We start from the raw sequence: 55,572 nt of genomic DNA, 5'->3' as shown, positions 1-55,572 counted from the left end.
GTCTATACGGATGAAGGCACGGAGAGCGAGACCGGCAGAGCCGGGGGGCGCTTCCGCTCACGAGGAGCGGAGCCGGTCGTCTTCACCCAACACACCGTCAGTCACATGACCCTGGGGAGTCACGTCATGCGCACGTCCGTTATCAACCGTTTTGCGAAGAACGACCGCGCCTTCTCCGGCCGCCGCATCGCCGTCCTGGCCGCCACCACCGTGCTCGCCGGCGGCCTCCAGCTCCTCGCCACCGACACCGCCTGGGCCTGCGGCGACGAGACCGGCGGCACCACCGCCGTCACCGCCCCGGCCGCCGACCCGGCCAAGCACGACGGCACCTACCAGTCCGGCTTCCAGATGACCCCGGACGGCCAGACCATCACCGCGGGCGGGCCCAAGGTCGAGATCGGCGTCGGCGTCACCAACTTCACCGGTGCCCCGTACCAGAACGTCTCCGCGATGCTGGCGCTGTACAACCCGAAGGGCAGCACCAACATCCAGGACTTCACGGTCGAGGTCATGAGCGGAGGCGTCTGGAAGCCCGTCGCCCTCCGCCACGGCTGCGACCCGACCCTCTTCACCGTCGTCTCCCCCGCCACCACCACCGCGCGCCTGGAGAACGGCCGGGCCGCCAACTTCGCGTTCCGCGTGGGCCTCTCCGCGAAGGCGCCGAAGGACGTGACCGAGATCCAGGTCGGTACGCTCGCCCAGGCCCCCGGCTTCCCGACCGAGGCCGGCCAGAGCCACACCTACCACGTGGCCCGAACCGCCGCCCCCGCGAAGCCCTCCGCCCCGGCCAAGCCCGCGCCCACCAAGCCCGCCGCGCCGGCCAAGGAGACCAAGAAGGCCGAGCCCGCCGCCGACAAGACCCCCGTCAAGGCCGCCGAGCCCACCACGGCGCCCGCCGCCACCCCGTCCGCCGCTCCCACCGCCGCACCGGCCACCACCGCGCCCGCGGGCACCCCGGAGCTCGCGCAGACCGGCGCCTCCTCCACCAACACCTTCCTCGCCGTCTCCTCCGCCGTGCTCCTCGCCCTCGGCGCCGGCGTCCTGATCGCCGTCCGGCGACTCCGTCCCCAGCGCTAGTCGCCGGCCGGAACCACAGAAGGGGGGCGGGCCCCCCCCGGGGGGGGGGGGGGGGGGGCGGGGGGGGGGGGGGGGGGGGGGGGGGGGGGGGGGGGGGGGGGGGGGGGGGGGGGGCGGGGGGGGGGGGGGGGGGGGGGGGGGGGGGGGGGGGGCGCGGGGGGGGGGGGGGGGGGGGCCGGGGGGGGGGGGGGGGGCCCCGGGGGGCCCCCCCCCCCCCCGGAGCCCTCGTCAGCGCCCACCCAGGCCCTCGTCAAGGCCCACCCGAGCGGTGGGCCCGTACATAAGCGGTGTTAGCGTGCCTGGTCGTGGGCGCGCCGATGGCGCGCGCCCGCCGACCCAGCTGCCCACCGGATCCCAAGGGTGCCCCGCCATGGCCAAGTTCCTGCTGAGCCTGCACGTCCTCGTCTCGGTCCTGTTCATAGGCCCGGTCGCGGTGGCCGTCAGCATGTTCCCTCGCCGGGCGAAGGCCGCGCTGGCCGCCGGGCCGGACCAGGCCGCCGACGCGGGCGTGCTGCGGGTCCTGCACCGGATCACCCAGGTCTACGCACTGCTGGGGGTCGCCGTGCCGGCGCTGGGCATCGGCCTGGCCCAGGTGATGGACGTGCTCGGGCAGTCCTGGCTGATCGTCTCGATGGTGCTCACCGCGCTCGCCGCGCTCTCCCTGCTGCTGTTCGTGCTCCCCGGCCAGCAGGCCGCCGTGGACGCGCTCGACCTCGACCCGGCGGACGAGCAGCGCGCCAAGGCCGTCAACGGCCTGCGCCTGCTGCCGATGACGGCCGGGGTGTTCAACCTGCTGTGGGCCGTGGTCGTGGTGCTGATGGTCATCCGGCCGGGTTCCAGCACCGGCGTCTGATCGGCGTCCGGTCCGCCGCGTCCCTGCGCCGCCCCTGCTCCTGGACGCCCTCCGGCCCCGACGCCCCCTGACCCCCGAGGCTCCTGACCCGAGGCGGCCCTCTGCCCCCCCCGAGGCCCCCTCCCGCGGACCGGGCTCGTTCGAGTACCGTCCTGGGCCATGACGATCATGGCGGGCATGGGCAGCCCCACCGGAACCGGCGTCGGCCCGCTGCTGCGCGGCTGGCGGGAACGACGACAGCTCAGCCAGCTGCAACTGGCGCTGCGGGCGGACTCCTCGGCCCGCCACCTCAGCTTCGTCGAGAACGGCCGCTCCCGCCCCAGCCGGGAGCTGGTGCTGCGGCTGGCCGAGCACCTGGACGTCCCGGTGCGCGAGCGCAACACCCTGCTGCTCGCGGCCGGCTACGCCCCGCAGTACCCCGAGACCCCGCTGGACGACCCCTCGATGGACGCGCTGCGCGGCGGCATGGAGCGGCTGCTCGCGGCCCACGACCCGTACCCGGCGGTCGTCGTCGACGGGAGCTTCCGGGTGCTGGCGGCCAACCGCTCGATCGGCCTGCTCCTGGACGGGGTCGCCCCGCACCTGCTGGAGGCGCCGCTCAACGCGATCCGGGTCACCCTCCACCCGGGCGGGCTGGCGCCGCGCATCGTCAACCTGCGGCAGTGGCGGCGCCACCTGCTGGAGCGGATGGAGCACCAGCTGGAGCTGGTCCGCGCCGAACCGCTGCGCCGGCTGTACGAGGAGGTCCGCGGCTACCCCGAGCCGGCCGGGGAAGCGGCGGACGGCCCGGCCGAGGACGCCTTCCCGTTCGCGCTGCCGATGCGGATCCGCCACGAGGGGCGGGTGCTCTCCTTCCTCTCCACCATCGCGACCTTCAACACGCCGCTGGACGTGACCGTGTCCGAGCTGGCCATGGAGACCTTCCTCCCGGCCGACGCGGAGACGGTCCGGTACCTGCAGTCCGCGGTCGGACCGGAGCGTCAGGAGCGTCAGGTCTGAGACCGGCGGCTCCTCGGGTCCGACCATGTCCCAGGGCCGACAGCTCGTCGGGCCGACAGCTCGACAGGCCGACAGCTCGTCAGGCCGGCCGCCGCCGGGAGCGGCCGCTCCGGCGCAGGGCGGAGAACTGCAGGACGGCGAACAGGCCCACCGCCGCGGCCTGCAGCGGGATCCAGACGAACCCGGCGGTGGTCGGCTCCAGCCACACCCCCATCGCCACCAGGCTGACCACCACCCAGGCGAGGTTGACGTCGATCACCGCCCGCACGCCGAGCGACGGCGGCTGCCGGCGGGTCGCCAGCACGCCGACCACGACCGCGTAGCCGGTGAGCAGCAGCCCGAGGTCGAGCACGGTGGCACGGCCGGCGCCGAGCAGGTCGCCGAGCGGGCCGGGGAAGGCCAGGTAGGCCAGGCCGTTGCCGGCGGTGACCAGGGCGTCCAGGGTGAGTGCGCCGCGCACCGTCCGGGGCGAGAAGGCGGAGCCGGGCCGGGCGGGGGTCAGGCCGTTCGCGTGGGCGGACATGGCGGATCGCCTCCTGTCGGGGGTGGGATCCCGGGGCCGTGGCGGCCTCACCGGGTGCCTCCACCCTGCCCGGCCCGGCGGCGGGCGTCGATTACCCCGCAGGTAACGAGCCCGCTCCCGGTCAGGGTCCTCCCACTCCGGATCCTCCCGGCCAGGGGCCGCTCGGTCGGGAGCCGCTCCCGGGCAGGAGCCGCTCCCCGTGAGGGCCGCCGGGCCGGCTGACGAGCGCTCCCCGGTCAGGGCCGACGGGGTGGCTGCCGGAGCAGGACGCCCGCCCGCTTCACGGCGCGGGCGGTGATCGTGGTCTCGACCCGGGCGGCCCCCAGCGGGCCGAGGGTGTCGGTGAGGAAGCGGTACAGCTCGCCGTGGTCCGCGCAGAACAGCGTGGCCAGCAGGTTGGTCGGGCCGCTGGTGGCGAACACCCCGTGCACCTTCGGGTGCCGGGCCAGCGCCGCACCGACCTCGGCGAGCCGGCCGGGCGGCACGTCCAGCCAGAGGTTGGCGTCCACCGCCATGCCGAGCAGCCGCGGGTCGACGGTGGCGTGGGTGCGCAGCAGTCCCAGCTCGTCCAGCCGGTGCAGCCGACGACGCACGGTCGACTCGGGAGCGCCCACGGCCGCGGCCAGAACGGCGTGGGACTGCCGGGCGTCCTCGCCCAGCCGCTCCAGCAGCGCGCGGTCGAGGGCGTCCAGCGGCGGGGGCGCGGCGGGGCGGGGGACGGCGGGCCGGGCGAGCGCGGCGGCCTCCTCCTCGGTGAGCTGGCCGGCCCGCCACTGCCCGGCGTCGGCGAAGGCGTGCAGCACGGCGTGGGTGGTGGTCTCGGTGACGGCACTGGTCGCGGGCAGCTGACCGTACAACAGCCGGTCGCGGGCCCCGGCATCGGTCAGCATGACGGCGCCGACCTCGTGGCCGCCGAGCATCACGTCGACGAACGGCACGTCGGACCGGTCGGCCAGGGCCTGCGCGATGGCGTCCACCCGACCGCTGAGCACCCGGACCCGCAGCAGCAGCGCGCCGACCGCGGCGTCCTCGACGTCGGGCATCCGGACCACCCGCAGCACACCGGCCTGCCGCAGCCGGGCCAGCCGTCGGGTGACGGTGCGGGCGGAGACGCCCAGCACCTCGGCGATCCGGCCGGGTTCGGCCCGACCGTCCACCTGGAGGGCGCAGACCAGGCGGCGGTCGAGGAGGTCCAGCACGGTGTCCGGATCGGCTGCGGAGAGGTCCATGGTGTCCGATTCCCGTCATCATCGGCAGCTGGAGCGTCTTGTTCAGCAACAAAGACGGTACTCCTTGTCCTGCGCGGCCGGAACGACCGGCCCGGGAGCAGGGATGGAGTCACCGTGACGAACGAGCTGTGGACGCTGGCGCGGGGTGTGGAGGCCGCGGTGCGCGAGGTCGGCGCGAAGCTGGCGGCCCGCCGGTCCACCGAACCCCTCACCGCACGGACCCTCGAGGAGGCCGGGGCCCGGTTCGCCGAGCTGGACGGGCCGGCCGCCGCCGAGCTGCGGCAGCGGCTGACGGCGCTGCACCCGCGGGCCGGCTGGGTGCCGGAGGAGCTGGACGGTTCGGTGCCCGCCGAGGGCGAGTGGTGGCTCTGCGACGCGACCGACGGCGCGGTGCAGTACCTGCTCGGCCACCCGCACTGGGCGGTCACCGCCGTCCTGGTCCGGGACGGCGCCGCGGTGCTGGCCGTGGTGCACGCCCCGGAGCTGGACGGCGGCCGGACCTACCGGGCGGTGCTGGGCGGCGGGGCCGAGCTGGACGGGCGCCCGATCGCCCCGCTGGAGCGGGAGTTGGCGATCACCGTCGCCGCCACCAGCCAGCCGCCGCGGGTCGCCGGGGACCCGGTGGCGCTGCGCCGGGCGGGCGATTCGCTGTCCGCGATGGCGGGCGCCGTCCTGGCGGTGCGCAACCTCGGCCCGACCGCGCTGCAGGTGGCGCAGGTGGCCTCCGGGCACCTGGCCCTGTTCTGGGAGTACGGGCGGGACGCGGGCAACCTGCTGCCCGGCGCACTGATCGCGAGCGAGGCGGGCGCGGCGGTGACCGACGCCGCCGGAGCGGCCTGGACGGCCGGCGCCGACAGCTTCCTCGCCGCCGCGCCCGGCCTGCACGCACGGGCGCTGGAGGTCCTGCGGACGGTCGGTTGAGCTCGCGCGGACGGTCCGCAGCTCGGACGGACGGTCCGCAGGGTTCGCACGGACGGTCCGCAAGGTTCGCGCGGACGGTCCGCAGGGTTCGCGCGGACGGTCCGCAGGGTTCGCGCGGACGGTCCGCAGGGTTCGCGCGGACGGTCAGCCGAGCTTGAACAGGGCGGCCGCGTTGTCGTGGCAGACCGCCCGCAGCCAGTCCTCCCCCAGCCCCAGCCCGGCCAGCGCCTCCAGCTGGTGGACGTACCGGTACGGGATGTTGGGGAAGTCGCTGCCCAGCAGGATCCGGTCCCGCAGCCCGCGCAGGCGCGGCAGGTGCTCGCGCGGGAACGGGACGTCGGCCTCGGCGAAGTCGGTGAACGCGATGGTGGTGTCCAGGCGGACGGCCGGGTACCGCTCGGCCAGGTCCAGGAAGTCGGCGTACTCGGGCATGCCGAGGTGGGCGACCACCAGGACCAGTCCGGGGTGCCGCTCCAGCACCGCACCGATCGGCCCCGGTCCGGTGAAGCGGCCGGGCACCGGACCGGAACCGCAGTGGGTGACCACCGGGGTGCCGGTCTCGGCGAGCAGCCCCCAGACCGCGTCCAGCCGCCGGTCCGTCGGGTCGTAGCCGCCGACCTGCAGGTGCGCCTTGAACACCCGGGCGCCGTTCTCGATCGCGCGGGCCGCGTACGCGGGCGCCTCGGGCTCGGGGAAGAAGGTGGCGGTGTGCAGGCAGTCCGGGGTGCGGGCGGCGAAGTCGGCGGCCCAGCCGTTCAGCCAGGCGGCCATGCCCGGCTTGTGCGGATAGAGCATGGACGTGAACGCCCGCACCCCGAACTCCCGCAGCCGCCGGACCCGCCGGTCCTCGGCCTCCCGGTAGGTGATCGGCCACGGCCGGTTCACCAGCGGACCGGCCGCGTCGAAGTACGCCCACACCTTGTCGAGCACGCTCTTCGGCATGAAGTGGGTGTGCACGTCGATCAGCCCCGGCAGGTCCAGGGACCTCCAGAACTCCCTGATCTCCTCGGCCTCTTGACGGTCGGCCGGCGACTGCCCGCCCTCGGGGCCGCTCACGCGGGCACCGGGCGGGCGCGGTCGATGATCGCCCCGGTGTCGACCCCGGTCGGCAGGGTGCCGAAGGCGGCACCGTGGTCGCCGCCCAGCCGGCCGGCGCAGAACGCGTCGGCCACCGCCGGATCGCCGTACCGGACCAGCAGCGACCCCTGGAAGGCCAGGGCCATCGACTCGACCAGCCTGCGGGTGCGGTACTCCAGGTCGGTCAGGTCGCCGAGTTCCTTGCGCAGCCCGGCGACGGCCGCGTCCAGTCGGCGGTCCGCACCCGCGGCGGCGTCGAGTTCACCCAGGAAGGCCTCCACGCTCTCCGGGCGCTTGGCCATGGCACGCAGCGCGTCCAGGGCGGCGACGTTGCCGGAGCCCTCCCAGATCGACACCAGCGGGGCCTCGCGGTAGAGCCGGGGCATCCCGGACTCCTCGACGTAGCCGTTGCCGCCCAGGCACTCCAGCGCCTCGGCGGAGTGCGCAGGACCGCGCTTGCACACCCAGTACTTGGCCACCGCCAGGCCCAACCGCCGTACCAGCGCCTCGTTCTCGTCCCCGGCCAGCGCCAGGTCGGTGGACTGCGCCAGCCGCATCGCGACGGTCGTGGCCGCCTCGGACTCCACCACCAGGTCGGCGAGCACGTTGCGCATCAGCGGCTGGTCGACCAGCGCCTTGCCGAACGCCCGCCGGTGCAGGGCGTGGTGGACGGCCCGGGTGGCGCCGTGGCGCATGCCGGAGGCGGCGCCGATGGTGCAGTCCAGCCGGGTCATGTTGACCATCTCGATGATGGTCGGCACCCCACGGCCCTCCTCGCCGACGAGCCAGCCGACCGCGCCGTCGTACTCCAACTCGGCGGAGGCGTTGGACTTGTTGCCGAGCTTGTCCTTGAGCCGCATCAGGTGCAGCCGGTTGCGGCCGCCGTCCGGGAGGATCCGCGGCAGGACGAAGCAGCTGAGCCCGCCCGGCGCCTGGGCGAGCGTCAGGAAGAGGTCCGACATCGGCGCCGAGGTGAACCACTTGTGGCCGCTGATCCGGTAGCTGCCGTCCGGCTGCGGGGCCGCGGAGGTGGTGTTGGCGCGGACGTCCGAGCCGCCCTGCTTCTCGGTCATCGACATGCCGGCGATCAGCCCGCGCTTGGTGCGCGGCTCGCGCAGCCCGTAGTCGTACTCCTTGGCCGCCAGCAGCGGCTCCAACTCCCCGGCCAGCGCGGGGTTCGCGCGCAGAGCCGGGACGGCGGCGTAGGTCATCGAGATCGGGCAGGTGTGGCCGGCCTCGACCTGGCCCCAGACGAAGAACTTGGCGGCGCGGGCGGCGTGGGCGGCGGGCCGCTCGTCCTGCCAGGGCGCGGCGTGCAGGCCGTGGGCGACGGCGGTGCGCATCAGCTCGTGCCAGTACGGGTGGAACTCGACCTCGTCGATCCGGTGGCCGAAGCGGTCGTGGGTGCGCAGCACCGGCGGGTTCTCGTTGGCCAGCCGGCCCCACTCGGCGGCCTGCTCGGAACCCGCCAGCCGGCCCAGCTCGCGCAGTTCGGGCTCCGCCCAGCCCGCGCCGGCCCGCTCCAGGGCGGCGAGCAGGGCGGGGTCGGCGGCGGTGTCGTGTCCGTACGGCAGGGGCACCTGGTTGGTGACCTCATGCGTCGCTGTCATCGCGTCCTCCCAGGGCACGCAGGGTGAAGGAGACCAGGGCGGGGACCACCTCGGCGGTGGCCTCCCGGGAATCGGTGGGGGCGGCGAGGCCGGCGACGCCGCCCGGCTCTGCCGGCGCGGCGGGCGCGGCAGGCTCCGCGGGCGCCGCGGGCGCCGCGGGCACGGGGGGTGCGGCGGGTGCGGGGGGTGCGGCGGACTCGCCGGCGAGCGGGCCGGCCAACGCCTCGCCGACCGCGCCGACCAGGGCCGCGGCGGTCAGCACCGGGTCCTGCTCGGGCAGTTCGCCGCTCGCCACGGCGGCGGCGATCTCGGTGGCGATCACGTCCCGGAACGCCCGCCGGAACACCAGGCGCTCACCGTCCACCACCGCGTCGGCCGGTTCGACCAGCAGCGCGTACGCCAGCCGGGGCGCGCGCAGGGCGCGGGTGGCGAAGGTCTCGACCACGGCGGCGATCCGCTCACGCGGGGTGTCCCGGCGGGCGACGGCCGCGTTGACCGCGTCGATCTCGCGGGTGACCACCCGGCGGAACAGCTGCACCGACAGCTCGGCCTTGTTGGCGAAGTGCTGGTAGAGGCTGCCGGTGGCGATCCCGGCGCGGTCCGCCACCGCGGCCATCGTGCAGCCGCCGTAGCCGCGCTCGGCGAGCAGGCCGACCGCCGACTGCAGCACGGCCTCGCGCTGGGCGTCCAGGCGGGCTTGTACGGCGGGCGTGCGTCGGTAGGCCATGGGAAGCATTGAAGCACTGATTCAGCGCTTCGGGGAGGGGCCCGGAAGGGTCGGCACAGCTCGGACGCTCCCACCCGAACGGACGGAGGCCGCCCCGGGCAGCGGGGCGGCCTCCTGTTCACGGGGCCCGGTCCGACCGGGCGGCGCTACGGACTCAGAGCGGCCGGCGCTCCTGCTCCAGCCGCTGGCCCTCCACGTCCAGCGGGCCGAAGGCGGGGGTCGCCTGCTGCGACTTGGCCAGCGAACGGGCGGCGGCCTGGTCGCCCAGACCGGCCCACTCCAGCACCTTGGCGGTGGCCTCCGCCGACTGCGCGGCGGGCAGCTTGCCGATGTTGGAGCCGTGGTTGCCGCCGGGCACGGTGTAGACGTAGCTGTCCTCACTGCCCCGGCCGAGCCGGAACGGCTTGGCGCCCCACGGGTCGTTGCCGCCGTAGACGTACATGATCCGCTCGCCCTCGCGCTTCACCCAGCGGTCGATGTCGGGCATCGCGTACGGGTTGAAGACGGTCGGGATCTCCTTCGGCACGTAGCTGCGGGCCGAGTAGAGCTCCAGGTAGTCGTAGTGCAGCAGGTCCTTCAGGTACGAGACGTCGAAGAACGGCGCGCCCAGCTCGGTGGCGGCCTGGTAGTAGTACGCGGTGTACTTCGCCAGCGACTGGTCGCTGTTGCCGGTGATGCCCGACTGCGCGTCGAACCAGGCGTAGAGCTCGTCGTCGGTCGCGGTGGCGGCCACCGGGACCTTGGCGCAGTCCGACTCCAGGCTGTACTGCCAGAAGGCCCAGACCACGTCCAGCACGCCCGCCTCGTACGCGCGGTCCGGGGTGCCGAGAGTGGTGAAGGTGGAGCCGGCCGCCTTGTTGTCGGCGACGTAGCGGGCCTCCAGCCGGTCCCGGCGCACCAGCAGCTCGCGCTGGGCGGCGTTCAGCCGGTCCCGGCACTCGGCGGTGCCGACCGTCCGGAAGAACTGGGTGTACGCCGCGTAGTCGTTGACGTCGGTGTTGTTCGGCGCGACGTACGCGATCGTGCCGGCCACGTCGTCCGGGTAGAAGCGGCGGTAGTAGGTCGAGGACATGCCGCCCTTGCTGGCGCCGGTGGACAGCCACTCCTCCTGGTAGATCCGCTTCAGCGCGGTCACCAGCTTGTGCGAGTCGGCGGCCTGCTGGCGGATGCCGGCCTTGGACCAGTCGGCCGGTTCGGGCCGCGAGGGGGTGAAGAACCGGTACTCGATGGACACCTGGTTGCCGTCCACCAGCCGGGTCGGCTCGGTGCGGGACGGGTTGGTGCCCAGGGTGTAGCCGTTGGTGTAGAAGACCGTCGGGCGGTCGTAGCCGCGGTGCAGCACGCTGAAACGCTGCTGGAAGGTGCCCAGCCAGGGGCGGGAGTGGTCGATCGGCTGGGTGTAGGTGGCGAGGAAGTAACGGTGGTCGGCGTCGGTCGGCTTCTCCTCGGTGATGGTCACCCCGGGGATCGCCGCCAGCCGGGTCTTGATGTCGGCGTTCGGGTCGTCGGCGGGGCTCCGGCCGTGGGTCGCCCCGGCCTCCCCCGCCGCCCCGACGCCCTGGCCGTCGGCGGCCAGCGCCGGGGCGGCCAGGCCGCCGAACGCGAGCAGCGGTATCAGCAGGGTGGAAACCAGCAGCCTTCTCAGCGTGGTGGTCATCAACTCTCCATCTGGTCAACGGACATGACTGCCGCATCGTGGGCACAACTCTGCGGTGCGGGTGGTGCGACGGCCGCCCGGCGGATGGCCCATCGGGGTAAAGGTGCTGGTCATCGGGGTTTGCGCGGTCCTGCTGGGGTGCGGTGGTGGCTCGGGGAGCGGTGGTGGCTCGGGTGCGGTGGTGGCTCGGGGTGCCTACGGGCGCGGCAGGACGCAGCCCGGGAGGGTGAGGTCGAACCGGTTTCCGGCGGCGAAGCAGGCCGGGATCCCGTACGTCTCCTGGGCGTAGCCGATGCCCTGGCGCACCGTCACGACGCCGCTCTGGTCGACCTCGCAGGGGTTGTCCAGGGTGCAGCGCTCGCCGTTCTCGTTGGTCGTGTTGTTGACGGCGACCACCTGGCCGGACGAGGCGTCGACCACCGGGGAGCCGGAGGTGCCGCCGATCACGTCGCAGGCCGAGGTGTAGCGGACCGAGTCCTTGAAGGTCCAGTCGGCTTCCTTCAGGCGGTAGGCGAAGCCGTCGACCGAGCAGGAGTAGATCTTCTTCCAGTACCCGGAGACCACCCGGATCGAGGTGCCCTGGACGGGGTGGGTGGCGGCCACGGTCAGCGGGGCGATCCCGTACCGGGACTGGATCGAGGAGTAGCTGGTGTTCAGCTGGTAGATCGACACGTCGGTGTCGGTCATCGCGCCGTAGACCACCTTGGTCGCGCGCAGCGTGGCGAGGCGGCCGCCGGTGGCGCTGAGCAGGGTGAACGTCCGGCTGGACGGCTGGTTCAGGACCACTTGGCCGGGGCCCGGCATGCCGCTCTCCAGGCAGTGGCCGTTGGAGAGCACCAGCGCCGGGTCGCTCGCGGCCGAACCGGGCATCCGCACCAGCGACCCGGAGCAGTTGCTGAGCGCGACCGCTCCGGCGAGGTTGACGGTGGCCTGGGCGGTGGCCTCGGTGGCGGCTTGGGTCGTGGTTTGGGTCGTGGCCCGGGTCGTGGCCGTGGGGGCGGCCTGGACCGGGGAGGCGCCGGCGAGGGTGGTGGCCCCGGCGACCAGGAGCGTGGCGAGCATTCCTATGAGCGGCTTCTTCATGAGAGACCTCTCGATGTGGGGGTCCACCAAAGCTGTCGCGGACATGACCCACTGTCAAGAGTCAAAGCAAGCCCAAGAAACCCTCTCGATCGCAATGGCCGGTTCCCACCCCCACGACGCCCCGGCGCGCGGTCAACTCCCTTGCCAGTGCCTCCGCCCCAGGCTGATCAGACGCAGCTGCAGCCGCGCGGTGGCGGCGATCCGCTGCTCCCGGGCCGGGTCGGTCTCCTGCGCCTCCAGGAAGGCGGAGGCCGTCGACACCATGTGGTCGACGTACAACTCGGCGAGCATCCGCAGGTCCCGCTCGCTCCACCCGTCCGACACCGGCTGCAGGGCGAGCGCGGCGCCCACCTCGGCGGCGAAGCGGTCGAGCTCGGCGTCGATCGCCTCGCGCACCCGCCGGACCCCGCCGTGCCGCTCGCGGGCCAGGAAGCGGACGTGCGGCCGGTGCTCGCGGACGTGCCGCTCGATCACGTCCACCGCGCGGTCGATCAGCTCCTCCGCGCCGCCGGCCTCGGTGAGCACCGAGCGGATCATCACGTGCAGGCTGGCCAGCGACTCCTCGACCAGTGCGACACCGAGGCCGGCCAGGTCCGGGAAGTGCCGGTAGAACGCGGCCGGAGAGAGCCCGGCCTCGCGGGTGACCTCGCGGACGCCCAGGCTCGCCAGGTTCTGATCGGCCAGCAGGTGCAGACCCGCGTCCAGCAACGCCCGCCGACTCTGCTGCTTCTGGGCCTGTCTGGCCCCTACGGTGTGACTCACGCCATTCAGTAAACAGTCGTTTGCCGAACTTGGCCAGCCCGGAGTAGAGTGCTGTCGAAGTCAGTGAACACTTGTCAACCGAAACCGGCGCACCCACTGCCGCAGTCGAAGGAGTCAGTCGTGATCCTGTTCTCCGCCCTCGTCGCCATGGCCGTCCTGATCGGTACCGCCGCCCACACCTCGCTCCCGGTCTTCCTCGCCGCCTCCGCCGCCATCACCGCCTGGCTGCTCGCCTTCGGCGCCCGCGAGGGCATCGCCCGCCTGCGCCACCGCTGAGCCGCGCACTCCGCCGAGCCGCACACTCCGCCGACCCTCGAACTCCGCGGACCGCACCCGCGTCCACTCACCGAGAGGACCCGTACAGCCATGAGCACCGTCACCACCCATCAGGGCACCGCCGGTCAGGGAAGCACCCGTCAGGGAAGCGCCCGCCAGGGCACTGCCCGCCGCGAGACCGCCGAGGCCGACAACCTGGCCATCGCCTCCTTCCTGCTCGGCCTGCCGGGCCTGTTGCTCTTCAACATCGTCCTGGGCCCGATCGCCATCACCCTCGCCACCCTCGCCCTGGTCCGCGGCACCAGCCGCCGCGGCCGTGCCGTCCTCGGCCTGGTGCTCGGCGTCACCTCGCTGGCGGTCCTCGTCGTCACCACCGCCACCTCGCACGGCGTGCTGATGGACTTCCGGTCCTGAGCCGCACCCGGCTCCCGACCGGACATACGGGGTCCGCCCTCGACCGCCTTCGAGCGGCTCCGGCCCCTCGAACGTCGAACGCCTGATCCCGTCAACCCGCCCCGCTCCCCCGGCCCGCCACGTAGGGTGGCCACATCGGCCGGGCGACCTCAGGGGGCAGGAGTGACTACGGAGAACCGCAGCGACGCACGGCCGGCGCGGCCCGCCCCGTCCGGCGGACGGCTGCTCGCCGTGAGCGATCTGCACATCTCCTACCAGGAGAACCGCGACCTGGTGGAGAAGATCCAGCCCACCCACCCCGACGACTGGCTGCTCGTCGCCGGTGACGTCGCCGAGCGCACCACCAGCATCGAGTGGGCCCTCGGCCTGCTCGCCGAGCGCTTCGCCCGCGTGGTGTGGGTACCCGGCAACCACGAGCTCTGGACCCACCCCGAGGACCCGGTCCAGCTGCGCGGCGTGGCCCGCTACGAGCACCTGGTCGAACGCTGCCGCGAGCTCGGAGTCCTGACGCCCGAGGACCCCTACCCGGTCTGGGAGGGCCCGGACGGCCCGGTCCGCATCGTCCCGCTCTTCCTCCTCTACGACTACTCCTTCCGTGCGCCCGGCACGACCACCAAGGAGGAGTCCCTGGCGGCCGCCTACGAGAGCGGCATCGTCTGCGCGGACGAGCGGATGCTCCACCCCGACCCGTTCCCGTCCCGCGACTCCTGGTGCCGCGAGCGCGTCCGGCTGACCGAGGAGCGGCTGGCGGCCTGCGACCCGGACGTCCCGCTGGTCTTCGTCAACCACTACCCGCTGGTCCGCCACCCCACCGAGATCCTCTGGTACCCCGAGTTCGCCCAGTGGTGCGGCACCGAGCTGACCGCCGACTGGCACCGCCGCTACAACACCGCGGCGATGATCTACGGTCACCTGCACATCCCGCGCCGCACCAGCTACGACGGCGTGCCCTTCGAGGAGGTCTCGCTGGGCTACCCGCGCGAGTGGCGCAAGCGCGGCCTGCCGGACCCACTGCTGCGCGAGGTGTTCCCGCAGGCCGCGGACTGACTCCCTCCTTCCCCGCCTGCTCGTCCTCCCTCCTTCCGCGCTGACCTGACCTGGCCTGGCCTGACTTGGACCCGCCCTGACCCGGCCTGGCCCGACCTGGACCCGACCTGGACCCGACCTGGACCCGACCTGGACCCGCCCTGACCCGGCCTGGCCCGACCTGGACCCGACCTGGACCCGCCCTGACCCGCCCTGACCCGGCCTGACCGCTACTCCGCCGCGATCGCCCGCAGCACGTCCAGCCGCGCCGCCCGTCCCGCCGGGCGGAGGCCGGCCACCGCGCCCGCCAGCAGTCCGGCCGCCAGGACCACGGCCAGCTGCACGGGCGGTATCGCGAACGATCCCGTCCCGGCGCTGTCCGAGGCCCGTACCAGGGCCCAGCCGAGAAAGGCCCCGAGCCCCAGCCCGCCGACCGTCCCGAACGCCGCCACCAGCACCGACTCCCAGCGGACCATGCCGCGCAGCTGAGCCCTGGTCTGGCCGACCGCCCGGAGCAGCCCCAGCTCCCTGGTCCGCTCGTGGACGGCCAGTGTGAGCGTATTGGCGATGCCCAGCAGTGCGATCAGCACCGCCAGTGCCAGCAGCGCGTAGACTACCGAGAGCATCATGTCGACGCCGGAGGCCGCGCTCTTCGCGTACTCGGCCCGGTCCTGGACCTGCGGGCTCCCGAACGGGACCAGCGCCTTCTCCACCGCCGCCTTGCCGGCGCCCGGTGAGACGCCGTCGCGCAGCCCGACCGCGACCATGGTGTCGGCGTCCTGCCCCCGGTGCGGGGCCCAGGCCTGCCTGGTCATCAGGTAGTCCCCGGCCAGCCCGCCGCCCTCGTAGAGCGCGCGGATGGTGAACGGACCGCTCGCACCGTCGGTGAAGCCCACGGTGACGGTCTGTCCGATCTGCCAGCCGTGCTGCTGTGCCTCGCTGCGGGAGACCGCCAGCCCGTCCGTGCCGAGCGCGTCCAGCCTCCCGTCGACCCGGCCGAGGTCGACGATCCCGGGCAGCCGGGCCGGGTCGGTGACGTCCAGCGTCCGCCCGTGTCCGTCGACCCGGGCGACGCCCCGGCCGAGCCCGACGGTCTGCCGCACCTCGGGGAGCCCGGCCAGGGCGTCCGCCACCTTGGGGCTGATCCCGCTGCCACCGGCCCCGAACGAGGCGGTGGTGACGGCGAGATCGCCCGCGAAGGATTTGCTCACGGTGTCGTCCAGGGTGGCCTTGATCGACGCGCCGAAGACGGTGAACAGGGTGACCACCGCGACCCCGATCATCAGCGCGCTCGCCGTGGCCGCCGTCCGGCGCGGGTTGCGGGCCGCGTTGCGCCGGGCCAGCACCCCGGAGACCCCGCGCAGCCTGGGCAGCGGCGCACCCAGCGTCCGCACCGCGAAGGCGGCGGCGACCGGCCCGAGCACCACGGTGCCGGCGAGCACCGCCAGCGCCCCGACCGCCGTCAGCAGGACGGACGGGCCGTCGGTCGCGCCGAGGACGGCCACCGGGACACCCCCGGCCAGCAGCAGTCCGCCGAGCGCCACCCGGACGGCGCCCGCGCGTCCCTGCGCGGCCCGGTCGACGCCGGTCTCCCGCAGGGCCGCCAGCGGCGCCGTCCGCCCGGCGCGGACGGCCGGCTGCAGCGCCGAGCCCACCGCGACCAGCGTCCCGACCAGCAGCGGCAGCAGGACGGCGGCAGCGCTGATCACCATGCCGCCGGTGGGCAGGGCGAAGCCGAGCGCCGAGAACAGCGCCTTGAGCCCGGCGGCCACCCCGATCCCGCCGAGCAGCCCGCCGAGTGAGGCGATCAGGCCCACCGCGAGCGCCTCGGCCAGCGTCGCCCCGAGCACCTGGCCGCGCACCGCGCCCAGCGCCCGCAGCAGCGCGTTCTCCCGGCTGCGCTGGGCGACCACGATGGCGAAGGTGTTGTGGATGGTGAACGTCGCCACCAGCAGCGCGATCCCGGCGAAGACCAGCAGCAGCGTGGTGAACATGGTGAGGAACCGCCCGGACAGCAGCTGGGTGGACTCCTGGGTGGCCGCCGTGCCGGTGATCGCCTGGACGCCGCCGGGCAGCTGCGGGGCGATCCGGTCGACCAGCTCCCGCTGGGAGACCCCGGCCGTCGCCCGGACCTGGATCGAACTGGCCTGCCCCTCGCCCTTGGGCGTGAGGTGGCGTTCGGCCTCCGCGAAGGTCATCGCGGTGAAGGTGCTCGGCCCCATGCCGTCCGCGCTCGCCCCGAAGGTGGCGATGCCGACGACGGTGACCGGCACCGGATCGGGGGTGCGCAGCACGGTGGCCGAGCCGAGGTGCAGCCCGCCCGCCTTCGCCGCGCCCCGGTTCACCACCACCTCGCCCGGGGCGGCCGGCGCCCGGCCCTCGGCCAGCCGGTACGGGTTGAGCCGGCCGTCGGCGAGCCAGTTGCCCGCCAGGGTGGGCGGCCCCTGACCGCCGATCGGTTTGCCGTCGCCGCCGATGAGTTGGCCCGCGCCCTGGACGGACGGTTCCGCGGCCGCCACGCCGGGGATCGCGCGCAAGCGGTCGGCGAGCGCCGCCTCCACCGGCGCCCGCACCCCGCCGGCGGTTCCCGGGGAGTCCAGCACGTCGGCGCTGCGGACCACCACGTCGGTGCCCGCGTTGGCGTCGGCGAACAGGGTGTCGAAGTTGGCCCGCAGGGTGTCGCCGAGCACCATCGTGCCGGTCAGGAAGCTCACCCCGAGCAGGATGGACAGCAAGGTCCCGGCCAGCCGGCGCTTGTGGGCGCGCAGCGAGCGCAGGCTGAGCCGGAGGGTGGCGGACGTCATGACCGCCCCCGTTCGAAGGCCTTCATCCGGTCCAGCACCAGCCCGGCGCTGGGCCGGTCCATCCGGTCGACCAGCCGGCCGTCGGCGAGGAACAGCGCCTCGTCGGCCCAGCCGGCGGCCGTCGGGTCGTGGGTGACCATGACCACCGCCTGCCCCATCTCGTCCACCGACCGGCGCAGCAGGCCCAGCACCTCGCCACCGCTGCGGGAGTCGAGGTTGCCGGTGGGCTCGTCGGCGAAGACCACCTGTGGCCGCCCGGCCAGCGCCCTGGCCACCGCGACCCGCTGCTGCTGGCCGCCGGAGAGCTCGCTCGGGCGGTGCCCCAGCCGGTCGCCGAGGCCGACGACGTCGATCAGCGCCTCCAGCCAGGCCCGGTCGGGGGCGGCCCCGGCCAGGTCGAGCGGAAGGGTGATGTTCTCCCGGACGGTGAGCGTGGGCACCAGGTTGAACGCCTGGAACACGAAGCCGACCCGCTCGCGGCGCAGCAGGGTGAGCCGCCGGTCGCTCAGCGAACCGAGCTCGGTGTCGCCGATCCAGGCACGGCCGGCGGTGAGCGTGTCCAGCCCCGCCGCGCAGTGCATCAGGGTGGACTTGCCCGAGCCGGAGGGCCCCATGATCGCGGTGAACCGCCCGGCCGGGAACTCCACCGTGACGTGGTCCAGCGCCCGGACCTCGGTGCCGCCGACGCCGTGGACCTTCACGGCGTCGGCGACCCGCGCGGCGGTGCCGCGCACGACGTCGAGGGTGGTCACTTGGCGCCACCTCCCCGGGCGTCGTCCCGGTGCGGCTCGCTGAGCACGGCCCGCTTGGCGCGGTACTCCTCGGCGTCGATGTCGCCCTCCGCGTAGCGGCGGCCCAGGACGGCCAGCGGGTGCTCCGCGGCCGATCCGGCCCCGTGGCCGTACCCGAAGCCGCAGCCGCGGCGGCGCCAGACCGTTCGGCGCAGGGCCAGGATCACCAGGAACACCACGGCGATCCAGACCAGGGGGACCAGCAGGATCCACGGCCCGGGGCCGTGCCAGTCGGCCAGCTGCGTGTACATGGTGGGTCATCTCCTCGGCGGTGGGCCTCCAGACCCCGGGTGGTTCCCGAGGTGACCAGAGCGTCCCGCCGAGGGGTCTCATCACGCGTCCTACCAGCAGCGGCAGTTGGGGTACTCCTGCGAGAGTACGGGCGGCCCGGGACACGCCGGGCCGGAAGTAGGCGCCCGCCTCCGGACCGGACACGGACGCACCACGGCCGGAAGCAGCCGCACCCGGGCCCGGCCGCACGAAGCGGGCAGGCCCGGGCCGGACGACGCGAACCGGACACCATGAACCGGGCGGCACGAGCCGGACAACGCGAACGCGACACCATGAACCGGGCAACGCGAACCGGGCGGCACGGCCCGGACCCGCCCCTCAGCCCAGCCAGCCCGGCCGCACCAGCCCCGACTCGTAGGCCAGCACCACCAGTTGCGCCCGGTCCCGCGCGCCGAGCTTCAGCATCGCCCGGCTGACGTGCGTCTTCGCCGTCAGCGGGCTGACCACCAGCCGGCGGGCGATCTCCTCGTTGGTCAGCCCCATCCCGACCAGCGCCAGCACCTCGCGCTCCCGCTCGGTCAGCATCGAGATGTCCGGGAGCCCCGCCGGCGCCGCCTCGGGCGCCTTGGAGCGGGCGGCGAACTCGCCGATCAGCCGTCTGGTCACCCCCGGCGAGAGCAGTGCGTCCCCGGCGACGGCGACCCGGATCGCCCGCAGCAGGTCGGCCGGTTCGGTGTCCTTGACCAGGAAGCCCGCCGCCCCCGAGCGCAGCGCCTCGAAGACGTACTCGTCCAGCTCGAAGGTGGTCAGCACGACCACCCGTACGGAGGACAGCGCGGGGTCCTCGGCGATCCTCCTGGTCGCCTCCAGGCCGTCCATCCGCGGCATCCGGATGTCCATCAGCACGACGTCCGGCACGAGTTCGCGGGCGAGCTGCAGCGCCGCCTCCCCGTCGTCCGCCTCGCCGACCACCGTGAGGTCGTCCTGCAGGTCCAACAGGGCCCGGAAGCCCGCCCTGACCAGCAACTGGTCATCCGCCAGCAGTACCCGGATCACTCGCTCCCCGCCTTCGCCGTCGGCAGCTCCGCCCGGACCCGGAAGCCGCCGCCGGGCACCGGCCCCGCCGTGATGGTCCCACCGAACGCGGCCGCCCGTTCCCGCATCCCGACCAGCCCGCTGCCCGAACCGCCCGCGTCCGCGAGCACGGCCGGCCCCGGGTCCTCGACCCGGACCACCAGCAGGGCCGGGTCCGTCCAGTCCAGCACCACGACCGCCTGCCGGGCCGCCGAGTGCCGGACCACGTTGGTGAGCGCCTCCTGGACGATCCGGAAGGCGGTGAGGTCGACGGTGGCGGGCAGCGCGCGCCGCTCGCCGCGCTCCTGCACCTCGGCCTCCAGCCCCACCCGGTCGGCCTGCGCGGTGAGTTCGTCCAGGCGGTCCAGCCCCGGGGCCGGCCCGCGCGGCGCCGCCCCGGGCCCGCGCAGCGTCGCCAGCACCTGCCGGACCTCGCCGAGCGCCTCCTTGCTGGTCGACTTGATGGTGACCAGCGCGGTGCGGGCCTCCTCCGGCCGCCGGTCGAGCAGCGCCAGCGCGACCCCCGCCTGGATGTTGATCAGCGACAGGCTGTGCGCCAGGATGTCGTGCAACTCCCGGGCCATCTTGAGCCGTTCCTCGTTGGCCCGGCGCTCCTCCAGCTGCTGCCGGTAGGCCCGGTGGGCGGCCATCCGCTCGCGCCGGAAGCGGACGATCTCGGCACCCGCCATCACCAGCGCCAGCCAGGCCAGCAGCCCGAGTTCCTCCTGCCAGGCGACGCCGCTCGAGGGCGCCCGCTGCCAGCTCTCCGGCAGCGCGAAGGTCACCAGCACGTGCACCAGGTACACCCCGGCCAGGCCCGCCCAGGCCGCCCGCCGGTGCCCGGCGCCGATCGCCACGCTGCAGGCGATCAGCCAGCTCAGGAAGACCGGCCCGTACGGGTACCCGGCGGCCAGGTAGGCCGCGGTGGCCAGCGAGGTGCCGGCCACCACCGCGATCGGCCGGCGCCTGCGCAGCACCAGCAGGGCCGGCCCGAGCAGCAGCAGCACGTAGCCGAAGGCGTCCAGCGGGGCCCGCCCCGGCTGGTTGTGCGCGGCGAAGGTCGAGCCGACCACCTGGACGACCGCGACGGCCGCCGCCAGCCCCACCGGCAAGCCGGCCCCCACCCACGGCGGGCGCCACGGCTCGGGCGGCTCGGGCGGTTCGGGCGGTTCGCGCCGCCCCGACGGCTCGGGGCGCGCCGAGGGTTCCGACGGCTCCGACGGCTCCGGTGACGGGGACATGGGCGGCATCATGCCCGAAACGCTAGACCCGCGTTCCGCCCCGGCGCGTCCTCCACCAGTGGCGTTCGGGCGTACTCCCACTGGAGTACGCCCGACTCCGGCCCTCCCGTCAGCTCGCCGCAGCGGCGGCCCGCGCCTTCTCCTCCGCCTCCTCGAAGGTCGCCGAGGCCTCCGGCCGCGCCAGCGTCACCACCAGCTCGCCGTCGCTGACGTCCGCGATCAGCGTGTCCCCCTCCCGCACGGACCCGTCCAGCAACAGGTTGGAGATCCGGTTGTCCAGCTCGGACTGGATCGTCCGGCGCAGCGGCCGGGCCCCGAACTCCGGCTGGTAGCCGCGGTTGACCAGGTACTCCTTGGCCGCCTCGGTGACCTCCAGCCGGACGTCCTGTGCCCGCAGCCGACGCCGGCTGCGCTCCAGCAGCAGGTCCACCACCGACAGCAGGTCCTTCCGGGTGAGCCCGTGGAAGACGATCACCTCGTCGATCCGGTTGAGGAACTCCGGCCGGAACTGCTGCCGCAGGTCGCGCATCAACTCGTCCCGCAGGGCCTGGTCGGGAACTCCGCTCCGGGCGTCCATGCTCCCCGCGCGGTCCAGGATCCGCTGCGAGCCGATGTTGCTGGTCATGATCACCACGGTGTTGCGGAAGTCGACCGTACGCCCCTGGGAGTCGGTGAGCCGCCCGTCGTCCAGCACCTGGAGCAGCAGGTTGAAGACGTCCGGGTGCGCCTTCTCCACCTCGTCGAAGAGCAGCACGCTGTACGGCTTGCGGCGCACCGCCTCGGTCAGCTGCCCGGCCTCGTCGTAGCCGACGTACCCGGGCGGGGAGCCGACCAGCCGGGAGACGGTGTGCTTCTCCTGGAACTCGCTCATGTCGAAGCGGATCATCCGGTCCGGGTCGCCGAACAGCAGCGCCGCCAGAGCCTTCGCCAGCTCGGTCTTGCCGACGCCGGTCGGCCCGAGGAAGAGGAAGGAGCCGGTCGGGCGCTCCGGATCGCCCATCCCGGCCCGGCCGCGGCGCACCGCCTGGGCCACGGCGGTGACCGCCTCGTCCTGGCCGATCACCTTCTCGTGCAGGTGGTCCTCCAGCTTGAGCAGCCGTTCCTTCTCGGTCGCGTTCAGTTCCGCGACCGGGATCCCGGTCCGGGAGGACAGCACCTGCGCGATGTCGTCGGCGGTCACCTCGACGACCTCCTCGCGGGACTCGGCGATCGCCGCCAGCTCGTCCTCGGTCCGCCGCAGCTCGGTCTTCAGGTTCGCGGCCCGGACGAACTCCTCGTCCGCGACGGCCTCCTCCAGCTCCCGCTTCAGCTTGGTGATCCGGTCCTGCACCCCGGTCGCCTCGGTGGAGCCGCTCAGGCTGCGCAGCCGCACCCGCGCACCCGCCTGGTCCAGCAGGTCGATCGCCTTGTCCGGCAGGAAGCGGTCGCTGACGTAGCGGTCGGAGAGCGCCGCCGCCGCGTCCAACGCCTCGTCGGTGAACCGCACCTGGTGGTGCGCCTCGTAGGCGTCCCGCAGCCCCTGCAGGATCTCGACGGTCTCCGCGACGCTCGGCTCGGGCACCAGCACCGGCTGGAAGCGGCGCTCCAGCGCGGCGTCCTTCTCCACGTGCCGGCGGTACTCGTCCAGCGTCGTCGCGCCCACCACGCTCAACTCCCCGCGCGCGAGCGCCGGTTTGAGGATGTTGCCGGCGTCCATCGAGCCCTCGCCGCCGCCGCCCGCGCCGACCACGGTGTGCAGCTCGTCCAGGAACAGGATCACGCTCTTCTCGGCCGCCGTGACCTCGTCGATCACGCTCTTCAGCCGCTCCTCGAACTCGCCCCGGTACTTGGAGCCGGCCACCAGTGCGGTCAGGTCGAGGGCGACCACCCGCTTGTCCTTGAGGCTCTGCGGCACGTCCCCGGAGACGATCCGCTGCGCCAGGCCCTCGACGATCGCGGTCTTGCCGACGCCCGGCTCGCCGATCAGCACCGGGTTGTTCTTGGTCCGCCGGGAGAGGATCTCGACGGTCTGCTCGATCTCCTCGGCCCGCCCGACCACCGGGTCCAGCCGCCCCGAACGCGCCTCCTCGGTGAGGTCGCGCCCGTACTCGTCCAAGGTCGGCGTCTCGCTCGGGTGCGCGCCCGTACTGCCGCGCTCGCCGCCGGTGCCGCGCCCCTCCAGCACCGACTTCAGCGCCTCCTGCGAGGGCGCCGCGTTGCGCAGCGCCACCGCCCCGCCCGAACGCTCCTGGTCCAGCAGCGCGCCGAGGAGGTGCTCCGGGCCGATGTACGAGGCGCCGGCCTCCTGCGAGCGGGCGTGCGCGGCGAGCAGGGCGCGCTTGGCCGAGGGGGTCAGCGCCGGCTGCCCGTCCACCGCGTCGGGGTCACCGGACGGCAGGACCTGCTCCAGATCGCCGGACAGCCGGTCCGGGTCGATGCCCGCCCGCTCCAGCATCCGCCGCGAGGGCTCCACCCGGGTGGCCGCCCAGGCCAGGTGGGCGGTGTCCAGGTCGCTGGAGCCGTCCTCGGACGCGCGCCGCGCCGCCAGCGCGAGCAGCTCCTGCGAGGACTCACTGAGCAGCCGCCCGATCGGCACCCGCTGAACGGCGGGCGGAGAGGCCATCGGGCTCATCCCGAAGAACCGGCTGAGCAGATCGGAGAACGGATCGCTCGATCCGAACGGGGGCATGGTCACGGCGGTTCACCTCTCCCAAGCGGTTTGCAGCCACACAAACACAGGCCGCACCACCCCGCCTGTCGAGCCCTGCCGGTTTCCACCGGCGGACCGGTCAACCCGTGAACCGGTCCAGCAGCACACCACCGCTGTAGGTCACCGCCATCGCCAGCAGCCCACCCGTGACGTTGCGCCCCACCGCTCGCGCCGGCCCCGCCCCGCCCAAGCGGGCACTCGCCCAGCCCGACAGGGTGAGCGCGGCCACCACCGACCCCACCGTCACCGCCAGCCGCCACGACTCCGGCGGCAGCAGCACCGCCAGCAGCGGCACCAGCGCGCCCAGCGTGAACGCGGCCGCACTGGCCAGCGCCGCCTCCCAGGGATTCGTCAACGCCTCCGGGTCGATGCCGAGTTCGGTCTGCGCGTGGGCCCCGAGCGCGTCCCGCTCGGTCAGCGCCACCGCCACGTCCCGAGCCAGGTCGTCCGCCAGCCCGCTGCCCCGGTAGTAGTCGGTGAGTTCGTCGAGCTCGCCCTCCGGGTCCTCCGCGAGCTCCCGCCGCTCCTTCGCCAACGCGGCCCGCTCGGTGTCCCGTTGGGTGCTGACCGACACGTACTCCCCCGCCGCCATCGACATGGCCCCGGCCAGCAGCCCGGCCACCCCCGCCGCCAGCAACGCCGTCCGCGAACCGCTCGCACCCGCCACCCCGGTCACGATGCCCGCCGTCGACACCACCCCGTCGTTGGCCCCCAGCACCGCCGCCCGCAACCAGTTCAGCCGCGCCGACAACTCCGCCCGCGACTCCCCGACCTGCTCAGCCATCCGTCCACCGCTCTCCGGCGTCCACACCCACGGGATCCCCCCGATCCTCACCCACCCCCCACGGCCCCGCCAGCCCGGCACCTCCGCAACCCGGAGTGCGGCCGCCGCCGACGGGGCTCGCCCTCCCCCTTGACGAAGCCCGACCGACGGCCGCGCCCGGGCCGTCCACCCGAGCCGGCGGACCAGGGCTGCGGCCGCCCGTCCCGACGCTCCGCTGTTCGGCGACCTCGCGGAGGACGACGACCGCACGGCGGTGCCCACGGTCAGGCACCGCGCCGCTCCCCCACCGCGGGGCCGCCCTCGGTCAGGCCGTGCTCGGCATCGACCCCGTGCCAGGTACGGCCGCTGGTCGAATCCCCACAGCGGTCGGCAGGGTCCGGCAGGACGTCCACCCGGTGTCGACCCGGTCGACGGTGGCCGGACCGGCGCGCGCATGCATCGCCATGTCCATGGCGGGCCGGGTGGACGCGGTTGTCGGTGACGGTTACCGCTGGCCCCAGCTCAGACCCCAGGCACCGACAGACCCACCGGGACGACCGGCCGCCATCGGCGACCCCCGCGGCAGCACTGCCCGGTGACGCACTCCCATCCTCGGGATACACCCGTACCCCTCGGACACCCATGCCGCCGGCGTGGCCGGTGGCCCCGCCCCTCGAAGGCGGCCGAACCGCCGCCGAAATGTGCCACGGAGGCCGCTGCCGCCGCCCCACCGCGACACGATGCGTTCCACCTATGAGTCAGGCCGCGGCACCGGCTCCTCCGAGCTGGCACCACGGCCCTCTGACCCACATCTCCGCTGTGGGCGCGGACGGTTTCGAACCGCCGACATCTGCTTTGTAAGCTCGTTCGACCACTCGAGCTGGCTCGGCAACGCCGCACGCCCCTCCCGGCAGCCGGGCGCTGACAGCCTTCGTTGCCGTTTCATGTCCGTCAGTGTTGCCGTCAGGATGTGCCGTCACCGTGGGCGCCTAGACCTACCTGTTCGACACCCCTCGTTTTCAATCAGGAGCGTGCAGGCAGCCGAGATCTACGCGCCGGGGGTGGTCTAAGGATGCTGGTGCAGTACAGCGTCAAACCTCGCTTGCAGACCGCCGCGGTCAGGGTGGGCGCCCCCGACCGTCTTCGCGATGCGCGAGTCAGTCAACGCAGGCCAAGCCATGCCGGAGAGCTACCTTTCACAGGTCGTCGGCCACGCCCTTCGGCCCGCTCCGGCAGCAGAGCTGCCCGCCGCCGGATGCCGATGGCAAACACACCTAATGTTGGCGGCAACACATCTTCACTTCCGCTCCGGCAGAGCGGATCTGATGGGGTCTTGCAGATCGGCGGCTACGAATATCGGATTGCATGGACGGGGAGCCGCCCCCTACGGTTGAGCCCGCGTCAGCCGAACGCACAAGTCGACTCAGAGGGAGGGGACCTCGCATGCCTGCAGAACTAGACACCACCCGACCGCTGCCCGCGCCGGACGATCCAGTCATCCATACGTTGTTCAGCAGCAAGGAGACCGCAGCCGCCTGCGCCTTCCTGCTATCCCGCCGGGAGGACCCGCCCACGATGGCGGAGTGGCTGGATCACGCGGAGCAGATGTTCGGGAAGTCCAACGTCCACAGCCAGCGGCGCCTACGCGAAGTCCGCGACCAGTTCGTCGTCAGCTCCAGTCGCCCGCCCGGCGGCCGAGCGCCGGTCTATCGCCTTGAGGGCTGGAGGACGGAGCCCGCCGGAGGAAAGATCGACTCCAAGCTCCAGGCAGAGGTCTTCGAGCGCATGGGCCGCTACTGCCACATGTGCGGCGCGACCCCACCGCAAGTGAAGCTGCAGATCGACCACAAGGTGCCGGCCGCCTGGGGCGGCAAGACCGTCATCGAGAACCTCGAACCGCTCTGCGAGGACCACAACCGCGGCAAGCAAGCGCTCTTCGCCTCGATGAACACCTACAGCGAGGCCCTCGCACGGGCGCTGCCTCTAGGCAACCCCTGGGAGCGAATCGGCGAACTCCTCAAGGCGTTCCACGAGAAGGGGGAAGCGGTACCAGTCAAACTCATCGAGCTCGCTGCCCGTGACACCAACAAGGGAGACCCCACCAAACGGCTCCGCGAGCTGCGGTTTGTCCTCGGTTGGGAGATCACTGCCCGCCGCGTCAAGAAGGATGGCGTCACGGCCGTCAGCTACGAACTGCTCTCCTGGAAGCCTTGGCCCGCAGAGGGCGCCCCTAAGGCCGTAAACCGCTACGAGCGCGAGCGCAAGCGCCGCAAGGCCGCTGAGGTTCACGACACCGACTGACACCGCCGCGGACTCGCGGGTCCCGTCCCGACCGTTTCGATTAGGACAGGGCCCGCGGCGGTTCTCACACCATCAGCCACCAGGACGGATTTGAAGCCACGACACCTTCGTCCCGAATGAGGTCCGGGGCGGGAGGCGACCTGCGCACGCATGAAGATGCAGGTCAGAGCTTCGGGATGGGTTGGTTCCACCCAGCTTCGAACGGCTCTGGCCTCAAGTTCTTCTCCCAGGTTTCTCCCAGAGGCGGGGTAGAGAAGGGCCCGGCTCTCCCGCCCTCTTGAGATCTCGGGCTGGGCTAGCAGCTAGTTGATGTCGTCGAATCGGTCCGACACCGCACAGTGACCCCCCATGTGTGTTGCTCGGCACCGTGACCACACCCCCATGGTGCGAGCAGGCACCGGGCTTGCCGATCGAGGTGTAGGCCCACTCGTCGGCGCAACTCGGTCCGACTGTGCTCCACTCCAAGATGAAAGGCGCTTCGTCGGCCGTGGCGGGCTGGCGGGCTTCGCCGGGTCGGGGGCACAGCCTTGGGACAGCACGCCCAGGACGGGGCGCTAGAGGGGGAGCTGCGGCTGAGAGGTCTTCTTCTGGGGGCCTGACGGAGCGCCGGATCGCAACTATCTTTGATGTTCATCGTGCCTGGTAGACACGCTGGTTCCATAGCACCAACGCTCCCAAGTCGCCTATTCGAACGGCTACTTGACTTGACGTGGTGTGGGTCTATGCGAGAAATTTTCGCCATGAATCCACAGGATCAGCTGGACGCCTATGTCCAGCGCAACGCCGCGGGCCTCTCCCGCCTGCGGGCGCTCGCCGAGGATGCTCTGGCTGATGCGATGGTGGCAGCTCGCCTGGACCGTCCTAAGCCGGGGAAGGTTGCTGGCGATGTCGTGAGCATCGGCGTGCGCGACAAGCTCTTCCTTGCCGCCTCCAGAGACAAGCTGATCGAGCAGTCTTCACTGCGTGTCCGCCAGGTGCGCGGCCGAGGGCTCCGCGTGGTGGATGCGGCCAACGTCGAGGTCTCACTGCGAAAGGTGCCCGAGCTACCTCGCATGGCCCGCGGCTTCGAGTCCGCTGCGGTGCTTCACGGGGCCGATCCGCAGGAACTATTGTTCGATATGCCGCCCATCTGGCCGTCGCTGGACGAGCTCAGCCCTGTCATCCTGTGGTCCATTGGTGCCGATGACGTCCTGGCCGAGTTCACCGTGATGATGGTGGATGACGTGAAGGAACTGGAGCGCGCGAAGGCGTACGCGATGGTTCCGATCGCTCCTGCCGTCCGGGCTGCGGATGAGGAGGAGCTGAAGGCCGATACTCGGGTCAGCGACGACTTCGAGGACTTCGTGGGCAAGAAGATGCCGGCGGAGGGAACAGGGGACAAGGGCATCGAGGCGTAAGGCTTCGGGCCAGAAGGTCGAGGTGGGACTGCTGTGGCCGACACGGTACCGATCTACGGACACCGGGTTCGTCAAGCTAGGACGATCCGCAGCAGTCCGATCAAGCCTTTGGCAGCCATGCTGGACATGACTCCATCGGCCTGGACCGCGCTAGAACGTTCGCCGAGCACCGTAATGACGGTTTCTCGGATGAAAACCCTTGCGATGAGATTGCGCTTCCCTTCCGAATTCTTCTCAACGCCCCCATCCGGTCTCCCCGTGCATCGCGGGTCTTTGCTTTTGAGGGCAAAGAAGAGCATCAAAGTTTCCGAGATTGAAGCGCTGTCAACCTTTTCGGAAATGATCCAAGAACTGTGGCAAGAACTCACCTTGCACGCCACTCATCCGCCGCTTCGGATTCCCGCGAATCTAGCTAAGGGGGTGACCCCTGAGGATGCTGCCGCGATCGCGCGGCGTGCCTTCGATCTCGACGATGATGAGCCGATTCCTCATGTGATTCACGCGGTAGAAAGAGCGGGAGTGCCCGTCATTGTTGCCAATGTGGGAATGCCGGATGCTAGGCACGATGCGTTCTCTGTCTGGGTTGGCGATTTTCATGATGAGCCGCTAATTGTGGCCCGCCCAGTGAATTCTTGGGAGCGCACGCGTTGGTCTATTGCTCACGAGTTGGGCCATTTGGTTCTGCATCATGGAGTAGCGCCTGACGAGGCAGAGGAAGAGGCCAACCGGTTCGCCAATGAATTTCTCTTCCCATCGTCGGCGTTGCATAATGAATGGCCGTCTGTGGCGACATTGAATACGCTGATGCCATTGAAAAGGCGATGGCAGATGTCGCTTTCATCTTTGATCATGCATGGCAGGCAGAACGATCTAATTGACCCTGACCGGGCATCTGGTCTATTTAAGCAACTCTCGGCCAGGAGAGACCCGGTGAGCCAAGTTACATGGCGGGTTCAGGAACCCGGGTGGGACGATCAGGAGCCTGAGCGCCCACGCCTGCTGGCAGTCATGACAGAGCGAGGCCTAGATACCTTGCCGTCAGCGCATCTGTTTTCATCGATCAGTGGCCATTGGCCTGCGGATCTAATGCAGGAAATTATCGATGGTCAGCGTTCTGCTCCTGTTAGGCCCGAAGTAAGGCGCTCGCTACGGTCCGAGCCTGTGAATAATGTCTTCGAGTTTCGTCGACGGGCGTAGCCTTCTACCTTCAGACATGTGGTGCAATGGCTAATGCGGGAGGGGTTTTGCTCGATTCCTCTAAGGAGAGGCGATTGGCTGCCCTTCGGGATGCCGCTAGAAGAAAGTCGCATGACGCGCGAATTGCTGCGGAGTGCGGACTGGCGAAAGTGGTTTCGGCGGGAGAACCTATGAGCTTTTCTGCCGTCGCCCGCGCTGCCGGCGTGTCGGCCCGATACCTGAGGACTCAAGCTGACTTGGCGGACGTAATTGCAGCTATTCGAGATCGGGAGCGGACCCAAGGGTGCGGAGGTTCACTCAGTGGCGCGAATCGCATAAGCGTCTTAACCGTTCGGGTTTCTCTGCTGGAGCGTCTTCTTGACGCTACCCTGCGTGAGCTCAAGGGCGCGGGTGGAACCCCCAAGAGGGGTTCCACCCGTAAGTCCGGATGATCGGCCCATTCGCTGAAAGGGCTGGGCTCCTGGCTGTCGCCGCGCCGACGCCCGCAAGGCGGCCAGCCCGTCCACTGCGCCATTCGTGCCCGCGGCCCGGCCTGGGTGTCTTCGGCCCGACGACGAGGGGCCAGCCGGCACGGAAGGACGTGGCAGCCTGCTGGGCTCGCAAAGCGGGTTGCCCTGGGTTCGGTTGCGTTGTCGAAGCCATGCCGCCAGTAGCGTGCCCACATCGCGGCCGGTGGTACGCGAGCTGGTCGAGGCACATAAGGTCCGAAAGCTGGCAGCTGTACACGTGTATCCGTAATTGTGAGTGCGACAGCGAGGATGTCCCTAACATCTGTGCATGACCGCAGACGACGCACCAAAACCGTGCCCGATGCCCAGTGCCCATAGGCGGCTGATGGAATGCCACGCGCAGTGGCACCTGCTCCACGAGGCGTACTTCGACCCGCACGGGTTCCGCCTCAACCTCAACGCGCTGTTGCAGAACCTGCGGAACGTGACCTGGCTGATACAGAAGCAGAAGTCCGAGCTCCCCGGCTTCGACGATTGGTACCCGCGCTTCACCGACAGCGCGGGCAAGGACCCCCTCATGCGGTGGTCCGTGCGATCGCGCAACCGCATCACCAAGGAGGCCGACCTGGAGCTCCTCAGTCACATGCGGATTGTGTGGCACCAGGACTGGCTTCAGCGCGTCATCGGTACGTCGTCCGAGTACCCGCCGCGGTTGTCAATTCGCGAGGTAGTTACCGACATCATGCGGCGGTACCGCCCGCCCTTCGGCACGATGACGGTGCAGCGGCGTTGGGTCGACAAGGAGCTCCCGGATTGGGAACTCCTCGATGCGACGGGTGCGGTGTACTCCCGCCTCGAAGCGCTGCTGGCCGAGGGGCACTCGGCGGCCGGCGTCACCCTGTGCGATCTTGAGTCGCACATTCAGGAATGTGTGACGGCATCCCTGTCGCGCTCGGGCGCCAGGGCGCTTTGCATGTTCACCGCCAAGGATGACTTGGAGGCCCACTTCGACCTGGTCAGTGGTGCCGAGATCGAACAGCTCTCCTCCGTCTTCGAGCGTGACGATGAGTTGGCGGCGGAGTCGGCCGAGCGATACGGCGGCCAGCTACAGCTGCCGCTCGGCGACGCGATCGAATCGGTGCCGGGGTACCTGAACGTTGCGCGAACGCTGATGGAGAGCGACGGTGACCACGGCACGTTCGCCTTCCTGTTCCGTGGGGCGCTGAGAGTTGGCCTGACCCATCTCGTCTTCGACAGCCAGAGCGCGAAGATGCTCGCCTTTGAGAAGCTGGCCAGTCAAGCGAAAGCACGGGACGCGGACGGAGTGCTGGTGGTTTCGGAGGCATGGTTCGCGGTGCCCACAAAGCGTGAGAAAGATCTAGGCACGTTCTTCTTCCCTGCGAGGGACCGACTGGACCGCAGAGAGTCACTCGTGGTGCAGGCCGTGACTCGCGACGGTCGCGTTGCGAGCCAAGCTTGCATCGTCACTCGCGAAGCCGATGGCCGGACCGTTTGCTCGGAGCCCTCCGATGTGGAGTGCGACATGCCCAACACGTTCATGCCGATCATCCGGATGTGGAAGGAGCTGGATTCGATGGGCAGCTGATCGACACAGGGAGCGGTCGCCCCGGACCACCATCGGTCCGGGGCCTATTTGTGTGGCGGGCCGTTGACCTGCGTAAGCAAAATCGAGGTGCTTGCAGGGTCGCGCCGGTACGCCGCTGTCCAGACGTGTTGATGTCGGAGGGCGGTGTCACTACCAGCATGGTGGCCCCAGTGGAACGCTGCCCATCTGGCCTGGGCCCGACAGCGAGCGCTGTCGGGCCCAGGCTTTTCTGCATGCTCCGCAGCACTCAGCGCTTCCTCCCCAGCGTGGGGAGCCCTGCCGAAACCTCGCGATAGCGCGAGTCCGCTGTTGACTCGCTGTACCGCTCGCCGACTACGACTGGTGGTACGTACCGCGTACGGGTCCGCCGCGGCAGCGGCTCCATTGGGACCCCCCAGGACAACATCGCGGCCCGCAACAGGGTGTGCCAGCGGATGAGGTCTTCCAACTCTGCTGGTAGAGCAAGTGAGATGGTGCGTGAGTCCTTGCGCTTAGCGAAGGTGGCCTGAGGGTTGCCCAGCTCGTCGAGCCAGACCCTCACCACGACGCACGGGCGGTTCACGTAGATCGGTTTCTTTGCCTCCTTGGATGCAACGGTCATCCCCGTGACGTGCCCGTATATCTGGCGTAGCCACTTGGCATCGCGCGGCAGTGGGACGTTCAGGAGAGTTGCTCCAGCTCGCTTGTCCCAACCTGCATGCAAGATCTCGTAGCGGCCGAGCCAGACCCAAACCTCGACGGTAGAGGGCGACTCCCCGTTCTCAAGCACGGTCACTTAAGCCCCTGTTCGATGAGAATGGTGCGCTTCCGTGATTGCTGATCCATGTACTACCCACGTCGCTGCATCCCCCACGCGGAGCGCCGCCGACGTAGTGCGTCGCGTCTCGTCTCGGTAGGGTCGCCGCCATGGGCAGGCTCGTTCTCATGGACCTCGATGACACGCTGATCAGCCGACGCGAAGCGGTGACCGCGTGGGCCGAGGACTTCAGCACCGATCGGCGCCTGTCCGCAGAAGACGCGCGAACAGTGGTCGATGCGGTTAGGGAGCGCGCTCAGCCGGAGATCTTCGAAACTCTGCGAGCAACGCTCGGCCTGGCCGAGTCCGCAGCAGAGCTGTGGGAGGCCTACCTGGTCGGGCTGGCCGCGAAGGTCACGTGCGACTCAGAGACTCTGACCCGCCTCGACCTACTCCGAGCCGCCGGGTGGTCGGTGGGCGTGCTGACGAACGGTGCGGCGGACATCCAACGGGCCAAGCTCACCGCTGCGGGGATCCTCGACCACGTGGACGCGGTGTGCATCTCCGAGGAGGCCGGGGCCCGCAAGCCGGAGCCTGAGGTCTTTCGAACGGCCGCCGCACGCTGTGGGTTCGCGCTTCCAGCCGATGCCTGGATGGTCGGGGACAACCCGATGACGGACATCGCCGGGGCCAGCGCCACCGGCCTGCGAACGGTCTGGGTCTCGGCAGGCAGCACCTGGGCCACACCCGGACTCGTCCCTGATCACATCTCGTCCACCATCGTGGAAGCGGTGGACTTCCTGCTCGGACGACCGGAGAGCACGCAATGACCATCAAGCCGATCATCGGCATCCTCCACCCCGGCAGCATGGGCGCGGCGGTCGCAGCATGCGCCCGCCCAAACGCAGCCAGGGTCCTCTGGTGCCCAGCGGGCCGAAGTGCGGCCACCGCGGCTCGGGCAGAGCAGGCTGGTCTGGAGTCCGTAGGCAGCCTGGACGCTCTGGTGGAGCAGGCTCACGTCATCATCAGCCTCTGTCCGCCGGCGGCGGCCGAGGAACTGGCCCACACGGTCGCCGAGCGCAGGTTCGCCGGGGTTTACGTGGAGGCCAACGCCATCAATCCGGACCGGATGACTCGCATCGCCGGGGTGCTGGGCAGGTCCGCCCGTCACGTGGTCGACGGCGCGGTCATCGGATCTCCGCCGATCAACGGGAAGAGGACCCGGCTGTACCTTTCCGGTTCACTCGAGGCCGTCTCGCTGGTGGAGAGGCTGTTCGCGGGCAGCATGGTGGCAACCCCCGTACTGGGGGAAGCGATTGGCCAGGCATCGGCTCTGAAGCTGGCGTACAGCTCGTATCAGAAGGCCTCTCGCGTCCTCGCGGCGGTTGCCTTCGGCGCGGCGCGCGCGCACGGCGTGGACGATGCGCTGCTCGACGTCGCCGGCAAGCGGCAGGGCAGCTACCTGGTAGAGACCGGGTACATCGCTAAGACTGCCGCGCGAGCGTGGCGATGGGCCCCCGAGATGGACGAGGCCGCAGACATGCTGTCCGCCCTCGGATTGCCCGACGAGGTGCTGCGGGCCGTTTCGCAAACCCTCGCTCGGTGGGAGAACAGCAAAGACCTCGCCGAGCTGACGCCCGACGAGGCCCTTGACCGTCTGTCCCGGCCGCAGTGAGCGCCGGCCGCTACCAGCTTCCACCGGCACGGTCGCTCGACAGGAGGTCGTTGATCAGCCGCGCCGCCTCGGCAGGTTCGACGTTGCCCGTGTCCACCGTGAGGTCCCACGCCTGCCCAGGGTGGGCGTCGACATCGGCCTGCGTGGCGTCCCATGCTGAGAGCCGATCCGCGGTGTCGGCGTCGCCACGTCCGGCTGACCGGGACGCCGTCGCCTCACGCGAGCACCAGAGCAACACGACGGCCCAGTCAGCCCGGTAGCCCTTGATGAGCGCGTTGATGCCCTCGACCTGGCCCAGGTGCACAACCGGGAGGCCGGTCATGAACGCCTCGTCCATCCCCGGACGGTCGATCACGTACGTGTTGCCGTACCGGCGGTTCAGGTAGATGACATCCCCGGCGGCCTCCAGGTCGGCCAGTTGCTCAGCCGTGCCCATCCGGTAGCCAGCGGACTTCCCGGAGCCGACCTTGAGTCGGGAGAAGAGCCGGTAGTCCGGATTGATGGCCTGGAGGGCTCGGGTGACGGTGTCCTTGCCAGCGGCCGGCGGCCCGTACAGGACGAGGCCGTGCGCCGTCACAGCCCGCCTCCGCTCAGTACGTCGCGGGCCTGGTCGGCAGCGGCGATCGCCGCACCGAGGCGGTTGTCCACCACGAAGTGCGGGCCCTCGGGCCGGAGCTTGAGGTCAATCGTGGCCAGGTACTCCTCCCACGACTCCATCTTCCAGATGTCCCGGGCCGCGCCTCGGAACTCGATGTACTCCCTCATCGAGTCAGGGTCGCACTCGACCCAGATGGCGGCCACGGTGGCTCGCTTCGCCTTGCAGCGGTTATAGAAGCGCTGCATCCAGTCGGCCTGCGAGAACTCCGCCAGGAACGGCGCATCGAGGATCACGGACGTGCCGCAGTCGACGTTGTCCCACGCGGCCTCCATGAGGCAGCGGTATTCGAGCGGCCGGACCTTCTCCCGGTAGAGCGCAGAACTCCGGTCATTCACCTCTCCGCCGAGCGCCATCAAGAGCTGATCGACCAACGGGCGCGTCAAGGAATCCTTGTCGAGCACCGGCCACCCGGTGAGGCGACCGATGAACTTTGCGAACTCACTTTTCCCGGAACCGGCATATCCGCCGACAAGGAGGACCATAGGGCCGGAATTATCGCCGCCGTTCCGACGCTTCCACTCGTCAATGACCCGACTGCGGAACGCTTCGGCGTCGACATTGCCCGCACCCTCGCGGATGCTGCCGAGAGCCTCGCGGATCGCCTGGTCCAGGTTGGGGACGTTATCTGCTGCTGGACGCTGGTTGGGCACCGTGGTGACCTCTCCGGGGAGCGGTCGGCGAAAGCCCAGTTCCGCCTCGTTCATGCGGTAGAGAAGGCAGTAAGCCCGGCGGTAGTCGGGGCGCGGGTACGCGGAACCCGCCTCGTGTGCCCAGACCGTCTGAAAGTTGGCGGCAAGGTTGAACTTGTGCCGATCGCCGATTTCCCGAAGCTTCTCACCGACTTCCTCAAGAGTCAGGTTGTGGGATTCCCTGACCTGCTTGAGAATTGTCGGATTCCATCCTGGGCGTTGCCGAGCCATATTCCCCTCCTAGGAAACTGCTCGTGCCGCGAGTGTAGCGGCTCGTTGAGTCACCCGAAAATCGCGATAGAAGTCGTGATAGTAGTCGTGTAAGGATCTGCCGCCGAATACCGGTAAGGCTCCGTGATACAGATGCCGCCCCGACGGGTGTGAACTGATTCCTGTCCACCCCAGGAGGCATCAGTGAAGCGTCACCCTCCCCGATATGCAGTCAGGGGACCACGGCACGGCCGCGATCCCCTGTTCCCCCCATCCGCCCGTCACCGGGCCTCAAGCTCCGCGACCCGGGCTTGCAGGTCGCGGAGTTCCCCGCGGACCTCGGCAAGCTCACGCCGGAGCTGTCCGGCCTCGCTGCCGGCGGCGGCAGCCTTCGACTCCGCACCCTCGGTCAGGAAAGCCGCCTTGCCCTGATGGCTCACCACGAGCCCGGTCTCCCGCAGGTGGCCGACGGCGGCGCGCGCAACGGTTGGGCTCACGTCGTAGTGGGCCTGAAGCTTCGCCAGTGACGGGATCTTCCCGTCGGCAGCGAACTCGCCCTTCGCGATCCGCGCGCAAAGGTCATCGGCCACCTGCCGATAGGCGGACTTCTCGCCGGTCCACTCGACCATCACCACTCCACATCCCTCTGCGTCTCTGCCTCATAGTGCCGCACCCTCCGGCCGGAACCAATGCTTCCGCATGTCGCCCAGCCGATGGGCTTGCCAACTCTGCTTCTCTGCCTCACAGTGTTCTGTGTGGCAGAGAGAACAAAGCTCTCTCGGGCCTAGCTATTCCTGCACGTCAACGGCCGCTATGGGGCCGGACGCTGCCGCTGCACTCCGGTGCTGCGGTAAGTCCAGCCGCTGCGGAACCGGTGCTCTGTCCACACAGAGCACAGCTCCTTGAGAACTGAACAGTGATCGTGCGGGACCGACGCGAGGGCGGCGGTCGCGGTAGGCACCTAGGTTGAGGAACCGGGGGTGAACCGCCGCGATGAACGAAGCCCTCCCCTACGCAGTGGCATGCCATCCCTCCGGGGATGTGGGGCCGAACGGGACGCTGACCATGCCGATTCGTACGGCTGGGTGGCGAAACCGGGAGTACAGCGGAGTCCCAACGCACGTGGCGGGATGAGACAGACCGCCCCCGTGGTGACCGGGTGATGTCGCCGGCGGCAGCGAGCCACGCAGCACCCCGTTCCGGGTGCGCCGCCCTGCTGGTGCTGAGCAGAGACGAAGCACCGGACCAGGCCCGAGAGACCTGACGCCCGTAGGACGGGCACCCCCAACCACCAGCCCCGGCAGGGGCTTCGATCTGAGGAGGGCGCGCCCATGGGCATGCCCCAGATCTGTAGCCGGCCCCGCCGCTGACAGCGGGCGGGGCTTACCGCTTCCGGTCGCGTTACCAGCGATCACGGTCCCCGGCGCGCGCCGGCCGCCCACACGGCGGCGGGCCCGCGTCGGGTTCCGCGGCTGCTCGTGAACGACGAGAAGCCCAGCCCGCATGAGTCGGGCCGCCGCGCTCCCGGCCAAGGTAGGCGCGGCGGCCCTGCGGGCTCACCCCCCGATTGGACGAGGTGAACCCATGAAACTGATTGTTGCAGGCCAGCAGGCCGCGACCCCCGAGGAGTTCGCGGAACTGGCCTTCGGGACCGGCGCCGACTTCGGCTTCGGCGTCGACACCGAGCTGTTCGACGGCACCACGGACAGCTCCGACGAGGACCGGCTGATCCGGCTCGACGTCGCCCGCGCGGCCCTGCGGGACCTCCCCGCCCCGGCCGCCCGGTTCGCGTCGGCCTTGATGCGCACCGCCGAGCGCCGCCGGGTGCTGACCTGGAAGGCGGCAGCGTGATGGCCCAGCTGCACTCCCTCCTTGCCGGCGCGACGCGCACCCCGCACCTGTCCGCGCGTCCGGCGGCCACCGTGCTGGCCGAGTACCGCCCGAGCCCGGACAGCGACCTGCGCGGCGCCGCCTGCGCGGGCAGCGACACCGAGCTGTTCTACCCGGACCCCGAGGAGATGGGGGCGGAGACCGCCGAGTGGGCCGAGCGCCGCGCCAAGATGATCTGCGCCGGCTGCCCGGTGGCGGCCATGTGCCTGGCCGATGCGCTGGAGCGGCGCGAGCCGCATGGCGTCTTCGGTGGCCTGAACGGGCGCGAGCGCGCCGCCGTGCTGCGGCGGGCGGCGCGCTCCCGGGCCCGGGTGAACGCCGGGGGTGCCGGGTGAACGTTCACCGCACCGGCGGGGGTGTTCACCCGGTGCTCACCGAGGTGCCCACCGAAGCCCAGATCCGCCGCACGTCCCGGGTGATCAGCGGCGGCACGTGGGTGCTGACGGGGGCGGTGGTCGCGGTGAGCATGTCCACCGCCGCACCGTTCATCGACGCCCATTCGACCGTCGGCACCGGCCCCGTGATGGCGGTCGCCGCCGACGGCTGCTTCATCCTGAGCCTCCAGGCGGACAGCACCCTCTCCCGCTTCGGGGTGAAGCCCGGGCGGTGGCCGGCCCTCTTCCGGTGGGTCACCGGGCTGGCCACGGTCTGGCTCAACATCGGGGCCGCCGCGCTGGCGAAAGACCTGGTCGGCGTGGTGATCCACCTGATCCCGCCCCTGTTGCTGCTGCTCGTCGCGGAGGCTGGACCGGCCTACCGCCGGGCCCTGGCCCGCCTCGCGCGCCGGTCCCAGCCGCCACTCCAAACCCGCCCGGCGACCATCCCGCGCGCCGCCCGGCAGGTGGTGAACGTGCCGCTGTTCACCCTCCCGACCGCGCCGTTCACCGCCACCCCGCAGGCCGCCCCAGCCCTGCCGCCCAGTCCTCTTCCGGAAGGCCGGGAGGCGCTCCCGGGGGCCGGGGTGAACGCGGTGAACACCGAGCCCGTTCACCCGGCGCTCACCCCCGTTCACCCCACCCCGACCGACCCCACCGAACCGACCGTCGCCCCGGCCGCGGACACCGTCGACGACGTGATCGACGGCCCGGTCTACCCGGACGGACCGAACCCGGTGAACACCCCGACGCCCGAGCCGTTCACCGCCGAGGACGAGGTGAACGCCCCGGCCGACGAGGTGAACACCGACCCGCGGGAACCGGCCCGGCTGGACGGCGCAGACGCCGCCCGCGTGATCAAAGAGTGCTGGCGCGACGGCATCTCGCAGCGCGAAGCCGCCCGCCGCTCCACCCGCTCCCCGGCCTACGTCAGCGTCGTCTACAAGCGGCTCAGCGAGCAGCAGGACGGCGGCACCGAGGCGGTGGCCGCATGAGCCGCCCCCGCCACTGGGACCCCGACGGCACCCGCCACGGCGGCACGCCCACCTACCCGTGGCGCATGGCGCCGCGTGGCCTCTTCACCCGCCGCCAGCTCCGCGCCAAGGGCCTACGCCCCGGCGGCCAGGACGTCGCCGCGCAGGTCATGTGGCGCTCCCGCTACGGCGGCACCCGCCCCGCCTACCTTTACCGCCTCGCGCTGGCCAAGCCCGTCCGGCCCATGACCCCCGCGAAGGCCGCCGCCCTCGCCAAGGCCAACCGGGCGCGCCGCATCTGCCCCGCCTGCGGGCAGGACGTCGGCTACGTGCTCCCCACGCACCTCGACACCTGCCTGAACTGCGCCGACACCACCGCCCTCGTTGCCTGAGACTCCGGAGGAATCCCCATGAGCTGGACCCGAACCGACGCCGAGAACCTCGCCGCCAGCCTCGACCGGGGCGCCGTCGACAAGCTGGCCGCCGCCCGCTCCGGCGACACCTTCGCCGGTGACGCGCGCAACGGCGAACTGCCCCGCCAGCAGGCCGCCGCTGCCGCCCTCATCCTGCGCGTCCAGGCCCGCGCGATGCTCGCCGACGCCGCCGCCATCCTCGACGGCGCCGACCCCGCCGAACTCGGCTACTGACCATCCGGGAGGTCTCGTCATGGCCCGCATCCGCACCACCAAGGTTCAGATACCGGCCCAGCGCGGCCGTGGGCGCCGTCGAGGGCCCGCCGCGCACGTGGTCGACCTCGGCCGGGGCACCGCCCCGGTCGTGCTCGTCGTCCCCCACCAGCCGTCGCTGAGCGGCCGGTTGGCCCTCGCGACCGGCCGCGCGCTGTGGCGCGGCCGGGTCGCGTGGGCCCCGGTCTGGGCCGGGATCGGCGTCTTCGGGGCAGCCGGTGTGCTGTCCGCCGTCCCGGCCGCCGCCCTCGCCCTCGCCGTCCCGGCGGTGCTGCTGCCCGCCGGGTGGCAGCTGGCCGTGCGCCGCCACCCGCGCTCGGCCGTGCGCCGCAAGGCCCGTGCCCGCACCCGCTCCGTCGCCGCCTGGTCAACCGGGCTGGCCTGGTCGGCGCTGGCCGTCTGGTTCGGCCCCGCGAACGGCCTGCTCGCCCTTGCGTGGCTGGCCGGTACCGCCACCGCCCAGACGCTGTGGTGGCAGTACCGCCGCACCCGCGCCACCACCCCGCTGACCGCCGAGACCGACTGAACTCCCGAGGAGACAGCAGATGAGCACCCCTCCCAACAACTCCGGCAACCCGTTCCCGCCCCCGCGCCGCTCCGGCAACCCGGCCGGCGCGGGGAAGACCCCACCGCCGCCCCGGGGCGGCAACTCCCGGACCCGCGTCGGGCCGAGCTACCACTTCTCCTACACCCGCAACACCCCCAGCGGCGGTGGCATGGGCGGCGCCCGGTACGGCGGCGGCCGCGGCCCCGGCGGTCCGGGCCCGTCGTCCGGCCCGATCGGCACCCCGTCCGGCGGCGGCCAAGGCGGCGGGCGCGGCTACTCCCCGCTCGGCGACCCGGAGTTCTTCACCAACGCCGACGTGCGCGAGTTCTGCGAGCGCGGCCGCGCCACGTTCGCCCAGCTCTCCTTCGACCTCGCCATGGCCTTCGAGATCCTGCAGGCCGTGCTGAAAGAGGTCCCCGACGCCGACGGCCGGCCGTTCGGCTCCCTGACCCGCGCCCGCCGGGTGTCCAAGCACCTGAAGAAGGCCGCCGACGACGCCAAGGACTGCGCCGCCGAGATCGCCCGCACCTACGCCGCGTTCCAGCGCGAGTACGACCCGGAGATCTCCCGCGTGGCCAAGCCCCGCCAGCCCCGCCGCCGCTTCGACTTCGGCGGCTGATCCCGCTCTGATCCCCGACCCGGGGCAGGGCGCGCGCCCTCGCACCCGATCGGTCGGGTGAGCTGTGCCGCGCGCTGCCCCGGGCCGGGCCCCACCCGCCCCGCAGCCCCGGGAGGCCGCCCATGCGCCGCCAGCCTCAGCCCCAGATCGCGCAGTTCGACACCGGCCAGCACGCCGGGTACCTGCACCTCGACCCCAACCAGCACGCCGGCGGCGTCGGCGAGTACCTGCTCCACCGCGCCAAGCCCTACCTGCCGCCGTGGCTGGTCGCCGCCGGCACCGGCATCCTCTCCCTCCCGGCGAACCTGATGTGGAACGAGTCCGCGGCCGGCGCGGTCGGCCTCACCCTCGCCTCCCTCGGCCTTACCGCCGCCACCTGGTGGGCGGGCAAGCCCACCAGCCAGCAGCGCCGCCTCCACTCCGCCATCACCGTCGCGGCGGGCACGTCGTGGTTCACCGCCGCCGCCCTCGCCGGACCCGCCGCCGGTCCGCTGCCGAGCCTCTACCTGATAGGGGCACCGGCCATCGCCGCGACGTGGAACATCCGCCAGCTGCTGCGGGTCAACCCCGACGGCGCGCCGAACGACGGCGACAAGGGGCTCCTGGAGAAGGTCGGTCTCGCCAAGACCCTGGTCACCTCCGCCAAGGTCCAGCCCAACAAGGCGGAGTTCGAGCTGCAGCTTCCCGGCGGGGAGTTGACGCCGGACGACGTGTCGAAGGCGCTGCCCAAGCTGGCCGGAGCGCTGCGGGTCGCCAAGAACGCCCTGCGCACGACACCGGACCCGGACGATTCCTCCCGCACGACGCTCACCGTCGTGCCCCATGACCTGCTCAAGGCCGGCGCCTCCTACCCGGGCCCTTCGCACCCGGGAGGGTCGATCGCCGACCCGGTCCACCTGGGCATCTATGAGGACGGCGCAGACATGGCGGCCTTCTTCCCCGGCGACCCGGACGCGCACCGCAACGCGATGCACCTGCTGATCATGGGGATGACCGGCTCCGGCAAGTCCGAGGGCGGCCTGACCGCGCTGACCGAGGTCATCACCCGCCGCGACGTGATCGTGTGGGCGTCCGACCCGGCCAAGGCCGAGCAGACCCTCGGCCCGCTGCTGCCCGCCCTCGACTGGGCCGCGCTCACCATGGACGACACCAAGGCCATGATCACGGCACTCAAGGCCGTCATCCCGGCCCGTACGTCCTGGCTGGCGAAGTACGGCTACAAGCAGTGGGAGCCGGCCTGCGCCGAGATCCAGGCCGACGGCTCCCCGGGCATGCCCTACCTCATCGCCTGGTTCGAGGAGGCCGCCAAGACCCTCCGCGAGACGGACGACGACGTGTTCACCGGTCCCGCGCAGGAAGCCCGTTCCGCCGGGATGTCCCTGGTCGTCTCGATGCAGCGCGCCTCCCACACCCAGATGAGCACCGACACCCGCGCCTCGCTCGGCTCGTCGTGGGTGTTCGGCCTGCGCGACGACCGAGACGCTCAGTTCGCCCTGCCCGACGAGGCCATGGACGCCGGCGCCTCCCCGCAGGCCTGGAAGGACAAGAAGCCCGGCTACTCCTACCTGGTCGCCAACGGCATCCCGGAGACGTTCTGGGCCACCCCCGGCCGGGCCTACCTCACCCCGGTGGACGCCATGAACTGGGCCGTCGCCGGGTTCGCCCACGTCCGCGCCCAGTGCGACCCGGTCACCGCCAAGGCCGCCGCCAACGCGGTCGGCCCCGCCTTCACCCAACGCACCCACTACCCCCTGCCCGCCCTCACCGCCGACAGCGGCGACGACGGCGGGATCTACGACCAGGAGAACGCCCCGGTGCACTACGACTACGACATCGACCCCACCGACAACGCCGACGGCGACGACGACGGATGGATCGACCCGGACGCCGAACTCCCGCCCGTCGAACGGGTCGTCGAGATCGCACCGCCCGAGATCCCGCCGCGCACCCGCGTCGGCAAGGCCGAGGCCAAGAAGATCATGGCCGAGCTGCTGGCCGAGTTCGAAGCCGCGGGCCTCACCGAGGTCGGCCCGGCCGACTTCATGGAGCACTGCGACCGCTTCCACCGCTCCCGCAGCTGGGTGTCCGGACAGGTCGCCGAGATGGTCGAGACCGGCCGCCTGCGGGAGACCGACGAGGCCGGCCGCTACGCGATCGTCCCGCTCCAGCCAGCCGCCGCCTGAACCCGCTCCAGGCCCGCTTCTGACGGTCCTGACGCGTCTGACGCGCCAGACGGCCCTGACATCGAACGGGCCGTTTTCCCCAGGTAACGCGTGCGCGCGAGGGGTGTCTGACGCGTCAGACACCCCCGCCTGACGCTTCTGACACCCCCACCCTCACGCCCCTGACACCCCCTCCCTCACCGCTCGACCACGCCCCCGAAACGCCCCCGGGGCGCCCGGAAGGACCCACCCAGTGATCGTCTCCATCTCCTCCGCCCTCCTGTTCGCCGTCATCACCGTCGTCCTCGTCCGCGCCCAGCGCGTCAGCGCCAGCAGCGCCGTCCTCGTGTGGCTATCCGGCTTCACCGTCGCCGGCACCGGACTCGCCGCCCCCGTCAACAGCGCCCTCACCTCCCTCGCCCACTACGTCTCCACCATCCACTGACCCACCCCCGCCCCGCCGACAGGAGAAGCACCGTGGAACACAACGCCAACCCGCAACAGCCGTTCGCCGCCCCGGTGCTCTACACCCAGGACGGCACCCCCTACTACGCCGCACAGCCCGCCCCGGCACCCCTCACGCTCTACCAGCCGACCGCCCCGCTCCCCGCCCCGATCCACCCCGCATTGGGCTACCTGCCCGCCCAGCACACGCCCGCCCCGATGCCCGTTCCGGCCCGGGACCCGTGGCCCGCCCGCCTGCTCGCCGGCGGCATCGGCATCGGCGGCGCCGGACTCGGCGTCGGCTTCCTCCTGCAGACCCTCGCCGCCGCCACCACCGGCCTCGGCCTGCTCGTCGCAGCCCTCGGCGTCCTCTACCTCCTCAAGAACACCAGCGGAGGCGGGCGGGGCGGGCAGGGCGGCGTGAACGTGAGCGTCAACGTCACCAACCGCAACCGCTGACCTTGGAGGAACCCGCATGGCCCGTCTGCGCCCGCAGTACGTCACCTGGCCCCGCCCCGCGATCCACCTGGCCGACACCCCCAACCCCAAGTGCGCCGAGTGTGTGGGCGTTGGCCGGGTTTGGACCGAGTATCAGTCCCCCTTCGACACCAGCGAGCACGCTGGAAGCGAGATCGTCCACTGCGGCTGTTGGAGATTCGGCCGCACCCGCCGCCTGCTGACCATCCCGCGCTGGATCGCCCGCCGCTGGCTCGGCTGGACCGAACCCGGCTACTCCACCGAGCCGCCGTTCTAGCCACACCCCGGAGCCTGCCCGACCGGCCGTGCCGCCCGGACCACCGCCGCAACCAGCGGCCGGGGCCCGGACGGCGCGGGGGACCGGCAGACCCGCTGCCGCACAGCACAAAGCCCCACACCAACCGGCAATCCGCCAAGACAGACGGTTGGTGCGGGGCCGTGCATCCCCTTCACAGAGATGGGACCAGCATGCCCCAGTTCGACCGTTCCACGCTCGTCGTCGTCGACGACACCGCCGACCGCGAGGACGCCAGCGACGGCCACTCCCGCTACGGCGCCTACCTCGCCCAGCACGCCGACGACTTCCGCGACGACGGCCAGCCGCTCCGTCCGGTGGAGTTCGCCATCGCCGCGTGGCGCGTCGCCACGAGCCCGGTCATGGCCCCCGGCTACGTGACCGTACGACCCGACGTCGACCGCGTCGAGGTGTATGTGGACCACGACGGCGGCGCCCAGTTCTGCGCGAAGGTCGGCCTGCGGCACAGCCAGCTCGCCCACCGCCCGGCCGGCCGTTCCCTGGATTGGGAGCGCGCCCCGTGGTCCCGCTCGAACGAGTCGTGGCCCGTGCTGGTCAGCCCGGAGCGCACCGACCGCCCCGCCGTCCTGGTCACCGCCACCGTGCTCCTCCCGATCCCGGACCGCATCCTCATCACCCCCACCACGACCCGGCCCGGCCACACGCTCACCCACCAGGCCAAGACCGTGGTCGGCGCCCTCGCCGAGTACGCCAACCGGCACCTCGCCCCGCTCGTCGCCGACCTGCTCGGCGGTACCCGGTGAACGCCCCGGGCCTCGCCCTCGCCCTGCGCCCGGCGGCCGAGTGGCTGCCCGCGCGACCGTGGAACGGCATGACCGTGCTGGACGCCTACTGCAACATCGGCGGCGCCGGCATGGGGTTCTGGCTGGCCGGGTTCGACGTCGTCGGCGTCGACATCCTCGACCAGCCCAACTACCCCTTCCCGTTCCTGCGCGGCGACGCGGTCGAGGCCATCACCGCCTACGGCTGCGGCTTCGACCTGATCTCCGCCGGACCGCCCTGCCAGTTCGACTGCACGCTTACCGCCGGGACCAACGCCGCCCGCCGCGACCGGTACGCGGACCTGCTCGACCCCACCCGCGACGCCCTCGAAGCCACCGGCCGCCCCTACGTGATCGAGCAGCCGCCCGGCCGCGCCTCCCGCCGCATGAGGATCGACCTCACCCTGTGCGGGGAGATGTTCGGCCTGCGCGTGCTCAGGCACCGCAACTTCGACGCCGGCGGCGGCCTCGTCCTCGACCAGCCGCCACACGCCCCGCACCGGGGCCTGACCATCGGCTACCGCCACGGACGGTACGTCAGCCCCGAGCAAGGCCGGTACTTCCAGGTCTACGGAAGCGGCGGCGGCAAGGGCAGCGTGCCCGAATGGCAGGACGCCATGGGCATCCACTGGACCACCGTGCGCCGCGAGATCGCCGAGGCCATCCCCCCGGCCTACACGGAACTGATCGGCCGACAGGCCGCCGCCCAGCTGCGTACCGTACCCGCCGCACGGGCCGCGTAGGACACCGTCGTGGCGACCGTCCTGGACTGGCGCGACGCCCACCACTACGACCGCACCGGCACCCGCCCCTGCCGCTGGTGCGGCCGTCCCACCTCACTGCGCGACGAGCAGCGCAGGCCCGCACACAAGGTCTGCGCCGAACAGCACGCCGCCGAGCAGCACCCGCCGACGTCTGGAGACCGGCGTGAACCCCATCCTGCAACTCGCCCTCGAACTGGCCCGGCTCGGCCTTCCGGTGCTGCCGTTGCGGGCCGGGAAACGGCCGGTCGGCAACTGCCCGGCCTGTAAGGACAACGCCTGCGGCGGCCGGCCGAACATGAAGGACCCGGGCCCGTGCGCCTGCCCGGCGCCCTGCCACGCGTGGGCCGCCGCCACCACCGACCCCGCCGTCCTGACCAGCCCGCCGTGGCTGCGGGCGTGGCGGGAGGCCGAAGCGGTGGCCTACCACCCGGGCGGCGCCGACCTGACCGTGGTCGACCTCGACAGCACCGACGCCGTCACCTGGGCCCGCACCGCCCTGCCCCCGACGCTCACCGTGCCCAGCACCCGGGGCGAACACTGGGTCTACCGGGGCGCGATGGCCTCTGCCAACAGGGTCCGCCCCGACGTGGACGTCAAGTCCACCATGGCGTACGCCCGTTGGCTCGGCTACGGCACCGGCACCATGGCCGAGCTGCCCGACGCCATCCGCGCCCTGGTCGACAAGGAAGAGGCCACCCCGCCGCCGAGCGGGCCGCGGGTGGCCTCTTCACCCCCGCCGCCCTGGACCCGCACCGTGGCCCACGGCTGCCGCCACACCGACCGCTACATCAACACCGGGCTGCAACGAGGCCTCGCCAAAATCGCCGACTGCCCCGAGACCGGCGCCGGATCACAGGCCTTCGGCGTCGCCCGCTTCCTCGCCGCCCAGCACACCCGCTGCCCCGGCCCCTGCGGCCTCGACACCATCGCCCAGCAACTCATCGACACCGCCGTATCGGTCGGCGTCCCGCACGACTACGCCACCCGCGCCGTCGCCCGCGGCTTCACCGCCGCCGGCGCCCATGCCGCATGAACTGACCACACCACACGCCCCTGTGAGGCCAGCATGACCGAGCACACCTCGTCCGTCCCCGCCACCGCCGAGGACGGCGCCGACCTGCTCAACGCGGTCGAAGCCCACCACAGCCGCTTCACCGTCCTCCCCAGCGAAGCGGCCTACGTCGCGGTCGTGCTGTGGGCCGCCCACACCCACCTGCTCGACAGCTTCGAGACCACCCCGCGACTCGCGCTCCTCTCCCAGAAACCCGGCTCCGGCAAGACCCGCACCCTCGCCGTCATCGGCGACCTCGTGCCGCGACCGATGGACGCCACGGGCGTCAGCCCCTCCGTGCTGGCCCGCACGATCCACGACAAGAAGACCCGCCCGACCGTGCTGCTCGACGAGAGCGACACCGTCTTCGGCCCCAAGGCCGTCGGCAGCGAGGACCTGCGGGGCCTCATCAACGCCGGACACCGCCGCGGCGGCCACGTCCTGCGCTGCGTCGGCGGTGGCACGACCCAGACGGTCCAGGCATTCCCCACCCACTTCGCCCTCGCCGCCGCCGGGCTCGGCGACCTGCCCGACACCGTCATGAGCCGCTCCGTAGTCATCCGGATGCGCCGACGGACCTGCGACGAGCGCATCGAGCCCTACCGCGAGCGGATCCACCAGGCGCAGGGCCACGCCCTGCGTGAGCGCCTCGCCACCTGGGCCGACACCGTGCGAGGCGACGTCAGCCGCGCCGTGCCCGACCTGCCCAACGGCATCTTCGACCGGGCCGCCGACGTGTGGGAGCCCCTGCTCGCCGTCGCCGACGCCGCCGGTGGCCACTGGCCCGAGCGTGCCCGCACCGCCTGCACCCGGCTCGCCAAGGCCAACGACAGCTGACCTGACCCGCCCGAACCAGACCGAAGCGGCCGCCCTCTCGCCAAAGCCAGCGGCCGCTTCACCCAGTCCCTACAGAACCGGAGAGGCCAGCATGACCGATCCCACCCCGCCCGTCACCACCAACACCGACGACGGCGCCGCCGTCCTCGACGCCGTCGAAGCCTTCCACCGCCGCTTCAACGTCTTCCCCAGCGAAGCCGCCTACACCGCCGTCGTGCTGTGGGACGCCCACACCCACCTGCTCGACACCTTCGAGTCCACCCCGCGCATCGCCTTCCTCTCCCCCGAACCCGGGTCCGGGAAGACCCGCGCGCTGGAGATCATCGAGACGCTCACCCCGCGGCCGATGCTCACCACCGACGTCTCCCCGGCCGCGCTGTTCCGGTCCGTCTGCGACCCCGATGCCCGGCCCACCGTGCTGTTCGACGAGATCGACACCACCTTCGGCCCCAAGGCCGCGGGCAACGAGGACCTGCGCGGTCTCATCAACTCCGGCCACCGCCGCTCAGGCGTCGTCCTGCGCTGCGTCGGCGACGGCAACACCCAGACCGTGCAGCCCTTCCCCGTCTACGCCGCCCTCGCCATGGGCGGACTCGGGGACCTGCCCGACACCATCATGAGCCGCTCCGTCATCATCCGGATGCGCCGCCGGGCCCCCAACGAGAAGGTCGAGCCCTACCGCGAGCGCATCCACAAGGCCGAGGGCCACGCCCTGCGCGAACGCCTCGCGACCTGGGCCGGAACCGTCCGCCAGCAGCTCGAAGGCGCCTGGCCCGAACTGCCCGAAGGCATCAGCGACCGACCCGCCGACGTGTGGGAACCCCTACTCGCCGTCGCCGACGCCGCCGGCGGCCACTGGCCCAAGCGCGCCCGCGCCGCCTGCGTCCAACTCGTCACCGCCGCCAAGGCCAACGACAAGGGCAGCATCGGCATCCGCCTCCTGACCGACCTGCGCGAGATCTTCGGCGACGCCGAACGCATGCTCAGCGCCGACCTGCTGAGCAAGCTCGCCGACCTCGACGACGCCCCGTGGGCCGACCTCGACGGCAAGCCCATCACCGCCCGCGCCCTCGCCAAGATGCTCGGCGACTACGTCAAGGCCGACAACGACCCCATCAAGCCCCGCAACATCAAGACCGGTTCGAAGAGCAGCGCCAAGGGCTACTACGCCGCCGACCTCGCCGACGCCTGGCTGCGGTACTGCCCGCCCCGTCGGCTTCCCCCCGAGGAATCCGCTACTGCCGCTACTGCCGCTACCGCGCAGGTCAGGCCCCTGTTTCCGGTAGCGGATACGCCCGAGGTAGCGGATACCGAACCGCTACCCACCCCGCAAGCCGCCACCGCACCGTAAGACGCCCACCGCTCCCGTCCACCCCGGCGGGAGCGGCACCAATCCGCTACCGCTACCCAATCCGCTACCAAAAACATGCCCCTGACCAGGGAGGTAGCGGCAGTAGCGGCAGTAGCGGATTCCTCAGGGGGAAGAGGTCGAGCCCACGCTCCGCCCTTACCCCTGCGCCTCGAACCCCGGGAGCCGCCCAATGGCCACCGCCATCCCCGAAGCCCTCACCGTGCCCGAGGTCATGGCCGCCCTCCGCATGAGTCGCAGCAAGGTCTACGACCTCATCCGCGCCAAGACGCTCGTCAGCTTCACCGAAGGCCGCTGCCGACGAATCGCCGTCGAAAGCCTCGCCGACTACATCCGCACCAAGACCGAGGAGAGCCGTTCCTGATGGCCCGAAAGAACCCCAACGGCGCCGGCAGCATCTGGCAGCGCAAGGACGGCCGTTACGAGGGACGCGTGTACGTCCCGCAGCCCGACGGAACCCGCAAGCGCAAGACCGTCTACGGCGACACCTGGGAGGAGTGCGACGCCAAGCGCCAGGACTTGGTGAAGCGGGCCCGGGACGGCGTCCCCACCCCGACGCGCTCGCAGAAGCTGTCCGAGTGGCTCCCCTACTGGCTGGAGGAGTTCATCCGACCGCAGCGCAAGAAAACGACGTACGCCAAGTACGAGACGCACGTCAGGCGCTACTTGATCCCGAACATCGGAACCAAGCGCCTGGAGTCGCTGAGCGTCCCCGACGTGCGACGCCTCGTCAGCACCGTGGCGCGGGAGGCATCCGCCGCCACGGCGAAGGAGTCGCACCGCGTGTTGCGCACGGCCCTGACGGCGGCCTGCCGCGAAGAACTGATCAGCCGGAACGTGGCCGCCCTGGTCCCGGCCCCGCGGGTGGAGGTACGCGAGATGAAGACGTGGACGCTGGACGAGACGATCACCTTCCTGGAGGCCGCGCGCCCGGACCCGCTGTACACGGCGTTCGTCCTGGCCATCACGCTGGGCCTCCGGCGCGGCGAGATCCTGGGCCTGCGCTGGAGCGACATCGACCTGGACGGCCGCAAGCTCACCGTCCGGACCCAGCTCCAGCGCGTGCAGAAGGAGCTGTACGCCGACAGCACGAAGAACCGCCGGACGCGGGCTATCCCGCTGCCGTCGATGTGCATCGCTCCACTGCGCTGGCGGCGGTTCCAGCAGGCGAAGCAGCGGGAGGAGGCCGGCCGGGAGTGGGAGGACACCGGGTACGTGTTCACCACCCGCACCGGTCGGCCGATCGAGCCGCGGAACCTCAGCCGGTCCTTCGAGCGGATCGGCGCGGACGCCAGCCTGCCGCGCATCCGCCTCCACGACACCCGGCACGGCTGCGCGACGATCCTGTTCGCCGCTGGCGTCGCACCGCGGGTGGTGATGGAGATCCTGGGGCACTCCCAGATCGCCGTGACCATGAACGTCTACACCCACGTCTCGGAGGAGACCCGACGCGAGGCGCTCGGCCACATGGACCGCCTCCTCAAGAGGCGCCGCAAGACCGGCTGACATCAGCCGTTGCCGTCAATCAGTGCAGTCAAAAGCCCCGCAGCGTGATCGCTGCGGGGCTTTTGGCTGGTGGGCGCGGACGGTTTCGAACCGCCGACATCTGCTTTGTAAGAGCAGCGCTCTACCACTGAGCTACGCGCCCCCGTGCGTGGCCCGGTGGGCGCACGACGAGTGCCTAGGGTACCTGGTCCCGGGGGGTGGTGGGGGCCGGGCGCGGGGAGGGCGCGGGACGGGAGGGGTGGGAGGGGGTGACGGGCCGGTGGGGTGATCGGGGAGAATGGGGGCCGGATCAGCGGGTCGGAGCAGGGAGCGCGCAGTGACGGGTGCCGGCGGGAGCGGGCGGGGGCGGCGTCGGGCGGGGAGTGCGCTGGCGGACGCGCTGGTGTTGCCCGTGGTGCTGGCGGGTGCGCTGGGCGCGGTCGGCCTGGCGTCGGCCGGGAACGGTGGCTGGTGGGGCCGGCGCGGCGGCGGCGAGGGCGTACGGGCGGGGGCCAGGGAGGCCCGGGCCGCGGCGCAGGAGGCGTTCTACGAGCTGGAGGAGACCCAGCGCGAGGTGCAGCTCGCGGTGGAGACCGTCCGGGCGGCCGAGGACGGGCCGACGGTGCAGCGGGCGCTGGCCGATCTGGCGGCGATCTCCGGCCGGGTCGACCAGGTCACCGTGAACTACCTGGGCGCGCTCGACTCCCACAACCTGGACAGCGAGGCCCTGGACGCCGGAGCGGCCGCGCAGGCCAAGCGCCAGCTGGAGGACGTGAAGGGCCAGCTCGGCTCCGCGCGCGCCGAGTTGAACGACTTCCTGCGTCGGCTGCAGCCGACGGTCGAGCACGCCGAGCAGCAGCTGATGCGCGTCACCCCGGCGGTCGAGCAGGCCAAGCGCGCGCTGCTCACGGCCTCCAACGCGCTGGACGAGGCGCGCGGCGCCGGCCTGCGGGCGGACGACCTGGCGGCCCGGCTGGCCGAGCTGGCGCCGGAGCTCGGCCGGCTGAACGAGGGCCCGGCCCGGCACGGGGTGGCCGGCACCCTGCAGCGCGCGGACGACGTGAAGCAGCGCGCCGAGGCGATCGCCGCCGACGCCGGTCAGCTGCCGGAGCGGGCGCGGGAGATCGACCGGCGGGTGGCGAGCCTGCGGACCCGGATCCAGGCGCTGGAGACCAAGTCCGCGACGGTCGAGCCCGCCCTGAGCGAGCTGCGCCGCCGGTTCAGCACCGCCTGCTGGCAGGACCTGCAGCGGGTGCCGGACCAGGTCGCCGAGACCGGGCGCGCTGCCGAGCGCAAGCTCGCCGAGGCCGCCCGGGCCCGGGACGAGCAGCGCTGGGCGGACGCCACCGCCGCCATCGGTACGGTCCGCGCGCTGCTGGAGACCGCGGACGGCTCGGTGGCGGCGGTGAACGACCGGCTGCGACAGCTGAACGAGGTGCAGCACGACCCCCACCGGGAGATCGAGCGCGCCCGCTTCGCCATCCGGGACGCGCAGCGGCTGGCGATGGCCGGGCGCAGCGCGCCGGACCCGCGGCACGCCGCCCCGCTGGACGAGGCGGTGGCCCGGCTGGACCGTGCGGTCGCCACCCTGGAGGCGGCCGGCCGGCACCCCGACTACTGGGCCTTCCTCACCGAGCTGGCGGCGGTACGGGAGACGGCGACGCGGGTGATCGGGCTGATCCGCGGCGACCTGGGCGGCCACCGCTAGCGGCGACGACCACTGCGGGGAGAGGCCACCTCCGGGCCGGGAACCACGAGGGACAGCCCCAGAAGGAACACCACCACGAGGAACACCACCAGGTGGAACAGCCGCGGTCAGGAACAGCCCCCGGAAGCCGCGAGGGCGGGCGACCGGACGGGCCCGCTCGGTACCCTGCCGGTATGCCACGCTACGACTTCCGCTGCCGTTCCTGCGGCGCCACCTTCGAGCTCCGCCGTCCGATGGCGCAGGCCAACGACCCCGCCGTCTGCCCGCAGGGCCACGAGGACACCGTGAAGCTGCTGTCCACCGTCGCCGTCACCGGCGCGGCCGCCGCCTCCCGGCCGACCCCCGCCGCCGGGGGCGGGGGCGGAGGCGGCTGCTGCGGCGGCGGTTGCTGCGGCTGACCCCAACCGAGCCGCCACACCCGCCGGGGCCAACCCACCGGGGCACCCCGGCCCCGGGGGCCAACCCGCCGGGGCGGCCCGCCGCGGCTAATCCGCCGCAGCCCCCGCCAGGAAGCGCCGGACGATCTCCTCCCCGGCCGTCACCCCCACCTCCGCGAGGGCGGTGACGCCGGGGGCCGTCCAGCCGCTGTCGGCGAGTTCGCCGTGCCCCGGCCGCCACCCCGCGTCCGCCGCGAGCAGCAGGTCCGCGTCGAGCAGCGAGTCCCCGGCGGCGAGCACGGTGGTGGCCCCGCAGCGCTTCACGACCTCGGCGAGCGCGGCGCTCTTGGTGAGCGGCGCCGGTACGGCGTACACCTTGCGGCCCTGCAGCGAGACCGCCCAGCCGCGCTCGGCGCACCAGCCGGTGAGTTCCTCCAGCCAGCCCGTCGGCAGCGCGGCGCGCTCGACCACCAGGTAGGCGAACAGCTCGTCGGCGACGCGCCGCTTGTGCGTCCACTCCGGGGCGGCGCACGCCGCGAGCCGCCGGACGACCTCCTCCAGCGGGGCCGAGTCGGCGGCGATCCGCGTGGTGATCTCGGCGCGCCAGTCGGGGTCCGGCACGCCGTCCACCAGCAGCTGCCCGCCGTTGGCGCAGATCGCGTACTCCGGGACCCAACCCGGCGTCGGGCCGGGCAGCTTGACCCGCCCGTACTGCTCCGGCGTCCGGGTGGTGGAGGGGACGAAGCGGGTCTGCCGGGCGAGGTCGGCCAGCAGTCCGGCGGCCCGTTCGGTCATGAAGGACAGCGGCCGCCCCTGGTACACCTCGACGCAGAGCAGCCGCGGCGCCAGCCCGTCGGGGACGTCCAGGGCGAGGGCCCGTTCGGAGTAGATCAGCGTCCGGTCGAGATCGCTGGCCACCAGAACACCCATCAGGATTCCCTCCCCGAAACGAACACGTCAGTCCCCCCGGACACTTCAGTCCCGCTGGCCACCGACCGCCCGTCGGCCCCGCCCCCGCCCACCACCGACCGCCCGTCGGCTCCGGCCCCGCCCCCGGACACCGCCACCGCCACCGCCGACCGCCCGTCGGCCCCGGTCGCCCCGCGGCTGTAGCGGGGGTGGATCAGGCCGACGCAGGTGTACGGCAGGCCGTCCACCTCCTCGACCTCGACCCCGCGCTGGGCGGCCAGCAGCCGGACGTGGTCCAGGTCGGCACCGGCCCCGCGCCGGGCGAGGATCCGCCAGGGCACGCGGCGCAGCAGCACCCGGGTGGTCTCCCCGACCCCGGGCTTGACCAGGTTGACGTTGTCGATGCCGTACTCGGCGCTGATCCGCTCGACGGCGGCCCAGCCGGCCCAGTCCGGCGTGCGGTCCGGGTCGGCGGACAGCCGGTCGGCGCCCTCGACCGCGGCTTCGCGCACCTCCCGGAAGCAGGCGGCCACGGCGTCCAGGAAGACCGCGGAGACGTCGCTCCCGGCCAGCTCGGCGTAGTGCTTGGCCCCGTGGAAGTCGTCCGGCCCGATCAGTCCGGCCCGCAGGACGGTGCGCGAAACCAGCCCGGACACCGTGGAGTTGAGGCAGGCCGACGGGATCAGGAAGTCGTCCCGGGTGCCGTACGTCCGGACGCAGCGGCCCGGGTCGGCGAGGACCGCGAGCCCGGGGTCGAAGCCGGTGCCGGCCAGCGCGTCGGCGAGTTCGCGGGTGATCGCGCCCTTGCCCGTCCAGCCGTCCACGAAGACCACGTCCCCGGCGCGGTGGTGGGCGGCCAGGTAGCGCAGCGCGACGGGGTCGATGCCCCGGCCGCGCACGATCGAGACCGCGTAGTGCGGGACGGACAGGCCGTGGGCGAACGCCAGCCAGCGGCGGATCAGGATGCCGACGGGTGTGCCGGCCCGGGCCAGCGAGGCGAGCACCAGCCCGGGGCCGCGCTCGCGCAGCAGCGTTTCGGCGACGGTGCCGACGGCGAGCGCGATCCGACGGGTGGAGCCGTTCAGCGCCTGGTGGAACAGCTCCTGGTACTCGGCGCTGGGCTGGTACTCGACCGGCAGCGACTCCGCGTAGTGCGCACCGCCGTTCTGGACGGCCTCCTCACGCTCCTCGGTGGGCGCCTCCAGCGCGACCCCGGAGAGGTCCTTCAGCAGCCAGGCCACTTCCTCGGCCCGGTAGGAGGAGAACCCCGGCCCGTACAGCGGCGCGGGCAGCGACGGCGCGGACGCGGACGCCGCCGACACCGCCCCCGCCCCCGACGCCCCCACCACCGCCGACGCCTGCACCACCACCGGCACCGAAGCCCCCGTCCCCGCCCCCGCCCCCGCCCCCGGCCGGTGCGAGGGCACCACCGCGAGCACCACCCGGTCCGTCACCCCCCGCAGCTGCCCCAGCAGTGCCCGCTCGCCCTCGTGCAGCGCCGGGGTGTCGGCGAGGTCGTCGACCACCAGCACCACCGCGTCGAAGCGCCGAGCCGGGTCACTGCCGGGGGCGACGTTGTACGCGTAGCGCTCGCGCGAGGCGTCGTCCTGCGGGTCGTCGTGGGCGGGGAAGACCAGCCGGGTGCGGATGGCGTAGCCGGGGTCGTCCACCGCCAGGACGGGCGAGCGGGTGGTGGTGGAGTAGCGGACGCGGTCGCCGCCGAGACGCTCGGCGAGGGCTTCGGCCAGGCGGAGCGGCGCGTACATCAGCTCCTCGAAGCCGAGCACCAGCACCCGCCGCGCCTCGGCGGGCAGCGCCTCGGCCAGCTGCCCGGACAGCCGGGGCAGCGCGGCGTCCAGCCGGGCGCGGTGGTGGACGGTGAAGCCGTGCCGACCGCCGTCCGGGAGCCCGGCGGGCCAGTCCAGCGCGACCCGGACCAGCGGCGCGGGGGCGGCCGCCTGCCCGGCGGTGTCCGCCGGAGGGGCCCCGCTCCCGGCCGCCGCCTCGGCGATCAGCCGCTCGGCCCGGGCCGGAAGGTCCTCGGGCAGCTCGACGCCGCCGCTGGCGGTGGCGACCAGGTCCAGCCGGGCGCCGAGTTCGGCGGCGGCCTCGTCGAGCCGGCTCCGGTCGGCGGCGGAGCGCAGGTCGACCAGGGCGACCACGACGTAGTGGTCGCGGGGGTGGCGGGCGTGCAGTTCGCGGATGGTGTTGAGCACCGTCCGCCCGGTCGAGAACTCGTCGTCCACCAGCACCAGCGGCCCGCCCCCGGTCAGGAGTCCCGGGTCGGCGGGGAGCAGCAGGTGCGAGGTGGCGTGCGAGTGCTCCTCCTCGAAGCCGCCGAGCGGGGTCAGCCCGGGCACCGGACGGCGGGTGGAGTGCAGGTAGGGGGCGTCGAGTCCGTCGGCGACGCTGTGGCCGAGGCCGGTGGCGGTCTCCGCGTAGCCGAGCACGACGGCCCGGGCGGCCGACTCCTCGCCGAGCAGCTCGCGGACGCGCCGGCCGAGGTCGACCCCGGCGCCGTGGACCACCGACGGGAGCTGCGGCACGTGCTTGCCGAGCACGTTGGAGACGAGCAGGTGGGCGCGCTTGCGGTTCTCCCGGAGCGCGAGGCCGACGAGTTCGGGGAGGCGCTCGGAGCCGGTCAGCACGATCCCGGCCCGGTCGGCGACCCATCGTCCGGTCCACGTCTGCGGTGTTGCTGTCACTGCTGGTCCTGCTTTCGGTGGTGCGTTGGTGCACTGGTGCGCTGGTGCGCTGGTGCGCTGGTGCGTTGCCGCTTTGCCGCGTTGCCGCGTTGCTGCGCTGGTGCGTTCGTACGTCTTATCCGTCGTACGGGAACCGGGGGGAACGGCTCGGCCTCGGCCACGCGAACAGCCCCGCCCGGTCGGCGGCCCGCCTCAGCCGCACAGACAGGCCGACAGCAGTTCGGCGAAGCTCACGTCCTCCCGGGCCACCCCGAACACCTCCGCCCGCAGCAGTACCCGCTCCGCCCAGGCCCGGTGCGGCCGGGCCTCGTTCATCTTGTTGGTGTACGCCGAGCGCAGCACCCCGCCCCCGTGCTGCTCCTGGCGGAGGAT

55 protein-coding genes and 1 tRNA gene (1 of these 56 only partly in view) are annotated in these 55,572 nt (G+C 72.2%); 33 read left to right on the top strand and 23 right to left on the bottom strand.

Annotated features, from left to right (window positions below; genetic code table 11):
- The first annotated feature begins 126 nt into the window (after window positions 1-126).
- The 3 genes from ACIRD3_RS15790 to ACIRD3_RS15780 all read left to right on the top strand — a co-directional run bounded on the left by ACIRD3_RS15790 (window position 127) and on the right by ACIRD3_RS15780 (window position 2,929).
- A complete protein-coding gene (locus ACIRD3_RS15790; protein WP_402216139.1) occupies window positions 127-1,077 on the top strand; it encodes an LPXTG cell wall anchor domain-containing protein in 951 nt (316 codons plus the stop codon).
- A gap of 370 nt (window positions 1,078-1,447) precedes the next feature.
- Window positions 1,448-1,930, top strand: coding sequence for a hypothetical protein (locus tag ACIRD3_RS15785; protein ID WP_402216137.1), 483 nt, complete (start codon window positions 1,448-1,450; stop codon window positions 1,928-1,930).
- Between the two features lie 159 nt (window positions 1,931-2,089).
- On the top strand, window positions 2,090-2,929 hold the full coding sequence (locus ACIRD3_RS15780; RefSeq protein ID WP_402216135.1) for a helix-turn-helix domain-containing protein: 840 nt from the start codon (window positions 2,090-2,092) through the stop codon (window positions 2,927-2,929).
- Window positions 2,930-3,008: 79 nt separating this feature from the next.
- Here ACIRD3_RS15780 and ACIRD3_RS15775 read toward each other — a convergent pair whose 3' ends face one another.
- Window positions 3,009-3,452 carry a hypothetical protein gene (locus ACIRD3_RS15775; RefSeq protein WP_402216132.1) on the bottom strand — a complete coding sequence of 148 codons (444 nt, stop codon included), beginning with the start codon at window positions 3,450-3,452 and terminating at the stop codon, window positions 3,009-3,011.
- Between the two features lie 236 nt (window positions 3,453-3,688).
- Window positions 3,689-4,681, bottom strand: a complete 993-nt coding sequence (locus tag ACIRD3_RS15770) for an Lrp/AsnC family transcriptional regulator (RefSeq protein ID WP_402216131.1) — start codon at window positions 4,679-4,681, stop codon at window positions 3,689-3,691.
- A 114-nt stretch (window positions 4,682-4,795) separates the two neighbouring features.
- Between ACIRD3_RS15770 and ACIRD3_RS15765 the strand changes: the two genes are divergently transcribed.
- Window positions 4,796-5,602 carry an inositol monophosphatase family protein gene (locus tag ACIRD3_RS15765; RefSeq protein ID WP_402216128.1) on the top strand — a complete coding sequence of 269 codons (807 nt, stop codon included), beginning with the start codon at window positions 4,796-4,798 and terminating at the stop codon, window positions 5,600-5,602.
- Between the two features lie 144 nt (window positions 5,603-5,746).
- On the opposite strand, the gene ACIRD3_RS15760 is transcribed toward ACIRD3_RS15765, so the two are convergent.
- From ACIRD3_RS15760 to ACIRD3_RS15735, 6 genes are all read right to left on the bottom strand, one after another.
- Window positions 5,747-6,658: an amidohydrolase family protein gene (locus ACIRD3_RS15760; RefSeq protein WP_402216126.1), complete on the bottom strand. Its 912-nt coding sequence runs from the start codon at window positions 6,656-6,658 to the stop codon at window positions 5,747-5,749.
- Window positions 6,655-8,289: an acyl-CoA dehydrogenase family protein gene (locus ACIRD3_RS15755; RefSeq protein WP_402216124.1), complete on the bottom strand. Its 1,635-nt coding sequence runs from the start codon at window positions 8,287-8,289 to the stop codon at window positions 6,655-6,657. The genes ACIRD3_RS15760 and ACIRD3_RS15755 overlap by 4 nt, the downstream gene beginning before the upstream one ends.
- Window positions 8,273-9,016 carry a TetR/AcrR family transcriptional regulator gene (locus ACIRD3_RS15750; protein WP_402216122.1) on the bottom strand — a complete coding sequence of 248 codons (744 nt, stop codon included), beginning with the start codon at window positions 9,014-9,016 and terminating at the stop codon, window positions 8,273-8,275. Before ACIRD3_RS15750 ends, ACIRD3_RS15755 begins: the two co-directional genes overlap by 17 nt.
- Window positions 9,017-9,170: 154 nt before the next feature.
- Complete coding sequence (locus tag ACIRD3_RS15745) at window positions 9,171-10,673, bottom strand: S28 family serine protease (RefSeq protein ID WP_402216120.1); 1,503 nt, start codon at window positions 10,671-10,673, stop codon at window positions 9,171-9,173.
- 195 nt (window positions 10,674-10,868) lie between these two features.
- The gene (locus tag ACIRD3_RS15740) at window positions 10,869-11,756 is read right to left on the bottom strand and encodes a serine protease (RefSeq protein WP_402216117.1); all 888 of its coding nucleotides are present in this window, start codon (window positions 11,754-11,756) and stop codon (window positions 10,869-10,871) included.
- Window positions 11,757-11,888: 132 nt separating this feature from the next.
- The gene (locus tag ACIRD3_RS15735; RefSeq protein ID WP_402216114.1) at window positions 11,889-12,518 is read right to left on the bottom strand and encodes a TetR family transcriptional regulator; all 630 of its coding nucleotides are present in this window, start codon (window positions 12,516-12,518) and stop codon (window positions 11,889-11,891) included.
- A gap of 120 nt (window positions 12,519-12,638) precedes the next feature.
- Between ACIRD3_RS15735 and ACIRD3_RS15730 the strand changes: the two genes are divergently transcribed.
- The 3 genes from ACIRD3_RS15730 (at window position 12,639) to ACIRD3_RS15720 (ending at window position 14,255) form a co-directional block, all read left to right on the top strand.
- Window positions 12,639-12,794: a hypothetical protein gene (locus tag ACIRD3_RS15730; RefSeq protein ID WP_189918519.1), complete on the top strand. Its 156-nt coding sequence runs from the start codon at window positions 12,639-12,641 to the stop codon at window positions 12,792-12,794.
- Window positions 12,795-12,884: 90 nt separating this feature from the next.
- The gene (locus ACIRD3_RS15725) at window positions 12,885-13,208 is read left to right on the top strand and encodes a DUF4190 domain-containing protein (protein ID WP_402216112.1); all 324 of its coding nucleotides are present in this window, start codon (window positions 12,885-12,887) and stop codon (window positions 13,206-13,208) included.
- 162 nt (window positions 13,209-13,370) lie between these two features.
- A complete protein-coding gene (locus tag ACIRD3_RS15720) occupies window positions 13,371-14,255 on the top strand; it encodes a metallophosphoesterase family protein (RefSeq protein WP_402216110.1) in 885 nt (294 codons plus the stop codon).
- A gap of 209 nt (window positions 14,256-14,464) precedes the next feature.
- On the opposite strand, the gene ACIRD3_RS15715 is transcribed toward ACIRD3_RS15720, so the two are convergent.
- The 7 genes from ACIRD3_RS15715 to ACIRD3_RS15685 all read right to left on the bottom strand — a co-directional run bounded on the left by ACIRD3_RS15715 (window position 14,465) and on the right by ACIRD3_RS15685 (window position 23,848).
- Window positions 14,465-17,038, bottom strand: coding sequence for an ABC transporter permease (locus tag ACIRD3_RS15715; protein ID WP_402216107.1), 2,574 nt, complete (start codon window positions 17,036-17,038; stop codon window positions 14,465-14,467).
- Window positions 17,035-17,790 carry an ABC transporter ATP-binding protein gene (locus ACIRD3_RS15710; protein WP_402216104.1) on the bottom strand — a complete coding sequence of 252 codons (756 nt, stop codon included), beginning with the start codon at window positions 17,788-17,790 and terminating at the stop codon, window positions 17,035-17,037. Before ACIRD3_RS15710 ends, ACIRD3_RS15715 begins: the two co-directional genes overlap by 4 nt.
- Entirely contained in the window at window positions 17,787-18,080 is a 294-nt protein-coding gene (locus tag ACIRD3_RS15705) for an SHOCT domain-containing protein (protein ID WP_402216102.1), read from the bottom strand. The genes ACIRD3_RS15710 and ACIRD3_RS15705 overlap by 4 nt, the downstream gene beginning before the upstream one ends.
- A gap of 358 nt (window positions 18,081-18,438) precedes the next feature.
- Window positions 18,439-19,116 carry a response regulator gene (locus ACIRD3_RS15700; RefSeq protein ID WP_402216099.1) on the bottom strand — a complete coding sequence of 226 codons (678 nt, stop codon included), beginning with the start codon at window positions 19,114-19,116 and terminating at the stop codon, window positions 18,439-18,441.
- Window positions 19,113-20,375, bottom strand: a complete 1,263-nt coding sequence (locus ACIRD3_RS15695) for a sensor histidine kinase (RefSeq protein ID WP_402216096.1) — start codon at window positions 20,373-20,375, stop codon at window positions 19,113-19,115. Before ACIRD3_RS15695 ends, ACIRD3_RS15700 begins: the two co-directional genes overlap by 4 nt.
- 109 nt (window positions 20,376-20,484) lie before the next feature.
- Window positions 20,485-23,043, bottom strand: a complete 2,559-nt coding sequence (locus ACIRD3_RS15690) for an ATP-dependent Clp protease ATP-binding subunit (protein WP_402216362.1) — start codon at window positions 23,041-23,043, stop codon at window positions 20,485-20,487.
- 100 nt (window positions 23,044-23,143) lie between these two features.
- Window positions 23,144-23,848 carry a VIT family protein gene (locus tag ACIRD3_RS15685; protein WP_402216094.1) on the bottom strand — a complete coding sequence of 235 codons (705 nt, stop codon included), beginning with the start codon at window positions 23,846-23,848 and terminating at the stop codon, window positions 23,144-23,146.
- Between the two features lie 1,422 nt (window positions 23,849-25,270).
- Here ACIRD3_RS15685 and ACIRD3_RS15680 point away from each other — a divergent pair.
- The 4 genes from ACIRD3_RS15680 to ACIRD3_RS15665 all read left to right on the top strand — a co-directional run bounded on the left by ACIRD3_RS15680 (window position 25,271) and on the right by ACIRD3_RS15665 (window position 30,777).
- On the top strand, window positions 25,271-26,128 hold the full coding sequence (locus tag ACIRD3_RS15680; protein ID WP_402216092.1) for an HNH endonuclease: 858 nt from the start codon (window positions 25,271-25,273) through the stop codon (window positions 26,126-26,128).
- Between the two features lie 740 nt (window positions 26,129-26,868).
- Window positions 26,869-27,525, top strand: a complete 657-nt coding sequence (locus tag ACIRD3_RS15675) for a hypothetical protein (RefSeq protein ID WP_402216090.1) — start codon at window positions 26,869-26,871, stop codon at window positions 27,523-27,525.
- A gap of 33 nt (window positions 27,526-27,558) precedes the next feature.
- Complete coding sequence (locus ACIRD3_RS15670; protein ID WP_402216087.1) at window positions 27,559-28,722, top strand: ImmA/IrrE family metallo-endopeptidase; 1,164 nt, start codon at window positions 27,559-27,561, stop codon at window positions 28,720-28,722.
- A gap of 777 nt (window positions 28,723-29,499) precedes the next feature.
- A complete protein-coding gene (locus ACIRD3_RS15665) occupies window positions 29,500-30,777 on the top strand; it encodes a hypothetical protein (protein ID WP_402216085.1) in 1,278 nt (425 codons plus the stop codon).
- Window positions 30,778-31,024: 247 nt separating this feature from the next.
- Here ACIRD3_RS15665 and ACIRD3_RS15660 read toward each other — a convergent pair whose 3' ends face one another.
- Window positions 31,025-31,552 (bottom strand): hypothetical protein, encoded by a 528-nt coding sequence (locus ACIRD3_RS15660; protein ID WP_402216082.1) that lies wholly within the window; start codon window positions 31,550-31,552, stop codon window positions 31,025-31,027.
- 149 nt (window positions 31,553-31,701) lie between these two features.
- Between ACIRD3_RS15660 and ACIRD3_RS15655 the strand changes: the two genes are divergently transcribed.
- Window positions 31,702-32,343: an HAD family hydrolase gene (locus tag ACIRD3_RS15655; protein WP_402216080.1), complete on the top strand. Its 642-nt coding sequence runs from the start codon at window positions 31,702-31,704 to the stop codon at window positions 32,341-32,343.
- A complete protein-coding gene (locus tag ACIRD3_RS15650; RefSeq protein ID WP_402216078.1) occupies window positions 32,340-33,188 on the top strand; it encodes a DUF1932 domain-containing protein in 849 nt (282 codons plus the stop codon). Before ACIRD3_RS15655 ends, ACIRD3_RS15650 begins: the two co-directional genes overlap by 4 nt.
- 10 nt (window positions 33,189-33,198) lie before the next feature.
- Here the strand turns inward: ACIRD3_RS15650 and ACIRD3_RS15645 are convergent, their stop codons facing one another.
- The 3 genes from ACIRD3_RS15645 to ACIRD3_RS15635 form a co-directional block, all read right to left on the bottom strand.
- Window positions 33,199-33,765 carry a guanylate kinase gene (locus ACIRD3_RS15645; protein WP_402216076.1) on the bottom strand — a complete coding sequence of 189 codons (567 nt, stop codon included), beginning with the start codon at window positions 33,763-33,765 and terminating at the stop codon, window positions 33,199-33,201.
- A complete protein-coding gene (locus ACIRD3_RS15640; RefSeq protein WP_402216073.1) occupies window positions 33,762-34,766 on the bottom strand; it encodes an AAA family ATPase in 1,005 nt (334 codons plus the stop codon). Before ACIRD3_RS15640 ends, ACIRD3_RS15645 begins: the two co-directional genes overlap by 4 nt.
- Window positions 34,767-35,026: 260 nt before the next feature.
- Complete coding sequence (locus ACIRD3_RS15635; RefSeq protein WP_402216359.1) at window positions 35,027-35,374, bottom strand: GntR family transcriptional regulator; 348 nt, start codon at window positions 35,372-35,374, stop codon at window positions 35,027-35,029.
- 955 nt (window positions 35,375-36,329) lie between these two features.
- Between ACIRD3_RS15635 and ACIRD3_RS15630 the strand changes: the two genes are divergently transcribed.
- From ACIRD3_RS15630 to ACIRD3_RS15545, 18 genes are all read left to right on the top strand, one after another.
- Window positions 36,330-36,596 carry a hypothetical protein gene (locus tag ACIRD3_RS15630; RefSeq protein ID WP_402216071.1) on the top strand — a complete coding sequence of 89 codons (267 nt, stop codon included), beginning with the start codon at window positions 36,330-36,332 and terminating at the stop codon, window positions 36,594-36,596.
- Window positions 36,596-36,970: a WhiB family transcriptional regulator gene (locus ACIRD3_RS15625; protein ID WP_402216069.1), complete on the top strand. Its 375-nt coding sequence runs from the start codon at window positions 36,596-36,598 to the stop codon at window positions 36,968-36,970. The genes ACIRD3_RS15630 and ACIRD3_RS15625 overlap by 1 nt, the downstream gene beginning before the upstream one ends.
- A complete protein-coding gene (locus ACIRD3_RS15620; RefSeq protein WP_402216066.1) occupies window positions 36,967-38,004 on the top strand; it encodes a hypothetical protein in 1,038 nt (345 codons plus the stop codon). The genes ACIRD3_RS15625 and ACIRD3_RS15620 overlap by 4 nt, the downstream gene beginning before the upstream one ends.
- Window positions 38,001-38,375 (top strand): RRQRL motif-containing zinc-binding protein, encoded by a 375-nt coding sequence (locus ACIRD3_RS15615; RefSeq protein WP_402216064.1) that lies wholly within the window; start codon window positions 38,001-38,003, stop codon window positions 38,373-38,375. Before ACIRD3_RS15620 ends, ACIRD3_RS15615 begins: the two co-directional genes overlap by 4 nt.
- 18 nt (window positions 38,376-38,393) lie before the next feature.
- On the top strand, window positions 38,394-38,630 hold the full coding sequence (locus ACIRD3_RS15610; protein WP_402216062.1) for a hypothetical protein: 237 nt from the start codon (window positions 38,394-38,396) through the stop codon (window positions 38,628-38,630).
- 19 nt (window positions 38,631-38,649) lie between these two features.
- Window positions 38,650-39,195: a hypothetical protein gene (locus ACIRD3_RS15605; protein ID WP_402216061.1), complete on the top strand. Its 546-nt coding sequence runs from the start codon at window positions 38,650-38,652 to the stop codon at window positions 39,193-39,195.
- A gap of 19 nt (window positions 39,196-39,214) precedes the next feature.
- The gene (traA, locus tag ACIRD3_RS15600) at window positions 39,215-39,835 is read left to right on the top strand and encodes a plasmid transfer protein TraA (RefSeq protein WP_402216059.1); all 621 of its coding nucleotides are present in this window, start codon (window positions 39,215-39,217) and stop codon (window positions 39,833-39,835) included.
- Between the two features lie 122 nt (window positions 39,836-39,957).
- On the top strand, window positions 39,958-42,018 hold the full coding sequence (gene traB / locus ACIRD3_RS15595; protein ID WP_402216057.1) for a plasmid transfer protein TraB: 2,061 nt from the start codon (window positions 39,958-39,960) through the stop codon (window positions 42,016-42,018).
- Window positions 42,019-42,250: 232 nt separating this feature from the next.
- Window positions 42,251-42,442 (top strand): hypothetical protein, encoded by a 192-nt coding sequence (locus ACIRD3_RS15590; protein ID WP_402216054.1) that lies wholly within the window; start codon window positions 42,251-42,253, stop codon window positions 42,440-42,442.
- Between the two features lie 32 nt (window positions 42,443-42,474).
- Window positions 42,475-42,900 (top strand): hypothetical protein, encoded by a 426-nt coding sequence (locus ACIRD3_RS15585; protein ID WP_402216052.1) that lies wholly within the window; start codon window positions 42,475-42,477, stop codon window positions 42,898-42,900.
- A gap of 16 nt (window positions 42,901-42,916) precedes the next feature.
- Window positions 42,917-43,195 (top strand): hypothetical protein, encoded by a 279-nt coding sequence (locus ACIRD3_RS15580; RefSeq protein ID WP_402216049.1) that lies wholly within the window; start codon window positions 42,917-42,919, stop codon window positions 43,193-43,195.
- A 191-nt stretch (window positions 43,196-43,386) separates the two neighbouring features.
- Window positions 43,387-43,977, top strand: a complete 591-nt coding sequence (locus ACIRD3_RS15575; protein ID WP_402216046.1) for a hypothetical protein — start codon at window positions 43,387-43,389, stop codon at window positions 43,975-43,977.
- Entirely contained in the window at window positions 43,974-44,738 is a 765-nt protein-coding gene (locus ACIRD3_RS15570; protein ID WP_402216043.1) for a DNA methylase, read from the top strand. The genes ACIRD3_RS15575 and ACIRD3_RS15570 overlap by 4 nt, the downstream gene beginning before the upstream one ends.
- Before the next feature lie 184 nt (window positions 44,739-44,922).
- A complete protein-coding gene (locus ACIRD3_RS15565) occupies window positions 44,923-45,792 on the top strand; it encodes a DNA primase (RefSeq protein ID WP_402216042.1) in 870 nt (289 codons plus the stop codon).
- A gap of 33 nt (window positions 45,793-45,825) precedes the next feature.
- Window positions 45,826-46,647, top strand: coding sequence for a DUF3631 domain-containing protein (locus tag ACIRD3_RS15560; RefSeq protein ID WP_402216039.1), 822 nt, complete (start codon window positions 45,826-45,828; stop codon window positions 46,645-46,647).
- 91 nt (window positions 46,648-46,738) lie between these two features.
- Window positions 46,739-47,998, top strand: a complete 1,260-nt coding sequence (locus ACIRD3_RS15555) for a DUF3631 domain-containing protein (protein ID WP_402216037.1) — start codon at window positions 46,739-46,741, stop codon at window positions 47,996-47,998.
- A gap of 190 nt (window positions 47,999-48,188) precedes the next feature.
- Window positions 48,189-48,380, top strand: a complete 192-nt coding sequence (locus ACIRD3_RS15550) for a helix-turn-helix domain-containing protein (RefSeq protein WP_402216034.1) — start codon at window positions 48,189-48,191, stop codon at window positions 48,378-48,380.
- Window positions 48,380-49,522, top strand: coding sequence for a tyrosine-type recombinase/integrase (locus tag ACIRD3_RS15545; RefSeq protein WP_402216031.1), 1,143 nt, complete (start codon window positions 48,380-48,382; stop codon window positions 49,520-49,522). The genes ACIRD3_RS15550 and ACIRD3_RS15545 overlap by 1 nt, the downstream gene beginning before the upstream one ends.
- A gap of 67 nt (window positions 49,523-49,589) precedes the next feature.
- Here ACIRD3_RS15545 and ACIRD3_RS15540 read toward each other — a convergent pair.
- A tRNA-Val gene (locus ACIRD3_RS15540) sits at window positions 49,590-49,664 on the bottom strand.
- A 135-nt stretch (window positions 49,665-49,799) separates the two neighbouring features.
- On the opposite strand from ACIRD3_RS15540, the gene ACIRD3_RS15535 reads away from it, so the two are divergent.
- Window positions 49,800-51,209, top strand: a complete 1,410-nt coding sequence (locus tag ACIRD3_RS15535) for a hypothetical protein (protein WP_402216030.1) — start codon at window positions 49,800-49,802, stop codon at window positions 51,207-51,209.
- A gap of 173 nt (window positions 51,210-51,382) precedes the next feature.
- Window positions 51,383-51,607 (top strand): zinc ribbon domain-containing protein, encoded by a 225-nt coding sequence (locus ACIRD3_RS15530; RefSeq protein ID WP_402216028.1) that lies wholly within the window; start codon window positions 51,383-51,385, stop codon window positions 51,605-51,607.
- Between the two features lie 87 nt (window positions 51,608-51,694).
- Here the strand turns inward: ACIRD3_RS15530 and ACIRD3_RS15525 are convergent, their stop codons facing one another.
- From ACIRD3_RS15525 to ACIRD3_RS15515, 3 genes are all read right to left on the bottom strand, one after another.
- Window positions 51,695-52,516 carry an HAD family hydrolase gene (locus ACIRD3_RS15525; protein ID WP_402216026.1) on the bottom strand — a complete coding sequence of 274 codons (822 nt, stop codon included), beginning with the start codon at window positions 52,514-52,516 and terminating at the stop codon, window positions 51,695-51,697.
- Window positions 52,516-55,200: a phosphoribosyltransferase gene (locus ACIRD3_RS15520; protein ID WP_402216023.1), complete on the bottom strand. Its 2,685-nt coding sequence runs from the start codon at window positions 55,198-55,200 to the stop codon at window positions 52,516-52,518. Before ACIRD3_RS15520 ends, ACIRD3_RS15525 begins: the two co-directional genes overlap by 1 nt.
- A gap of 192 nt (window positions 55,201-55,392) precedes the next feature.
- Window positions 55,393-55,572 carry the 3' portion of an HpcH/HpaI aldolase/citrate lyase family protein gene (locus tag ACIRD3_RS15515; protein ID WP_402216021.1) on the bottom strand. It continues 1,026 nt past the right edge of the window, so the window shows 180 of its 1,206 coding nt (coding positions 1,027-1,206); its start codon lies off the right edge, out of view — the gene reads right to left on this strand; its stop codon occupies window positions 55,393-55,395.

The organism is Kitasatospora sp. NPDC093550, assembly GCF_044764985.1.
GTDB lineage: Bacteria > Actinomycetota > Actinomycetes > Streptomycetales > Streptomycetaceae > Kitasatospora.
This window is presented reverse-complemented; position numbering and strand designations above follow the sequence as displayed.

Bases quoted from the DNA above. Each gene is read 5' to 3' on its own strand.
- ACIRD3_RS15790 (WP_402216139.1), top strand. From the start codon at position 127: ATGCGCACGTCCGTTATCAACCGTTTTGCGAAGAACGACCGCGCCTTC.
- ACIRD3_RS15785 (WP_402216137.1), top strand. From the start codon at position 1,448: ATGGCCAAGTTCCTGCTGAGCCTGCACGTCCTCGTCTCGGTCCTGTTC.
- ACIRD3_RS15780 (WP_402216135.1), top strand. From the start codon at position 2,090: ATGACGATCATGGCGGGCATGGGCAGCCCCACCGGAACCGGCGTCGGC.
- ACIRD3_RS15775 (WP_402216132.1), bottom strand. From the start codon at position 3,452: ATGTCCGCCCACGCGAACGGCCTGACCCCCGCCCGGCCCGGCTCCGCC.
- ACIRD3_RS15770 (WP_402216131.1), bottom strand. From the start codon at position 4,681: ATGGACCTCTCCGCAGCCGATCCGGACACCGTGCTGGACCTCCTCGAC.
- ACIRD3_RS15755 (WP_402216124.1), bottom strand. From the start codon at position 8,289: ATGACAGCGACGCATGAGGTCACCAACCAGGTGCCCCTGCCGTACGGA.
- ACIRD3_RS15750 (WP_402216122.1), bottom strand. From the start codon at position 9,016: ATGGCCTACCGACGCACGCCCGCCGTACAAGCCCGCCTGGACGCCCAG.
- ACIRD3_RS15745 (WP_402216120.1), bottom strand. From the start codon at position 10,673: ATGACCACCACGCTGAGAAGGCTGCTGGTTTCCACCCTGCTGATACCG.
- ACIRD3_RS15740 (WP_402216117.1), bottom strand. From the start codon at position 11,756: ATGAAGAAGCCGCTCATAGGAATGCTCGCCACGCTCCTGGTCGCCGGG.
- ACIRD3_RS15725 (WP_402216112.1), top strand. From the start codon at position 12,885: ATGAGCACCGTCACCACCCATCAGGGCACCGCCGGTCAGGGAAGCACC.
- ACIRD3_RS15715 (WP_402216107.1), bottom strand. From the start codon at position 17,038: ATGACGTCCGCCACCCTCCGGCTCAGCCTGCGCTCGCTGCGCGCCCAC.
- ACIRD3_RS15705 (WP_402216102.1), bottom strand. From the start codon at position 18,080: ATGTACACGCAGCTGGCCGACTGGCACGGCCCCGGGCCGTGGATCCTG.
- ACIRD3_RS15695 (WP_402216096.1), bottom strand. From the start codon at position 20,375: ATGTCCCCGTCACCGGAGCCGTCGGAGCCGTCGGAACCCTCGGCGCGC.
- ACIRD3_RS15690 (WP_402216362.1), bottom strand. From the start codon at position 23,043: ATGCCCCCGTTCGGATCGAGCGATCCGTTCTCCGATCTGCTCAGCCGG.
- ACIRD3_RS15685 (WP_402216094.1), bottom strand. From the start codon at position 23,848: ATGGCTGAGCAGGTCGGGGAGTCGCGGGCGGAGTTGTCGGCGCGGCTG.
- ACIRD3_RS15680 (WP_402216092.1), top strand. From the start codon at position 25,271: ATGCCTGCAGAACTAGACACCACCCGACCGCTGCCCGCGCCGGACGAT.
- ACIRD3_RS15675 (WP_402216090.1), top strand. From the start codon at position 26,869: ATGAATCCACAGGATCAGCTGGACGCCTATGTCCAGCGCAACGCCGCG.
- ACIRD3_RS15665 (WP_402216085.1), top strand. From the start codon at position 29,500: ATGACCGCAGACGACGCACCAAAACCGTGCCCGATGCCCAGTGCCCAT.
- ACIRD3_RS15655 (WP_402216080.1), top strand. From the start codon at position 31,702: ATGGACCTCGATGACACGCTGATCAGCCGACGCGAAGCGGTGACCGCG.
- ACIRD3_RS15650 (WP_402216078.1), top strand. From the start codon at position 32,340: ATGACCATCAAGCCGATCATCGGCATCCTCCACCCCGGCAGCATGGGC.
- ACIRD3_RS15640 (WP_402216073.1), bottom strand. From the start codon at position 34,766: ATGGCTCGGCAACGCCCAGGATGGAATCCGACAATTCTCAAGCAGGTC.
- ACIRD3_RS15635 (WP_402216359.1), bottom strand. From the start codon at position 35,374: ATGGTCGAGTGGACCGGCGAGAAGTCCGCCTATCGGCAGGTGGCCGAT.
- ACIRD3_RS15630 (WP_402216071.1), top strand. From the start codon at position 36,330: ATGAAACTGATTGTTGCAGGCCAGCAGGCCGCGACCCCCGAGGAGTTC.
- ACIRD3_RS15625 (WP_402216069.1), top strand. From the start codon at position 36,596: ATGGCCCAGCTGCACTCCCTCCTTGCCGGCGCGACGCGCACCCCGCAC.
- ACIRD3_RS15615 (WP_402216064.1), top strand. From the start codon at position 38,001: ATGAGCCGCCCCCGCCACTGGGACCCCGACGGCACCCGCCACGGCGGC.
- ACIRD3_RS15610 (WP_402216062.1), top strand. From the start codon at position 38,394: ATGAGCTGGACCCGAACCGACGCCGAGAACCTCGCCGCCAGCCTCGAC.
- ACIRD3_RS15605 (WP_402216061.1), top strand. From the start codon at position 38,650: ATGGCCCGCATCCGCACCACCAAGGTTCAGATACCGGCCCAGCGCGGC.
- traA (WP_402216059.1), top strand. From the start codon at position 39,215: ATGAGCACCCCTCCCAACAACTCCGGCAACCCGTTCCCGCCCCCGCGC.
- traB (WP_402216057.1), top strand. From the start codon at position 39,958: ATGCGCCGCCAGCCTCAGCCCCAGATCGCGCAGTTCGACACCGGCCAG.
- ACIRD3_RS15580 (WP_402216049.1), top strand. From the start codon at position 42,917: ATGGCCCGTCTGCGCCCGCAGTACGTCACCTGGCCCCGCCCCGCGATC.
- ACIRD3_RS15575 (WP_402216046.1), top strand. From the start codon at position 43,387: ATGCCCCAGTTCGACCGTTCCACGCTCGTCGTCGTCGACGACACCGCC.
- ACIRD3_RS15560 (WP_402216039.1), top strand. From the start codon at position 45,826: ATGACCGAGCACACCTCGTCCGTCCCCGCCACCGCCGAGGACGGCGCC.
- ACIRD3_RS15555 (WP_402216037.1), top strand. From the start codon at position 46,739: ATGACCGATCCCACCCCGCCCGTCACCACCAACACCGACGACGGCGCC.
- ACIRD3_RS15550 (WP_402216034.1), top strand. From the start codon at position 48,189: ATGGCCACCGCCATCCCCGAAGCCCTCACCGTGCCCGAGGTCATGGCC.
- ACIRD3_RS15545 (WP_402216031.1), top strand. From the start codon at position 48,380: ATGGCCCGAAAGAACCCCAACGGCGCCGGCAGCATCTGGCAGCGCAAG.
- ACIRD3_RS15535 (WP_402216030.1), top strand. From the start codon at position 49,800: ATGGGGGCCGGATCAGCGGGTCGGAGCAGGGAGCGCGCAGTGACGGGT.
- ACIRD3_RS15530 (WP_402216028.1), top strand. From the start codon at position 51,383: ATGCCACGCTACGACTTCCGCTGCCGTTCCTGCGGCGCCACCTTCGAG.
- ACIRD3_RS15525 (WP_402216026.1), bottom strand. From the start codon at position 52,516: ATGGGTGTTCTGGTGGCCAGCGATCTCGACCGGACGCTGATCTACTCC.